A 57,671-nucleotide genomic window follows, 5' to 3' on the forward strand; every position below is an offset into this window, starting at 1 on the left:
AACTCGCAAACTCGCAAACTCGCAAACTCGCACTTTTTATCAGACATAAGCAAACTCGCACTTTTTATCAGACATAAGCAAACTCGCAAACTCGCAAACTCGCAAACATTGACAATGCTGTGCACTCTTGCCACTGTTATACAAAGCAATAATTAAGGAGTGTTAATTGTGTCTAATTGGGTTGAGGCAAGTGTTAAAGATATTGTTTGGTGGACTGATACGTTATTTAGTTTAATTGTGAATGCCGATGTGGCGCCGTTTAAAGCAGGACAGTTTACTAAGCTTTCTATGATGATGGATGAAAAACGTATTGCACGGGCGTACTCTTACGTAAATGCACCAAGCTCTCCCGATTTAGAGTTTTATCTTATTAACGTGGCAGATGGCTTATTATCACAACAATTAGCCAAGCTTAAACCCGGCGATACGGTGATGATTGAAAGCCGCGCCAGTGGATTTTTTACTATTGATGAAATCCCCGCCAGTGAACAGTTATTTATGCTTAGCACCGGAACCGCAATTGGGCCGTTTTTATCCATTTTAGAGCAGCCTGATGTGTGGCAGCAATTTAAGCACGTTACCTTAGTGCATGGTGTGCGTTTGAATGCAGATTTAAGTTATCAAGCAAAAATTGCGCAGTTACAGCAGCAGTATCCGCAATTGAGTTATCTGCCCGTAGTGAGTCGCGAGCAGGCAATTGTCGGCTTAGATGGGCGTATTACTGATCGAATCGCCGATGGCACCTTATTTAAGCATTGTGATAGCGCAGTTAGCCCGCAAAATAGTCAATTTATGATCTGTGGTAATCCACAAATGGTTAAAGACACCAGCGCATTATTAACCGAGCAAGGCTACACTCGCAATCGTCGTAGGGAGCCTGGGCAAATCACCGTTGAGCAGTATTGGTAAAAAGCTATCGCGATCCGGTAAATTTTGTTATTTTAGAGTTTCTTAAATTACTCAGGAACAGTATGAAACCGTTATTTTTTTTAGTAAGTTTGCTATTTCCGTGGCAGTTATTAGCAACTGCAGCTGATGTAGTTGAACCACAGACTAAAACTGAAACAACAGCAGCTAAATTGCCTGCTGCAGTAAAAACGACTGACACTAGCACTGGCGAAGAAAAATCAGTGCAGAGTAAAGCCCCAACAAAATCAACTGAGGCTGAACTACAAGATAGCCCAGCGGTGATCACCTTAACGCCAGAAAATAAGCAATCAGCTGAGCCTGTAAACGTTGAACCAACACAGCCAATTAAAACAGACACCAGCAAACCAAGCGAGCCTGAAGTTGATACCAGTAAGGTACTTGGTACTGAAGCGGCAAAACCTGCTGAACTTCCTAAAACACAACAAGAAAAACAGCTTGCTGTCGCACAAGCAGAGCAAGCGGTGATCCAAGCTAAAGAAGCGCTAACACTCAAACAACAAGTTAAAGCTAAACAGTCACGCGAATCGTTAGCCGTTATTGAGCAATTAATTAAGGCGTATAATGCCAGAAACATCGATGCATTTATTAGTATGTATGATGAAAATGTAGAGTTTTATGCCTTTCCAAATGAGTTACTTTTTAAGGGCAAAGAAAAACTGATTGCCCGTTACGGGATAATGTTTAAAAAATTAAAGTGTATAAAATCATCCCCAATTAAACGTATTGTGCACGGTAATATCGTTATCGATCATGAACTGTCAGAAACCTGTTCAACAGATCCAAATGTAGTTGATAAGCGTGGAGAGTTAATCTCTAGCTATCAAGTTGAAAATGGCAAAATAACCAAAGTACTCTTTTTTAGATAGAGTATTAATAAGCAGATTGTTTATAGGCAGATAAAGGGGCCGCGACTAGCATGCAAATTAGTGATGATAAAAAAATTCAGTTACTTTATCGTGTAGAGCCAGGCTGTTTAGGGCCAACGGGAGCACAAACCATTGAGCGTTTCTGTGATTATGCTAATCAGCAATTGGTCGCCCCTTATTTTGCCCTTTATCACTTTACCCCGCGGTTTGATAAAACTAAAGCCGAGCGCGAATACAGTATTAATGCTCGGCTGTTGTCTGATCAGCATGCGCAGGCTTATCTTGCGCATTTTAAAACCAACAAAGATGAGTTTGAAGAGCAACTCGACGAACTGCTCACTCAAGCAATCGAAAGCTTTTTAGAACGTTAAGTCGCCAGATACAATCGCATTAAAGCTGCTATTGTCGTGCAAACTGGCAAATGCACTTTCATGTAATAGCTCATTACGTAAGTTTGGTGAATACTCCAACGACATTTTTATATCGGCCAACGCATCAGCGTGTTTATGAGTCAACGCATAAGCACATGCACGTTGCCAATAAGCGTAGCCATAGTCACTGTCTATATCCAAGGCTTGGTTACACAACTCTATCGCCTGAGCTGTTTCATTAAGCTCTAGTAATGCATCGGCTTTATAAGCGATAGCTTCAACATCTTCGGGTTTACGTTTTAAAATCTCATCAAATATTTCGATCTTATTAGCTATATCGCTTTCTAAATTAGCGCGCATCCATAAAGAGTGGACTTCATTAGTAACAGATATTTTTTGTTGGTTACTTAAGATTTCTTCAGAGCGCTCGCGTAGCTTTTCTTCAAATGTATTCAAACGTGCTTCGTATTCATTGGTGATCACGCTGACACGGGTATTTACAATATCTTCGACTTTGTTTTTTACATCACGTAACGAGTTCCAACCAACCAGTACCAAAATAGAGGCTGTGGCAGTGATGATAAAAAATACATTATTAATTGTATCAGTGGTGTAAGTCAGTGCGCGGTCAGCGGTATCAAGCTGAGCATGAGTGACTTGTTTGGTAACGTCTTCACGTAGTTTTTGCTGATCTTGGCGTACCGCTTTGAGTTCATCAAGAATATAGCGTTCCATCAAGGGTCTATACATCGGCTCTTGAAGTTTTTTGAGTGCCTGTTGTTGCTGTTGTGGGCTGGGTGCAGCGCGAGACTCTTCAGCCTGTGCCTGAGCTGCCACAAAAGTGGCAAAAAGAAGTAAAATTGATACAAAATAATGACGCATACTACTGCCTAGTCGATAAATTAAAGTGCTAAGTAAATTACTGAAACTGTAACATGACTACCTATGAGTAACTAGGCCGCGTTGATTTTTCGAGGTTATTTTAACAGCAATATGCTGGGTAATTGCTGCTTTGCTGTAGTGGAAGAAAATGAAGCCAGTAAAAACAGGCAAAAAAAAACCAGCTCTAAGAAGAGCTGGCCAAACTGCTTAAACAACTTAAAGTCGTTAGGGACATCAACAGGAGTGAGCGTTTATAATAACCAAATATATCTGAACAACATCTTAATATTTAAAGCATTACAAATATTGGAAAATACTTTTTGGCCCCATTAATTCCACGCAGATCATTTACCTTAGCCACCGTTGGGTGATATTGCATGGTAACTAAACAATTTGCTCGTAAAGAATACGGTCATTGTTGAGTAAATATTCTGGTGACAGGGTTATCAAAATGATTTAAAAATTGTAGCCGCGAGTTTACCTCGCGACCTATAAACCGGCTTCGGGTTTGGTGCTACGGAATACACCCTAGCACCTAGCTCGTTTTACTGTGGTAGGAACTGGCTTTAGCCGTGATTATCTTAAAACCACTTTTACCACCGAGGGGCACTGAGGCGCTTCGCTGCACGGAGAAGAAAAAAAGTGTTTCGAGCGACAGTCTGCAGGCTAACCCTAGTACCTAGCCCCTTTTACCACCGTAGGCGTTAAGCTTGCTGACGCGGTCTTTATTATTTATCTTCAGCGCAGCGCCTCTTAACCTCTGTGGTGAATCAGTCAGTTAATAACTTTTTGCACAATGAGAAGTGAACGAGGGTAAATGAGGGGGCAAAAGCTGCTGGCTTCGAGCGACGAGCTAACCCTAGCACCTAGCTCCTTTTATTGTCGTAGGAACTGGCTTTAGCCGTGATTATCTTAAAACCACTTTTACCACCGAGGGCCACTGAGGCGCTTCGCTGCACGGAGAAGATAAAAAGTGCTTCGAGCGACGGTCTGCGGGCTAATCCTAGTACCTAGTTCTTTTTACTACCGTAGGCGTTAAGCTTGCTGACGCGGTCTTTATTATTTCTCACCAGCGCAGCGTCTCTTAACCTCTGTGGTGAATCAGTCAGTTAATAACTTTTTGCACAAGGAGCAGTGAGTGAGGGTAAATGAGGAGGCAAAAGCTGTTGGCTTCGAGCAATGGTCTGCGGGCCCATCCTATCACCTAGTCACTTTCCTAGAACTTTTACTAAATGAATATGACCAAGACTAAATTCTTAATTTTTGCTAATTAGCAGCTATGTACTTGGTACTCATCGAATATTTCTATATTTTTAATACATTTTCATGTTAGGTTAGGGTTAAACTTAATGAAAACTTAACGCACTAGTAGTTAAGTATTGTTAATTAGCCATGGAGCGGTTGTTTTAAAGCCGCAAATAACGGAATTAGTTTATGCGCTTAAAAGAAGCCCTCAGCGTTTTATCAAAATCATCACCCTATGCTGTTTCTACAGAACGCAGTAATAATAATCAAAATATTTTAGATGATATTAAGTCATACTTGTACATTCAAATGCCAATTGAAGAAGCCGTAAACAAAGCTATTTCATCGTTTGGCGCAAACGATAAAAAAATATTGTTTTTATGCGGAAGTAGTGGTGATGGTAAATCAGAACTTTTAACAAAAGCTAAAGTTAATTTTGGTTCACGGATTAAATTCCATTTAGATGCTACTCACAGCTTTGACCCGCATGGCACAGCAATTCAAACATTAGATAAGGTATTTGATGAGTTTGAAGCTTCAAGCAGCCCGTTAGTTGTTGGGATTAACGCCGGCATGTTAGGTAACTATGCTGAAGAAGGTCAAAACCAATTTATTCGTAGCAAAATTAGTTCATACCTTAAAAATAAAAAAGAGCAAAGCGATACAGCTATTTTCATAAACTTTGAAGACTATCCAAAGTTTGCAATAGGTGAAGATGGTTATAAATGTGATTTTGCCAAAAAACTGTTAGAAAGAATTACACAGCAAGAAAATAACATCATTCGCCAGCTTATTGAAAAAGAAAAGCTACAACAGAACGATGTTTCAACGTTACGTTTAATCGCTAACTTTGAATTACTTAGCCTACCTTCTGTTCAAAAAGTGATTATAGATCTGCTATTTAAAGCGCGTTTAATGCGAGATCAATTTTTAACAGCCCGTGCACTACTTGATTTTATCCATGAGCTTTTATTAGGTGAGGGGTATTTATTCGATAATTTATTTGCCGGTGGAGATAATGAACTAGCGAGTAAAATTGAAAATTTTGATCCCGCTCATCTACGTACTAAAGAATTAGACCGTTTTATTCTTGCTTACGACCTAGGTTTGCCTGATGGAGAGTTTGATGTCTTTAAAAACGCATTGAACCAGTTAGGCATTTTAAATATTAACAGTGGCGCTCAATACCTTCGTTTATTTTATTTACTTAAATATGACGATGACTTTGCTAATAACTATCATAAAAAATTCTCCGATGACTTCAACGAGGCATTAATCGAAAGCTATATTTCTGTTTATCAGCTACATAAGTCTTACAGTGGTGATAGTAAGCAAAAAAACAGTTTAAAAGAGTTTTATAGAGATACGCTAATTTCAGCTATTCGCACTTACATCAATCGTAATGCGCCAAAGTTAGGTAAAAAATTTTTTTTACTTTCTGATTTTGGTGATTACCAAATTGCAGCACCGGCAGATTTAACAATGGATTCTAAATCTATTTCTGCATCAACAACCACTAGCAGTGCATTTTTTAATGCACACTTAAAGCTGCAAGATAAAAAGTTTAAGCTGCCAATTAATATTAATCTTTTGTCGCTACTGATTAATATAAACAATGGTTATCGGCCAAATAAACATGACAAAAACTCGGTAATACTGCTAGATGAATTAGCTACAGAAATCGTCCAGCAAGCAAAGGCTGCCACAGAAATAGTCATTACAGGGGTTGATGGTAAATATCATCTAGAACTTGATGATGAAGATATTATGGTTAGTGAGGGTTAATAAATGCCATTATTAGAAGAGTTAAAGCCAAAAAATAATAGTGCAGCTAGTTATTTCCCCGTATCAGCTAATAGCGCTAACAATAAGTATGACTGGGAAACTGTAGTTGGTTTTTTCATCAAGTCTCTACACAGCCTTAAACTTGAAAAAAACATTGAGTCACTCGACGATTTTAAAAAACTATGTAAAACGCATTTTACCAATAAGTTAGACGGCGAACCGTTTTGGCATATTATCGAAAAAATGTATTTTGATAATGAGCAGGTATTAAACATAGCTCCTGAAATGCAAGCGTTAAAAGTATTAAACCCTGATAAAAGTAACTCGGGTGATGAACGTCTTACGTCATTATTTAATAGTTTAATGGGCAACGTCGAAGTTACTAATGCACCAAAAGCGCAGCTTAATTTTTTAGAGCAAGAAGTAAAAAAGATTTTTGACTCGCCACTTGTTACTAATAAAAACCAAAAAGTACGCAAACAACATATTGCTTATCTGCCTTTTTTGTCAGAACAATTTCAGCAAGATTTAACATTTTTAGTTAGCTATCCAGAGCACTTTTTACAAAACATTAAGGCTTTTTTAAAGCTATATGGCTTTTTGTATACGGCACAATTATCGTTAAATATAAAAGGCTGGGCGCAAAAGCCTGAAGTAAAGCCTTGCTACTTTATTCTAGACAGTGAAAAAGCCAGTAAAGAGCGCACTAAATTGCAGCTCCACGGGCACAAACAAGTTATTGAGTCTAGTTATTCGTTATTTCCCTACTTAGCATTAAATGAAAGTCTACAAGATACAAAAACAGCTATTAGCCCTCTTTGGCAGTTAATTGATGAGATTAAGGATGTCGACATTGAGGCGTTAAATTCTTATGCGAACAATTTTTATATTGATAGAAACTTAACTAGCCAACAATCCCTAGTCGCGACTCCAAGTGAAGCAATTAGTAATTTAGCCAAACTTTTTACTGAACAGTTTAAAAAAGGTGCTACGCGAGAGACAGCATTTAACAACTTTGTAAAAGCCACTCGAGAAACCTTAATTAAACCTTTTGAACAAAACCGCCGCCGAGCAGGCTCATTTTTAGTATTAAATCAAGACTACCTCTTGTTACTTACTAATTTGTGTATTGGTGAAAACGAAAAATTAAGACTCCATGAATTATTAATTGAATTTCAAAAGCGCGGTGTGTTTTTTGATAAAAGCAGTGAAGAGTGCTTAATCGATTTGTTTGAAAGAATGGGTAACGTAGAAAGAATGAGTGATAGCGGAGATGCAGTTTATGTCAAAAAAACTATATGAAGATTTTTTAGTTGAACACTTTTGCCAGTGGGCAACTAAAGGTTTTGAGGGTGAAAGCCGATTCCAATTTCGCTCGCCAGATAGTGATAATAGCTTAAAACTTTATGAGGCAATGCTTAGTAAAGCAGATACAAGCGTTGAATTGAAAACTAATGACATAAACCAGACACTGCCAGCTATTACTTTTGGTAAAACTACGTTAATACCTGTTGTACATAGTGAAAGTGAAAAAGGGCTAAGCGAGAACTTTATTTCACACTTACGTGATTTAGTATCAGCGCAAGACGGCCCTTTAAAAGACTGCGCATTACTCGTTATCCACAACTCTTATTTAGATACATTAATTAATTCAGCACGTGACTTAGGTAAGTCTGGAGAAGTCTGGCATCCGTCAACAATCAAAAAATCACTCAGTGAGCTTATTTCATCAATTAGTGGTACTGACAAAGTATCGCAGTGCCTGCTCGATCATCGTTTTAAACTCATTATTGAAGACGGTGCAACCATGTTTGGTTTTACCGAGCTTTATGATGCGTTAGAAGATGGCATTATTCAATTTAGTGAATTAGGGTTATTTAACGACAACACCATTGTAAGCTGGGATGATACAGACCAAATAGATAAACGTTTATCGCAAAACCACCAGTTATACGGCAATATTAGCGAGATAGTTGAAAAGTACCCACAAGAGCTTATCGAAAAGCTGGGAGATTTAGATCTTAGCGAAAAGTTTGTGAATACTCATTTTGCAGATGGTCAAAATTGGGAAGAACTCGATTTTGGCGCAATTATAAAAGAGCGCCGTGATAATAAAGAAAACCTTTTGTCGTTTGAAAGTGAAACAATTGCTGATGTAGACTTTATAGCGCGCGAAAACAAAAAAGAACGCCATTTAATCATTCAAATGCCAGACGGCAAAACTGACTTTAAAATTGAAGCTAGTTTTGTGGGCGGTAAAATTCAAAAAAATGAATTAAAACTACAGCACACTAAAGAAGAAATTACCCTTGATGTAAATAATCGCTCTCAAAAACGCAGTATTGCTGAAATTTCGGGAACGTTTAATAATAAGCCGCTTTATTTTAGTGTTGATTTTAAACGCGAAAAACCACAAGAGCGTTTTAAATATAGAGTTTTAGTAATACCACAGGGCGCTTTTTATCTTGATGATTTAGCTGATAGTTTTTTGCTTGCAACACACCCTAAAAAACAACTTATTACGCTACAAACTAATGCAGGTAGTTTAAAAATTGCAGAGCAAGGGCAGCTCGCAACAGTTACTCAGTCAAACCAAATATTTTCTGTTCAAAATGTGCAAACTGTAGATTTTGCTCAGTTTGCCAATGAAACAGACACATTAACCTTTGCAGTTCAAAGTGGTGCGCATGTACTTAATTTTGAAGTGGACGGTGCTGTTTCGTCAGACACATTAAGCTTGCCATTAGTGTTAGATACCAATCTGTTTAATCGTTTATATAACGACAATTTTAATGGCTTATATAACCGCGTCAAAGAAAAGGTGGTTATTGACGGGAAAGACTTAAACCCAACCGGTATGCGCAAAAACCTATTAAATTGGGAAGTAAAACTTCAAGACGGGCGAATCTTAGCTACACAAGTTGCTGGTAGGCCAGAAGTTACATTAGGTAATATTGAAAATGTTTTCCCAGACCTATTTGCAGCTTACGAATCACTATTTGACTACCTAGACGAGCGAAAGGCACTTATTAGTACTTGCTCTTGGGGCTCTGACTTTTTGGGCTTAGCGAATAGGGTTGTTGAGTGCTATTTAGCAGAAATCGACAAGTTAGAAACCAAATCGCTGCTATCACCGCAAGGTAATATGCTGGTAAATATAGGAATTGCTGAGTTTGAAGAGCAAGAATACATTACGCCACTTCACCCACTAACACTCGCTTACTTCGCACAGCTAGTTGTACGTGCGAGTGATGAAAATGACAGCAGCTTTAATACTTTACCTAAAGCCACTATTAAACGTTTAAATTCAGAAGGCCTTTTACCATTTGTATGGCATGCAACAGACGGTTTTGCATACAACCAAGCTGTGCCCGATAACCGTATGTGGTGCAAACTCGTTTCTAACAAAAAAGCAGCACTTGAATACGTGCGCCCATTAGTTAGGCAAAAAACAAGTGAGTTTACAAAAGCGTTTGATGTTCTTTTTGATAAGGGCAGTAAAGAAACTGTTTATATTAACTCTATCAATAATGGTAACAACACCGCGCTATTTTTAGGCTTAGTTGATTACCTAAAGAAGAAATCTCCTGACGAAGCAAACCGTATACATGTAAATATTTACGACAAAGCACTTCAGCGCACTTATTTTGATGATTTTGCAGATGCGCCAAGTTACGACGAACTAAAAGAGTTAGCAGATCTAGGTAGTGAAAAAGACAAAGCCGATGCCATTGCTGACATGCTCAAAAATCGCATTACGTACAGTAAGTTTAAGCTAAATAAACAAGAGCCCACATTCAACTATGCACACATTAGCTTTGTACGTAACGATACAACAGTAGAGCCAGTGCCAGTTGATGTACTTACCGAAAAAACAGGCGTTGCATGTCATGGTTTATTAGCTGGCGAAACCGCATATCAAGAGCAAAATACGTACTTTACAACCTTTGGCCTAAATAAACTCGATGTTGACAGTACAGCTACATTAAAACTAAGTAGTCAATTTAACAGCTTGGCAAAAGCTGCATGGTGCGGGCAAAAGTACGAAACTAGTAATGGCTTAGGTTTAAAAGTGGCGGGGCAGCTGTCAGAGCTGCTTGATGGGGTATACGAAAACTCCGTATGGACGGTGATTATTGATCCTAAAGTCACACTTGAGTTTTTTAAAGGCCAAAAAGATGCGGTACTCATCCACTACTCAGACAACTTTACTAATTCAGCAAATTACGATGCGATAACCGTTACCAAGCGCCGAGACTTATACGACCAAGTACTTTCTCAAGGTATTAAAGGCCTAATAGACGAGTTTAATGCGTTTAATGGTGAGTGGTTACTTAAAATGATCACCAGTAACGACAACGACCGCAAAGAGAAAAAAAGCATAATAGGTGCGTATAAATACGTAAACTGTTTGCTGCATCAAAGCGATATTACATGGGTGCCAATGAGCGTGGCCGAAATGCTGCGTGTAGCAGGTAATATTGGCTTAAAAATGAGTGATAGCGACTTCTCGCGCTACTCACAAAATATAAAAAGCGGCGCTATATCTGACGACGTTTTATTTGTTGGCTTTAAAGGTAGCAACATGTACTTGCTACCGCTTGAAGTTAAAATTGGTAAAAAACGCACACATGGTAAAGGCATTCAACAAGCTAAAGAGCTTAAGCGTTACTTAGTCGAAAATTTATTTGGTCGTGACGACTTAGCCGGGCATTTATACAGAGGCTTGTTTATTCGCCAAGTATTAATGCAAGTTGATAAATTTGAATTATATAAAGTTTACCAGAGTGATTACTTTAACGAGCTACAAAATAATCGTGAATGGTGGTTACAAGGTGATTACCAAGTCGCTGATTTAGCTGACTACCCGCAAGGCTTTATAATGGCATTTTTTGAAAATGCCGATTTTGCCAAAGAAGAATACACCGTTGAAGACGATATTTTACAAATCATACTACCAAGCGCTAATTTAAATCGTTTTATAAGTACGCCATTGCAAACATTACTTTCTAACATTCAAAGTAGTGAACTTTGTTATATACCTGAGCAATATATTCTTGAAGGCGAAGCGGTAATTAAAGAGTGCGTAACGCCAATAAAGCCTGTTGAAAAAATAGACCCTGACAAACCAAAGCCTGTTGATGAGCTTTTACCTAAAGTTGCTGAAGAAGCAGCACCAAACATTGTGGCAAAGCCAACTTCAACAGATTCATTAAAAGTGCTTGTTGGGCACGTCATAAAAGATAACGAGCCTGTTTACTGGGAGCCTACCAATACAGCTAAATTTATGAATACCAACTCGGGTATTATCGGCACTATGGGGACAGGTAAAACCCAGTGTACTAAGTCGGTAGTGACGCAGCTTTATCGAAATCAGCACAATAATGTAGATGGCAAACCAATCGGTATACTTATTTTTGATTACAAATCGGATTATGTAGACGATAAGTTTATTGATGCCACCAACGGTAAAAAGTTTAATTTACATAAACTACCTTACAACCCGCTTAGTTTATTTGGCGATACGCCCATGTTACCTGTGCACACAGCACGTGGCTTTTCAGAGACTATGGGCAAAGCGTTTAATTTAGGCACTAAGCAACAACTTAAGTTGCGTAAATTAATTGGTGATGCTTACGACTTGGCAGGTATTCATAAAGCGAATAAGTCTACATGGAGTAAAGCTGCACCTACTATGGCTGATTTGTGGTCATTGTTTTTAGACAGTGAACCTGCGGAAGATTCACTATACGCAGCGCTTGAGAGCATCTGTGAGCTTGAAATATTTGAAGATGATACTAGCAAGTGTATGTCGCTTTACGAGCTTGTAGATGGCATTACCGTAGTTGAGCTGGCGGGCTACCCAGGTGAAATACAAAACCTAGTTGTGGCCCTGACACTTGATTTGTTTTATTCGCAAATGCAAAAACAAGGTAAACCAGAAGTACAAGGCGACTTTAGACAAGTTACTAAATTGGTACTGGTTGATGAAGCCGACAACTTCATGTCGCAAAACTTCCCAAGCCTACGCAAAATATTAAAAGAAGGTCGTGAATATGGCGTGGGGGTTATTTTATCAACCCAAGATATCACCCATTTCAAGACCAGCGAAAATGATTATTCTGCCTACATATTAAGTTGGATTGTGCATCGCGTTGCGCAAATAAAAACCCAAGATATTAAAGGTATATTCAACAAAGATGATAAGTCAGAGCAAGAGCTACTGATGAAAAACATCCGCGAGCTTGAAAAGCACACCAGCCTTTACATTGATGGCGAAAAACAGATTAAACGCATCAAAGATAAAGCATTTTGGGAATTGGTCAGTACTTCTTGATATTGAACTTTTTGAAGAAATAGATACATTAAGTGACTTATTGTTAATCGGTTATATTTCATTAGGAGAATAAATTGTCAAATCAAAGAGCTAGAGTGAAAACAAAAGTTAAATGGAACTATGAACAGTATGGTTGTTTTGGTATGTATGCATGTGCTGATAGTTTACCTATTGAGTTTATTAGTACCACAATGCAAGTTAGTGAATTGTCAAATCTGACCTACGCAAAAGATATAAGAACTGAGCTTGATTTTGAGCTTTTGATTCAGCGAGATATAGATGAAAAAAGAGCTATAGAACAAATAAGCAAATATATTAGCCCTGAAAATGGGAGTGGCTACGGGACTATAAAAAATAATGGTGTGTTTTTACCACCATTAGTAGTTGCAGTTGTTGGTACAAATGACGGTAAAACGTTAGCAAATAGCTATCCAGATTCAACAACTTTGATAGAAAAAGATAATTATGGGCGTAAGTTTATTACAGAATGGGAAGATCTATTTAAAGTAACAATGTTTGAGCAGTCTAAAGGTATGAATTATTGCTTAGGAAAAGACGAAGTAGAAGTAGAAGTAGATTCAAAAAATGTACATATAGAGTTTTTTCTAGGTCAAAAAAATGAAGGCGGTGGCCGACTAGTTGTAATTGATGGTCAACATAGGCTATTTGCTTTAAATTATCTACGTAATCATTCTGAGCATAAAGATAAAATTAAAAACTTAGTTATACCTGTTTGTATTCTTTATTCCCCAACATCAACATTGAGTGAAGTGCAAAAGAGTGCTCCAAGAATACCTGATGTGTTAAGGAAATTATTTGTTGATGTTAATAACAATGCTAAGACGGTAAGTGGTCACTTTAAAATATTATTATCTGATGATGATATAGGTAAATTAGCTTGTAGTAGCTTTTGTACATCTTTGTTGGATTCGAACTTTTTTGAAGGCAAGACTTTAGGTTTGATAGAGTGGAATACAAAAACAGATAAAGAGTCGAAAACAATTAGTAAACCATACTCTCTTTCAAGTATAGGGGTTATCTATGACACTTTAGCAGACTTATTTAGAACTAAAAATGGCAAAGAAGTATTGCGACATATACTAAACATTAATGAGATTGAACATAAGTTAGATTTCGGACTAGATGAGGACGGCGCACCTAAACCACAGTCTGTAGATTTTCCATGGCGAGATATCCCTTACAAGAATAAGAATGACCTAAAAGCACAGGTTGATAAATATTTAACACCTTGCCTACAAAAAATATTCTTTGAGACTAGCTTTTATAAAGATTTTGTTGACTTATTTTTTGAAGCAAGAAGATTAAAATTAGAAGCATTAACAAAAGAACGCAATACAAAATCAAAAATAGCAGAGGCGGTCTTAGAATATCTAGATGAGTTTACTGAAGTTGATGATAAACCTGTAGATAGATTGTTAGGGGAGTTTGTTGATAGCTTTTTAGGTGATGCAAAGATTAAAATCCCTGAGATAACAAGAACAAATGTATTCCAAAAAGCTATTTTAACAGCTTGGTTTACGTTCATGAGCAAGCTACTTGAGTTTAAATTATCCCCAATAGATATAACTTCTATATTTGTAATTGTTTTAGAGAAAAGTGTTGCAAGCAATTTATTTGTTAACAGTTTAAGTAATCTATACCTTCAAGATAGTATTTATGACGGCATTAAAATTAAACCTTCGTTAGAGTCTAGGAAGCAGATAGCAAGGTTAATAATTGCAACTCTCGGTGATAATACTTTTGCTAATAGTTTGGCTGTTAGAATAAAAGATTTTGATAATTCACTAGAAATAAATAAACTGGTAGAAACGTTGCAAAAATTAGGTGGTGACAATGCTACTTTTTATGCAAATAGTTTACATGCGACAAGAATAAAAGAATTTACAAAGAGCTACAGAAGCAATACTGAACTTAGTGCACTCGATATTCAAAACCTTATGGAGTATGAAGAGAATAAAAATGCCAGTATCAAGTCGAAGCGAAAAGACTCAAATGTAAAAGTGGACAATCTATTTGATGAAAAAGTTAAAGAGTATATTAATCTAGACTTTAAACTTTCAATTGATCAATTAAGTGATTTACTCGGGGTTGTTTCAGTCTTTGATGAATTTCTCATGGAAGAATCAAGTGAGGAATAGGTGAAAGTATTTATAAATATATTACATAAAAAAGATGCAATTCAAGATTTTATTGAAGAGTTAGAAATGGTTATTGAAGAATATTATGAAGGTTATCAAGTTTATTTGATACACAGTAATATTCAGGATATTTTCATTGAAGGTTGTATAAATATAGAATCAAATAGAGTTGAGAATAATAAAGTAAAAGCCGTGTGTCGGCTTCTAGTAGTACTTGATGATGAAACAGAATACAAGTTTCATCATTGGTGTGGGAAAGATTATTTGAATAAAGCTGAAACTATAAATTTAGATGTAGGCTTAGCAATTAAGGAAATAATCTACAAACTTAACAACAGAAAGTGGGGAGGGTTAGATATTGCAGATATAACTAATCTAAAAAATAACTTATTAGAGGATGATAGTTTTAGCTTACTGGCAGTGTACTTAAATAAGATCGAGCGAGATTCAAAAATAATATTTAGTTTATTAGACGAGATCTTTATTGATTCCTCAAAGCATAGTGATGGTTTACTTAGAGCGTTACCTGTATTAGATGTAGGATTATTTAAGGATCTGAAAAGTGAGTATTTTACTAAAAAGAATACGACTCTAAATAACCCTTACTTGAATGAATTTTACAATTTAGTCTACAAGGTAGCAAATAACGTTGTTAGTCAATGTACTGATAGCCATAACCAAAATAGCCGGCAGCTATTTAAGTCATTCAAATCGTTAGCCAACGTTGGCTTTCATTTGGCTCTTTATAAGAAAAATAAACGGTATTCTAATCAAAGTTATATTACACTAGTGCGAGTATTAGAGTTTTACTTTACAGGTTACTTATTCATGACTGGGGAACTCGTGTTTAGAAATGCTCAAGGTAATCCACAGGCCATATACAAACTTGATGGAAGTAAAGTGAATGGATTTGGAGCCGTATGGGAAATTATAAAGAAAAAAAATTTAATATGTAGCAGAGATGTGAGTCAATTAGATAAATATAAAGATTTGAGGAATAGCCACCTCTATGGTCATGGGTTTAATCTAAGTGGCCCCAACTTAACTCAAAGTTTTATTACATTAGTTGTTAATATCCTTAATAAATTAGAAAGTAGCGTACAGTATAGGGATAATTCATGGTGCAGCTTTTCTCAACTAAACTCCTCATTATTCAATTTCAACTTTAAAAGCCATTTTAAAACGACTTTGCTAGGTTTAGATGGTTTGCAACTCAAAAATCATAACTTATAGGGATAATTACCTACCAAACCAAAGCGTAGTAAGACTCTGAATTATATACTGAGAGCTACCGGTGCAATTTACGGCCAGTAGCTAACTAAGTAATTGACTGTTTTTAGATAGTACCTATGAGATTATTAAGGCTTTTATGATTTCTAATCGCAGAAACTCCATCCTCAACATGCGCTGCCCATGCTGTTTGTAATTCTTTATCAGAATACTCAGGGTAGCGCTGTTTAAGTAATAACTCAGTGACCATTTGGGTTTTACCCAACCACGTAAATTTATCGAGTTTAAGGCTACCAGATAGCTTGTAGTCTTTTTCTTTATTGAATACAAACCCGCTTTCTATAGAACGAAAAAACGCGATACGGGCTGCTACGTTTGGTGTAACACCTGTTTTACCTTTTAGGGTTTGGAGCTGTTCTTCAACGGCTTTGTTAAGCCACATAGTTTGTGGGAGCATGTTATATGGCCTCCTGTGCAAGCTCTGCCCAAAAGTAACCTTCTCGCAGGGTTGAACAATTAGTATGTTGATTAAACTCAATCTCGAACGCGTGAGATACTTTATGCTCAATGGCTTGGTAAAAATCTTCATCTACTTCGGTATCGGTTGAAAGCAGTATTACTTGCTCGCTGGCTTCGGGGAAGTAGTGCCTAATAAGTTTATCGCGGTGCTTTGAATCTAAACGGCCAAGTGGTGTGTCTACCACTACAGGCAGTACTTTACCTGAAAGCTTACCGAGTGCCTCTAATATTGCAAAGGCGAATATTTGTTTTTCGCCTGCTGACATAGATTTACGGTTAATAATAACGCCTTCTGCATCGACTAGATTCACGTCAAAGCTGGTTGGATCTATTTTAGCCGAGAGCTTTAAATCTTCTTTACGGGCAAGCTTGCGGTATGCTTTTACAAATAACTCTTCTAATTGGGTTACACGCAGCTCTGTAAGGGCGTGTTTAAAGTCTTGCAATACATATTGGCTAAGCTCTACACGCTCAACGGCTTTATCGGCTGAGTGATTGTTTTTAAGTTTGGCGTAGTCTTTCTCTAAGCGTTTAGCTAGCTCTAACTCTTTAGCTTTAAACTCTTTAGCTTTTAATAGTTCGCTTATGTACTCTTTGCTTGTAGCATCGCGTTGTTTTTCAAGTTCGCGCAGCGATGTATATAACTCATGTAAGTCGGCAGCATCCGGGGCACGCTCAATATTAATTGAAAGTGAGCTTAATTTATTTTGTGTTTGAGTAAGCGCTGCCGATAGCTCTTTTATTAACGCTTGCGATTGCGAAGCCTCTGTTACTAGTGCGTTTATAAGTGCAAATTCAGAGTCTGAAATATCTAGCTTTGGCTCAGCAAGCGCAGTTTGGTTTACTAATTGGCCAAAGTAACTATTTACAGTTGCCATTATATCGCTGCTTTGAGCATCAAACTTTTGATTAAGCGCATTTTCAAGATTAGGTAGCGCTTGTACCAGCTCGTTACCAAAGGCTTTAGCTTGTTTAATTTGTTGGTCGCTGGTTAGCTGCTCAATTAAGTTTTGCATAGCTGTTGGCGCAAGTGCCATTGGTAAGCTGCCGCTTAGCTCTTGGCGTATTTTAGCGGTTAGCTCTTTTTCAAGTTCAATAAGCTCAGAGGCTTGTGCTTGCTCTTGATCTTTGGTTTTAGCCCATGCGCCACCTTGGGCTTGTATTTCGTGCTCTTTGGCGGCTATTTTGTTTTTAAGCTCGGTTAATTGTGCACCAATGCTGTCGGCTTTATCCATTGTTGCATTTACTTGTTGTGTAATTTTCTTTTTTTGATCTTCTGCGGCTTTAATCTTTTTAAGCGTGTCTTTATCGGCAGTTTCTGCGCCTAGGCCTTTTAGGTAAATATCAAGGTCGTTGCTTAGGCGGTTTATAATATCGATACCTAGCAGTTTTTGTACGGCTTCTTTTAAGTAAGAGCCGGTATCGTCTTCTGCAAGCTCTGCTATTTTTTCACCATCAAAAAAGAATAAATCGCCAATTCCAGGCGGTACTATTTCGTGTAAAAATGCTTGTACTTGCTCTGAGTTTAACGAGGTATCTTGCTCGCCATTAATAGTAAGCGTTAGTTTTTCGTCGCCTTCAAGTTGCCATTTACGGGTTACTTCGTAAAGATTATGTTTGCCTTGGTGAGTATGGGTAAAGCTAAGCGTGATGCTGCCCTCGGCATCTTGTTGGGCTTTGGTAGCCGTTTTATTAGTTTGTTCGTTTAAGTAGCTGAGGTAATCTTTTTTAGTGATTACAGCACCTAACGCACGCTTACCTAATAAGGCTAAACGAATAGCAGTAAGAATAGAGGTTTTACCTGCACCGTTTAAGCCCCCAAATAAAATAATAGGGCGCTCAAACATGCCTTCTTTACGCGGGTTTAAATCTATAGTGGTTTGGCCATTAAAAACTCGAAAGTTATTTAGGGTGAGTGTTTTAAAAATCATTCTATGCCCTCAGCTTTGAGCAATGCAGTAATTTGTTTTAGGTCGTCTTCTAGCGCTTTTACTTCGTTACTTTGGCGCATTTGGCTCTGACGAATATCTAAATTAGAGGCAATAATAACTTCGGCGCTTTCCCAATCTTGCTGAATTAAACGGCCAATACGATTAAAAATACCCGTTCGGCGGGAAAGGCCACTCATTTGAGTTTCAAGGTCTATTAGCTTTTTAACCATTTGCGGCGATACGCCATGCTTAGGTGCAATGTCGTTAAGCAATTGGCCTTCGGTTAAGCTAAATTGGTTTGAGTCATCTGTTGTCCAGTCGAGCTTTATGCCTAGCGAATCAAATACAATACCGGGTAGGGTATCGTCCCAGTCAGGCTCGTTGGGGTCGTTTAACCATTCGTGCCTTACTGCGTGTAATTCATCAACGGTAATTAGCTCTACATCACGGCCTTGGTCGTTAAATTGCTTTTGTATGTTAAGCAATAAACGCATGGCATGTTGGCGATATTTTAGTAAATACGGGCCTGTTGTGTAGTCGTCTGTTAGTACGCGCTCTTTGTCTTCTTTTAGGGTTTTAAACGCTAAGCGGCCATCGCGACGAATATGGTTACGGTATTTCTTTTTAAGTTTGGGTGATGTACTACGTGATAAAATATTGCGGTATTTAAGTAGAGGGGTCATCCACTGTTCGCCGTTTTGAATAAGGCTTTCCATAGCGCGGTCGCGAGTTACTACTGTACATGTCCAACAACCAAAACGAGAGTTACCACACGATGGCGTGGTCTCGTCAATAACCATTGGGCATTCGCCTTGGCCTGATGAATCTTTGTATAGGTTCCATAATACAAGGTTTTTACCGCCCCATGGGTTTTCCCATTCTAGGTCGTACTTATCAAACCATTTGTTTTTAGTGCCGTATGGCGTTTCTTCGGTTTTTAAGTGACAAAGGCGTAAGATTTTCCACACATCATCAACACTCCATGTATCAATTGGCGTGTAAATAAAGGCGTTGCTTAAAGTGGTATGTACAGCGAGGTCTGAACCATCAATTTTGTGTTTTTTAATTACTTGCGCACGCGATGCGCTTTCTTGCGAGCGAGAGCCAAGTACAACAATTACTTCATCGTATTCACTTACACGCTCTTTAATAAAAGTACTTACTGGGTCGATTTTCATTCGCTCTGTACACCAGCGAAAGTTACGCGTTGGTGCAGGGTAGCCTTTACCCAGTAAATTAGCCCAAAACGTATTGTTTGATTTTGGCACTACTTTATGTGAGGTAATTGGTAAGCCTTCACGCTTTGCACCTTCTTCAATAAGCTTTAGTGATTTATCGACGTGATCAACCACCATAGGGGTTTCTACCAAGGTGTCTGATGCGACTACAAAAACGGGCTTATGGCGATCTTCTGGTTTTAAACCAAGTAATGCAAAGTAAATTAGAGTCATTACGGCAGATGAATCTTTACCGCCACTGTAACCTAATACCCATGGGCGTTTATCGGCCATGTAAACTCGTTGGGTGTCGGCTACAAAGTTGTGTAGTTGGCTACCTGCAAACGACTCGTTTTCGATAAATTCGATGTAGTCTTCTAGATCGTACTGATTTAATAATTTCATGCGTTTAAGTATTCATTCTCTTTTTGTACATCTTCTTTCGAAAGAGGGAGGCCAATTTCACGTTTAATTTGCATGCTTGTAAGGAATATATTGCTCATAGCTTTTGATAATCTGCCGTGTTGCATTGCTCTATGAGCCCAAGCAGGATTACTTTTAAGCCAGTTTATATTGGCAATTAACTTAAGCTTTTCTTGTTTTTCTGAATCGCTAAGTGTAAGTAAGCTTTTACCAACTAGTGCAAGTGCCTGTAATCCAATACCATGCGCCGAAATATACTCTTGGCGAAATTCAGCAGCAGAGAGCTGTTTGTTTTGTACTTGTATCCATTCTGGCATATAAATATTTAGTGATTCCCAAAACTTTGCAGCAACTTGCCTTTCATCTTCGTTAAAGCCTTCCTTAGTCCCTTTACCAAGTAAAACGCGGTTTGCTTGTTTAATGCCACTAAGGGTAAATAGTTTACTACTTTTAACGGCAATTGTAGAGCGTTCAAACTCAGTAAATCCTGCAAAAGGTTTTGTATTTAAAGCTAAATAACGTGCAAGTTCAGATGCTTGATCGCGATGATCGTACATGGTGCCAAGCGATGGGCTAGGGCGTACTGCGTATTTGTTTAAATCGGCAAACATCTGTTGGCTACGTTGCAGGCCTTCGTCTACAAAAAATAGTACAGCTATGTTGTCTTGGCTTAGCTCTGGGCGCTCTTTTAAAGCCTCTTCAATAGCTGCGCGACGATGTTGACCATCGTTTATTAATATTTGTGCATCCATTGGTACTTTTAAGCTACCGATATTGCTATTTTTATCAACTTCAATAAAGTCGATTTCGGCACCTATTGAGGCGGTTATAGCCGAAAATACATAATCGTGAGGTGACTCAACTAGGTAACGAGCCATTTCTGGTATGCGACCTTTATTGAGAGTACGTTGTGCTCTGAGCTCTACGGGGACTTCTTCTTCATCGTACATGAATATTTTAGGTATGAGCCTTAAAGGACAAGTTGCTATATAAAATGGTTTGCCTGCCTGTTGGCCACGAACTGCGGGGAAGCTGTAGCAATAATTGCTTTCAAGGTTGCTCATAATTCAATCTCATCACGTAAGGTACGTAATATTATTACGTACCTTACGTGATAAATACAGCTTTTATTGCTATATCTGGAATGATTGAATCTAGTTCTTTGTTATGGTTGGTAATTTTATTTCTTGAGAAATTTATCTCCCTTCAACTCAACAGCCCAATAGTCAAACACCTTTTGTAATATGAGCCAGTTGGGCCACTCTGCTTTGGTTACGCCTTTGAGCATATCGGCTAATTTTTTATCAAACCGTTGTTGGCTTTTGTATTCGCTACTGCATTTTTGTAAATAATCTATTTTGTTATAAAACGGCTGATTGGGATAAGTATCGCCGTAGTAAAAATAGTCTATATCTTGCTCTAGCATTTTTACTTTTATTCGCTCGGTTAGTAGCGGCAGCTTTTTATTAAAGTCATCGTATTTTAAAAATGTAACTTTGCCCGATCGCATGTGTATTTTTACTAGATCTACGTCGTCAATATCGCCATACAACTGCACTGCACAACCTATGTAAACACGCAATATTGCGGGGAGTTGATTTAAGTAACGAGTGGGTAATATATACGAGTGGTTGTCGTGTAACTCACCGAGCTGAATTTGCTCATAGGCTTGATAACAGGCATTACCAATATTAGCGGGCTCTGCAATCGAGAAAAGCAGTTGTTTTGCTTGCTCTAATGCTTGGTTGTAATCACTAAAATGTACTTTTAAGTCTCGCGTTAGCCTTGCAGGCATGTGACTTTTAGCTTGGCGTTTACCAAATAGACTAAGTGCAAAATAAACCAGTAAATCGTGTTTTCGCTTTTGTTGTGCTTGCTCAAATTCATTTTGCTCATAGTAATTTTGCAGCAGGGTAAATGCTTTGTTATGGCTGGCAAAATATTTGCGCAGTGTTGTACTTTGCTCAAACTCGTCGTTTGCTGGTAAGCGGCCAAAGTGCAGGCAATGTTGCCAAAGATCATCAAGCAGTGTTTGGTGTTTTTCAAACAGGGTTTTTTGCTGAGCTTTGGGTAATGCTTTTGGTTGTGGCCTTTGCGTTATGTGTTGCCAGTTATAGTTTTGAAATTGCAGCTCTAGGTGGTGTGCTTCTTCTAATTGTGGGCATTTAAAAATAGCAATTATGCCTTGCCCAAACGCCATTGTGTTAACGTTTAGGGTTTGCTCTATGTAAGCTCTTATTTGGGCTTGGCTATAGTATTTTTGAAACGTATTCCATTTAGTTATTACGCCATCTTTGTATTGTTTAAAGTGTTCTTGTTTGGCTTCATTGGCGAGCATTACTGATACTAAAAGCAATTTTTTTGTATGCTGGTAAGCCGCTTTTAGTGTGTTTATTCGTTCTTGTTGATCTTCAATAACATTGAGTACAAAGCCCAAATTAACAATATCACTCGTTTGTTTGTTCCCGTTTTTCCTATGCACTGGATCCCACGCATTTATATTAAGCCCGTGGGCTTCAAGCTCAGTTGCGTCATCTGCTAGGCCGCAACCGTAATCTAGTATTGAATAATCACCATTTAAATAACCATACTTTGCCAATTTTTGAAAAGGTGCAGAAAGCCTATCGCGATTTATTGCGGTTAAATGACGCTGTATTTTTTGTGGCTCATGTTCAATTACTGGTTTTGGTAATTCTGCTACTTTATGCAGCCGTCCTTGTTCATCAAGCTTATAGCCTTTGCGTTTAATTAAGTTATACCATTGCTGCTTAAAGCCAATGCTTTTGGTATTTTGGTACAGGCCTATTTGCTCTCCTTCTTCAGTAATATCTTTAAATAATGGATAGTGAGGGTAATTGGGGAGAACAAAGGTTTCTTTACGGTGCAATATGGGTGGATTATTTGAGCCACTGTAGTTAGTTGTTTTTAATGTTAGCTCTTGGGCATCTATAGTATGGCTGGTATGGAGTGCTGGGTAAGCGTATTCATCAAAATTAGGGTAGTTAAGTAGTGTAAATTTTAAGTCGCGTTTATAAAGCTTAATTAGGTTCCACGGTTGTTGAACATCAAGTTTGTTTATTGTGTTTGTTATAAAGCTTAATAATTCTGCTGGTATGGCTTCATTCAACGCAGTTTTATGTAAATAAATAGCTGTTGGTAGTGATTTTCCATGTTCGAGCTTTTTTACTAAATCACGGTATTCTAGAAAATTAAGTGGTGATGGTGAGTTAGCATTCATTAAAATTACTCAAACGGTTAAGATAACTTAATATACATAACGCTTTTAATAACAACAAATTTGCAGGCGAGTGCTGAGTTAAATCCCCCGTCATTTTGCCCGAAAAGACGTAATTGATGAGTAATTGATTGCATGGAAGCAATCGAAGCCGTGACTGGCACAAGGATGTGCCTTACACGGCGTTTACGTTCATATCAATTTGGGCTTTGAGGAAAGTGCAAAATGCTCGGGGCGCCGTGGGGTTTCAAGGGGCGTACGGCGCTATGCGCCCCTTGGTTGCCGTCGCCAACGCGACATAACTAGAAATTTGAATATTGTTGTCGGTATGCTCAAAGCTTACAAAATTTATTTTCAAATAAACTGTATACCTATAGGTTGTTTTTTCGCCAAGCTAGTACTTTGTCTTTTACTGCTGTTGTAAAACCCATACGAGTTTTATTGATTATTATGTTTTCTGAGCCATGAGATGACTTTAATCCCCAAAGATGGGCTGAACGACACATAATAAGCAAAATCTCACCCTCCTTAGCTTTAGGTATTAGATACTCTCTGAGAAACTGTTGTGCTATCCACGAGCTTGGTAAACAATTTGCGATACTTGCTAAATTATCCATATTTTCTGAAGCATAGGGGATTAGGTTTATTACAGCCATTTGATGGCTGGCCTGCTCTAACCTTTGCTCCTTATTAATGTCAGGAAATAAGCTTTTAGCTTTTTGCTCAAACCATTTTCCCCAACCATCTAACTCATAAGGGTATTTTTCAGTTCCTTTTAATTGGTTGATGAGTGTAACTATATTATGTTTAGATTTTAATGTATCGAGAGATGGAGAGTTAATACTTGGGTTTGCGTAGCAGAGTACTATTTTTGCGTTTTTAATTGGTCCCCAGTACGGGCCCGGAGGGAAGTCAAAGTTAATATCCCCTTTGATGTCATCTTCAAGTTCTTTCAAAACAATAAGATCGTCAGGATGTTTATAATCTGACGCTTGCTTCATGTTTTCCCAATATTGAAATATGTCCATATCTGAGTTTCCTTAAATTAAAGAGTTTTCGGTTTTTAGTATGATCTAATATTTCTCTGCAAATCTATTAGGACATAGTTCAATTCAATATATATAACTCTTAGTGTATCGACAAATTTATTCAAGTAACGTTAATTTTTTATTGATTTATTTAAGTAATATCAATAAGGTGTGAGCATAAGGATTTGAAAGGTATAGCAATGGAAGCTAGCAGAAACTCACCAAATATGACCTCTAATGAAAAACAGCTCAACCTAGTTTGCCCCTGCTGTTCTGAAGAAAGCTCTTTAGAATACGGAAAGCATATTACTTGTAATAAATGTGCAAAAACGTTTGCAGGTCACACTTATAAAAAATTTAAGAAACCGCTTTTAACAGCTAAAGTTGCACTATTAATAGGAGCTGTGGGTGCGTATAAATTAGATAGAGAGTTACTTGAGCCTAGCCGCTATTCGACCGGTGCTATAGTTGAAATAGTTAGTTTTTGTTCTAACCCTCAAGCAAAAATTAGTAAAAATAATTTACGTGTTAATGCCAGAATGTGTATTTGCGCATTAGATGAAACAATGAAAGTTGTACCTGAAGCAGAGCTTTCATCAAACAAACAGAAATTTATTAACACTTTTGTTAGTAAGTTAAGCCAATGTAGATAGCGATACTTGCGTATCGCTAAAGGTACTATTTATTTTGATTTTGGCGGATTATTACCTCTGCCTGAGCCCGAAGGGTTTCCTGTTTTACTCGGGCCATTAGGTGGGGCTGGGCGTGAAGTTTGTTGGTTATTTGCAGCTGCTCTTTGAGCTCGTTCTGCAAAGCCGCCTTTTTCAACTAAACCGTTGTTAGCTTTTGCTTCTGCTGCCTGAATTCGTGCAGCGGCACTTTGATTCATATTTTTCATGATATTTTCCTTATTTAACTTAAATGTAAGCTCTCCGCTTTGAGAGCAAAATCATCTTAAATAAGGTGCTGGGACAAACTGGGACAGAAAATGGATAAATGCAAAGAATTACAAAAAAAAATTAAATTTATTATAAATGAGCTTGGTTTAACTCAAATTGAAATGGCAAGGCGAGTTTATTGTGAGCGTTTTGAAGATGACGACCCTGAAGAAATACGTAAATTTACAGAAACATTTCGTCAAAACTTAAAGCGAAAAGCAAAGCCAGAATTACTTGAGAGCTATTTAGCTAATATCGCAAATCTACGTGAATTTAAGAATTCAGATTTAGCTTTTTCTAATCCTTTAGATCTTGGTTTTATACCTTTAGATGTTAAAAGAGCACTGCAAGAAGTATCTAAGGAACTAGTAAATAATATAGATTCAGAGGGTAGTAAGCTTTAGCCTGACAAATTACGCGCCGTACACGGCATTTACGTTCATATCAATTGAAGTTTTGAGGAAAGTGAAAAATGCTCGGGGCGCCGAGCGATTCCAAAGAGAAGACGGCGCTTTCATTTGGTAGAAAATGCTCTTTGGTTGCAGTCGCCAACGCGACATAACTAAAAATTTGCAATTAAAACCCAAAGCGCGAGATAAACTCGCCTACAATTTAAAAGCTGCGCTTTTCGCTTCAACAAGCTAAGCGTATTAAGATTATGGAGTAATTGCATATATTGTATGGGTATTGCTGCACATAAAAAAAACAGATACCATCAAAATAGGAACATATTTAATTTAAAGGATATAAATGAAAATAATCTACCTCTCTTTTTTAGCTCTATGCTCGCTTCATGTAAATGCAGCTATTTTAGATTGCGACTTACAGGGTAAAGATCGCACTATTTATCAATTAGTAAAGCCAATAGCACCCTTTGATAGCTGTAAAAAAGCCGTTGATAATGAAGGCAATATCGTGGGCTATAAATTAAAGAAAGAGGGTTCTTATATTGATATTTCATTTGAAGATGAAAACTTCACACATGAAGATCACTTCTTTGTTTCAGGTAATAAATTGACAGTGAAAGAACTCCTTTTATCTATATATATACCTCAAGGTGAATCTGAAAACGAATATATAAAAGCCCAAAGAAAGAACCTTTTAAAATCAACTACTAGTGGTATTAAATATGATAAAGGAGGGGTTTACTTCTTTGATTTAGAAATAAAAAACTCGGCTTACAAAAACTATGTTGCTTATATTAAAGAAGGTAAACCTAACGAGTTTATCGGTATAGGAACTGACGGAAGCAAAGAATTGCTGATAAAAATAATGTTTAACAAAGGAATGGATGATGTCTAAAAAATATGAAGATATTGATGACAAGGACGTAAAAAAGATCTTAGAGGTGTTTTTTAGTAAAGGCACAGCTAGCCAAATAGAGATTAACGATAAAGTGATTGAGTTAGTTTGGGAAATGTTAGCCTCATAAAAAGAATGTACTAAGGCCATGAACTTTGTTCCAAGACCACAAGGATTAGCGGCATCTCCTATGTATGTCGCTAAAGAACTAGCCAAAATAGCGTATAGAGTATCTGCTGATAAAGATGATTCTGTTTACCACGTATGTAAGGTGTTTTCTGCAAGAGGTTATGCTACAAAAATTAAATTAGCAGGCATGGGTTTGTAAAATTTAATTAAAAACCAAAGCGCGAGATACACTCCCGCTACAATTCAAAAACTTCGCTTTTCGCGTCAGCAAGCTTAACGCCTACGGTAGTAAAAGGAGCTAGGCTTTAGGGAAGTGACTAGGATATAGGGTTAATTCGTAGCCTGTTACCCATAGCCCGTAGCATTTTATCTTCTCTGTGTAGCGCCGCGCCTCAGTGAGCTCGGTGGTAAAATTGGTTTTAAAACAATCACAGCTAAAGCGGGTTCCTACAGGGAAGTGACTAGGCGCTAGGGTTTGCACCAGCTCGCTGCACGCAGCTCAAAGCCCGTTGCGTTGTATTCTTATTTACCCTCATTGTCTTCTCTTTGTGCAAATTGATTGTAAGTGATGTATTCACCACAGAGATTAAGAGGCGCTGCGCTTTAGAGAAAGAATATAAAGACCGCGTCAGCAAGCTTAACGTCTACGGTAGTAAAAGGAGCTAGGTGCTAGGATTTGCTCGTAGCTCGTTGCCCGCATTATTTTTACCTTCTCTGTGTAGCGCCGCGCCTCAGTGGCCCTCGGTGGTAAAATTGGTTTTAAAACAATCACAGATTAAGGTAAAGGAGCTAGGTTTTAGGGAAGTGACTAGCCTCTAGGATTAATCCGTAGCCCGTTTTTTCAACTTGCCAGTTTTACGCTATAAACTAGTCAATTAAAATTTACTTATGGGTTTTAATTTAATTACAAGCCATCATAAGTTAAATATATTTTACTTATGGTCTTGTTGATTAATTATTTAGTCTAAAAGTAAAGTGTCGTTGACTTTTTCTTAAGGTATTCTAGAATTGGTTGTATAAGTAAACTATAGTTGACCATAAATGAGCGATTCCTCCGTCAAAAAAACACTCGGAAGAGTTGTTAAGCGTACTGAAATGCCTGAGCTTTCTAAGCCATTTTCGCCCATGCAGCTGGCTAAAGCCATTACTGCAAAGCGAACTGGTATGAAGCTGACATTAGTGGATGTATCACAAGCGCTTGCTATTTCTAAGCCTACGCTAATAAAAATAGAAAAAGGTGATGTAACTGTGCAACTGCATAATGTACTAAAAGTTATGGAGTATTTAGGGTTGTCGTTCAGCCTTGTCAGTGATGATATAGCTCATAGCAATGATGAGGTGAGCGATGAACAGTGGTACTAACACCAATCGTTTAGATGTGTTTATCGGTCAATCGCAAAAGGTGGCTGAGATAACGCTGGCAATAGGCTCTGAAAATGAGATTTCATTTACTTATGAGGCTAAATGGATCAACGAGGGTTTTGCAGTTTCACCACATTTGCCACTCAATGGCGATTTTGACTCTCGTGCAGTACGTAATTATTTGCAAAACTTATTGCCTGAGGGGAAAGGCCTTGAGGAAATAATTAGCAGTACGACTATTTCAAAAAATAACACCTTCGGCTTAATTAAAGTGATTGGCGAGGAGACATCAGGTGCTTTATCGTTTAGAGCAAGTAATTGTGCAGTAAAGCAAACCTCCTTTCGTGAAGTAACTAAAGATGAGTTAAGTCAAAAGTTGAACCGTTTTAAGCAAGCTGGCGAGCCGATTACACTTTGGGATGGGCGAACCAGGCTCTCGGTTGCTGGGGTTCAAGATAAGCTTAACCTACTCGAAATAGATGGCAAACTAGGGTTTGGTGAAGGCCAGTTATGCTCTAATAAAATCTTTAAGTTTGAAACGGGGGCTGCGCCTTTTATTGCCGTAAATGAGTTATTTACTATGCTGCTGGCAAGAGGCGCAGGGCTTGATGTGCCTGACGTTGAATTGCGTAGCTATGGTGAAATGCGGGCCTTTGTTATCGATCGTTTTGATAGGCGTGTTGTTAAAGAGCAAAACCGAGTGTTACGTCGTCATGTTATTGATGGGTGCCAAGCGACTAATTTACCCCCTTCTTATAAATATGAGCGTCAGCACGGTGATGAAGGCGACGGTATTTATATTCGAGATGGGGTTTCTTTTCCTAAGCTCTTTAATATTGAAACAGTGAATGTGCAAGCGTATCAGGCGCAACTTATTCGCTGGATGACATTTAATATTCTAGTGCGTAATTATGATGCTCACGGCAAAAACATTAGTTTTTTTGTTGGTAAAAATGGTTTAGAGCTCACACCGTTTTACGATTTGGTAAACATAGAAGCGATTATTGAACAGGCGGGGATTGATTGTGCAAAAGGTGGTTCAAAGCTAGCTATTTCAAGGCATTATGCAATGTCGCTAGGTGACTATAATTCACAAGGCGCGGGTAATTTTAGTAATGAAATAACGGCTTATATGTTAGCTGATTTTGCTGATGAGTTTGATATTTCTCTTGCGCGTATGCAGCTACTGATGAGTCAAACAATTCAGTCAGTATTAGCTGCAATAACAATGGCTAAAGCGACTGCTATTGCAAATAATTTGTCTAATAGTGAACTAGAACACATCGGCTTATGTATTAACATTATCAATAAAGCAGCTGGCGAACTGAGTGAGCAGGTTGGGCTGTTACCAAATATGAAAGCGTTTATTTAAGTTTCTTCGGTGTAGTGAAGTGAGGTAGTAAAAGGAGCTAGGTTCTAGGATTTGCTCGTAGCTCGTTGCCCGCATTATTTTTACCTTCTCTGTGTAGCGCAGCGTCTCGGTGGTAAAATTGGTTTTAAAACAATCACAGGCAAGATAAAGGCTCTAGGTTCTAGGGAAGTGACGAGGTTCTAGGGGATTGTATTCGTGCGTTGTATTCTTATTTACCCTCATTGTCTTCTCTTTGTGCAAATTGATTGTAAGTGATGTATTCACCACAGAGATTAAGAGGCGCTACGCTTTAGAGAAAGAATATAAAGACCGCGTCAGCAAGCTTAACGCCTACGGTAGTAAAAGGAGCTGGCTTGGATTAGCCCGCAGACCGTCGCTCGAAGCACTTTTTATCTTCTCTGTGTAGCGCCGCGCCTCGGTGAGCTCGGTGGTAAAATTGTTTTTAAAACAATCACAGGCAAGATAAAGGCTCTAGGTTCTAGGGAATTGTATTCGTGCGTTGTATTCTTATTTACCCTCATTGTCTTCTCTTTGTGCAAATTGATTGTAAGTGATGTATTCACCACAGAGATTAAGAGGCGCTGCGCTTTAGAGAAAGAATATAAAGACCGCGTCAGCAAGCTTAACGCCTACGGTAGTAAAAGGAGCTAGGTGCTAGGATTAATACTTAACCCGTGGCTTTTTATCTTCTCTGTGAAGTGCCGCGCCTCGGTGAGCTCGGTGGTAAAATTGTTTTTAAAACAATCACAGCTAAAGCGGGTTCCTACAGGGAAGTGACTAGGCGCTAGGGTTTGCACCAGCTCGCAGCTCAAAGCCCGTTGCGTTGTATTCTTATTTACCCTCATTGTCTTCTCTTTGTGCAAATTGATTGTAAGTGATGTATTCACCACAGAGATTAAGAGGCGCTGCGCTTTAGAGGAATGCTATATCAAACCGCGCCAGCATCGTACTTTACTTTATACCCAAAGCACGTTCGCTAAGATGGTTGGTGTATCTCGCTACACGGTACAAAAGCTTGAACAAGGTGAGGTAATAAAAAGCGATATATTGTTTGAAGCTCTCGTTATTCTTCAATTGCAAGGCTCGTTGCTGGATGAAATTAACGAGCTAGCCGCGGATGTGGGGGGGGGTTATAATGCAAGACAGCGTAAAAGCAATAAAACTCAGGTGATTAACGATGACTTCTGAAGCTTAAGTGTTTATTGACGGTTTAGAAGACAACCCCATTATTTGTAATTTTTTTAAGTTAAATATACAAACAGGCCGAGGTGATGATGGCCGATATGCTGGTATCGATAATTTACTGTCGCAAGCCAAATGCCTTAGTCTGAACAAGGCTCAAGCAACAAGAATAACTGCGGAGGTTGAGATCTATACTCTATGAGTTTAGACGCGATATAAAATCACTGTTACGGGGCCGTTGCAACTTGAAAACTCATCTAATGAGGCGAATAAAGCGAGAGGCTGATATTTTAAACTGAAAAGCTTGCTGCTAGGATGAAAACTGCTACGCTATCCCTAATTTAACGACAGTGATGTATATATGATTAAAAGGATTTTATTGGCTATCTGCGTGATTTCAAGCAATAGCACATTGGCCGCAGAGCAGTATTCGCAATCACGGTGTGATGCTATTAAAGCCGAGCGAGAAAAAGTTCAGGATAGAATGAGGGCAGGGTATAAGGCAGCTGAAGGTGAGCGTTTACGCAGGCGCTCAACTGAGTTGTTTGAAATATTGGGTCGTCACTGCATAAGCCCAACTAATGGGAGGAGCCACAGTTCAGGTTCACGAACTTATACTCGCTCATCTGCTAATGATTTATTAAATAAAAAAGTTCATGATTCAACGGTCTATAGTAAAACATACGACAGTGATAGCAAACGACTCGCGTGGAGTAGCTTTTACCAATACCCTGAGCGCTGCCGTGCTAAAGAAATGCAACAAACTGACTTTGTTTGGTGCAGTGAAAATCGAGCTGAGCAGCGTGCAAAATTTGAAGCCCAGTGGCAAGCACCAAGCAAAGCAAGCGCGAATGTTAAACAGCCAACGGTTGTTTTATCTCAACAAAACACTACTGCAATACCCACAATTACACATTCGATGACGCTAACCCCAGTGTCAAAAGCTGATACCCGTTTGAATACAGTTGCTTTGGAAAAAGAAGGCTATAACTACAAAATTTGGCAATTAGTGGCTGTTGGTTGTCTTGCCTTTATGGGCGTTTTTGGCGCTTACCGCTGGTTTAAAGATTAAGTGCAAAACAAGTCGCGATATAAAATCGCTGCTACGAAGGTCGATTATTTAAATATCAGCGGTAGTGCATTTTACAGCTTCTCTCTGTTAGCCCGCCAACTTAACTCTTTCTAACTCATCTAATGAGGCGAATAATAATTTCAACGCCAGCATCTGATTAAAGTGCAAAAGGTCGCTCTAAGTAAACGCCGGGTTTGGTTAGGCTTATTGTCACGTAAAGCATGATCTACGGGTTAACTCGTTGCTGTAGCTTGGCTTGGGGCTGATAATCACCTTGCTCTAAACCTTTAAAGTAAGCTTGGTAACGGCCGTTTTGCTTAAACTGTAATAAGTACTGATTAAAGGTGTTGAGCAGTTTTTCACTTTCGCTGCTATTTTTTGGAAATAGTAAGAAGCTTTTATTAATTAACAGGGGTTTGGGGTGGTGGCTAATAACATTAACAAGATCGGGTAGTTGGTGTTTTAGGGTAAAGTAGCCAACACTTTGCTCTTCAGCAAAGGCGTCGATACGCCCTAGTGCTAAACGGCGGAAGTTTTGCTCGGTATTACCTACCCGCGACATTTCAAAAGAGCCTTCGGCAAGGGCTTTATCAAACTCTGGGCCATAACTATAGCCAAGCCCACCACCGAGCAATAGGCCTTTTAAATCTGCAATATTTTGCCAATCAAAATGGCGCTGCTTTTGATAAAAAAACACAAATCGTTCACTGAGTACCGGTTCGCTATATAAGTAAGCCGTTGCTCTTTCGTCACTGAACATCCATACCGCAGTAGCGGCATATTTGTTATTTTCGGTATCGTGATATGCACGTGACCAAGGTAAAAATGTAAAGTTAACGGTAATGCCTGCTTCAGCAAATATATCGCGAATTAAATGCGCTACTACACCTTGGTAGGGCAGCGATTCACTGAGAAAAGGTGGCCATTCACCTGCGCTAAGTTGAATTGTCGTTGAGTCAATACTTTGCGCTGTCGGTACTGCTTTAGTGGCGTTACTTACACACAACAGTAGTAACAGACTGGCGTTGCATATATTACGTAATCGTTTAGCTGTTCGCATTGTGTAATTTAGCATTTATGAACATGGTAAAAAATCTGTATTGGTTATAAATTCTTCATTTATGATACTACAGTAGCGATCACGCAAAAGCGAATTAGTTAATAAACTTGTGTGCGGTTTATATGAGTTGTCTGATGAGTGAAACCTGGTTGTGGTGTGAAGCAAAGCAAACAACCTGACAGTGGCGATTTAATAGCAGAGTTTGGCTGCGCAAATTAATTACCGAGCGGTACAATTTCACCTTGTAAGCAGGGCTGCTCTGCGATTGCTTGCTGAATATTGGTGATCAGCTTATTGGCGGTGGCTGATGGCGTGCGAGTATGCGCCCACATGGCGTAAATAGGGCGAGCGGGTAGCGGTATGTTTTGCGCTACATAAGCAAACTGTTGCTTGGCGTTTAAGCTGGCAATTTCGCTCATCGGCAATAAGCCAGCTCCCACACCCGATTGCACTAGCTGGCGTGCAATGGTTATGTCGTAGCAATAGGTGATATGCTCAAAACAGCTCTTTAATTCGCTGAGCAGCGCTGCTGAAAGTTGTTTATCGGTGTAGGGCAAAATTAGGCGATTTTGCGGTGCCGTTTGTTTTTTAGTAATTACCGCTGTGGCAATTGAGCCGAGCCGCTTTTGATAAAAGCTTGAATCTTGTTGTTCGCCAATTCGTATCGCTAAATTAAAGCGCTGTTGGCTAAGCTGACTGTTTAAGTTATTTGGATAAATATGCAAATTGAGCTGAGCGTGCGATGTTTGAAACGCACTAATTGCGCTCATTAGTGGCCCGGCAATCAGGTTTTGTGGGCACAGAAGATAAAATTCTTCGTTGATATTTTGTTTACTTATTACCTGCTCAACCTGACTCGAAAGTGTTAAAACAGTGTTCGCGAGCGAGTCATAAATATGCTGCCCCGCGCTGGTGAGTAAAATTCCTCTTGCACTGCGCTGTAATAGTGGCGTGCCTAACTTTTGTTCAAATGCTTGGATGCGTCGCGATAAGGTCGATAAATTTAAATTAAGCTCTGTTGCTGTTTGGCTCATGCTTTTGCGCCGCGCAACTTCGGTAAATAAATACAGATCGTCTAGCATGTTATTTTCTCAATCTTAGTTTGCATTTTGGTCACTATTTTAACGGCTGCTATCAAAATATAGTAGTAGGGCATAGACGCAACTATGAAAATTCATTTTACATTTATCAAGTTGATATGGCTTTTTATGTTGTTTTTGTTCGGAGTATGGGCAACTTATTTAAATTTAGCTTTAACTTTAACCCTAACGTTTTATGATTGCCGGTTCAATGCATTGAATGCATTTCTTTGAAAGTAGTGAGATTTTATGATTAATATAGTAGCTAAAATTACCCCAAAGACAGCGTTGTTCGCTGAGTGTAAACGTAAATTACAAGCGATTGTGGCACCCACTTTAGCTGAAGCGGGCTGTATTCGCTTTGAGTTATACACGGGTGATAATCAAACATGCTTATTTTTGGTTGAGCGGTTTGTATCGCAACAAGCACTTGATGAGCATTATCAACAAGCTTATACAAAACAAGTTTTTACATTTTATGAGAGTGCATTAGCGAAAGCCGTGGAAATAAATAACTTAGCTGAAATCTGAAAAATAGGAGCTTTATGTTGCTGGGAATAACGGCATAAAGCTCCCATAGCTTATAACATATTTAGTATCTGCTTGGCTTTTATACGAGTTAAGCATGCCGCCATTGGTTGCTTTTTAAATTGCTTAGCTGAAACGGTTTGCTCTTTCCCCATATATTGATTATGCAGGGTTTGCACACTGACTTTACAGGTCACTTGATGATCATTTTCAACATAACGTAATTCGACTCTTTGCGCTTTGTTGATTAAGTTTTTGTATGGGTAGCCTTCATCGGTATCAAGTTTTATTGTGGTGTTAGCTTGAGCTTGGTTGCTAAAGCTAATTAATGTAATAACTAATATAATTAAATATTTCATTGTGTTAACTCTTCATTTTGCTTGGTTGGTAATATAAGTATTGCCTGATGTAGAAAAGCTGACAAACGATTAAAAATTGCTTATGCTTTAGTTTTTCTTAACTGTGAATGGCTATGACTCTACCCCCATTAAAAAGTCTCTGGTATTTCAAGCATGCGGCTGAATTGGGTAGCTTTAAGTTGGCTGCGGAACAATTATTTGTTAGCCAAGCCGCGGTGAGCCAACAGATCAGGTTGTTAGAAGCTCATTTAGGATGTCGGTTATTTAAGCGGCAAACTCGATTTGTAGAACTAACACGCCAAGGCGAACAATTGCTCCCGGCTATCTTGCAAGGGTTTAGTCATTTTCAATCTGGGATTAATTCGTTAAGCCAAGATACAAATCCACATAGTTTAAATTTATCGGTTTTACCTTCGTTTGCCAGTGGTTGGTTATTGCAACATATTAATGATTTTCAACGTCACCATCCTGGCATTCATTTACGTATTGATCCTAGCGATCAACATGCAAATTTTGCCTCTGGTCAGGTTGATTTAGGCATTCGTTTTGGGTTAGGGCAATATCCAGAGTTACACAGTGAGTTGGTCGCTGATGACAGTTTGTTACTGGCTTATAAACCAGGGTTGCTTACCCCACAATTACCTTTAAGGGCGCAATTATTACAACATCAGTTAATTATGGATGTTTGCCCTGATGCAGAGCGTGGTTGGCAAACATTAGCGGCTGAATTAAACATTAGTACTACAGCAATGCCGGTATTTTTAGAAATCGATAACGCAGCCTTGGTGATCCAAGCGACGTTGGCGGGTCAAGGAATTGCGTTAGTGAGGCGACGTTTAATTGAGTCCCATATCAAATTTGGGCAGTTAGAAGTTTACCCAAATTTTGAATATAACTGCCACTATAAATATTATTTAGTGGGCCCTAAGGAGCATTTTAATTGGCCAAAGGTAATCGCTTTTCAAGCTTGGTTATTATCTAGATTTCAGCAAGATGATGACGCACTTAAACAATGTTTAAAGTAACATAGCGTTGAGATTGACTAACTTTCTAACTTCATAACTTTCTTTAACTGGCTATCTAACACATTTAAATTAAAAGGTTTTACAATAAAGCCTGACACTTTCGCGGCGATAATTTCTTTGATTGCTGTGGAGCTGTCTTCGCAGGTGATCATTAACACCGGGATTTCGGCTAACTCTTGGTCATCACGAATACGATTGAGTAAAGTTTTGCCATCCATTTTTGGCATATGCAAGTCGGTGATAACTAAATCATAGCCTTGGTTTTGTAATAAACTTAATGCTTGTATTCCATCAGTCGCTTCAACAATATCGTGATAATTTAGTTTTCTTAACATATTTATTAATACATGGCGCATCAAAGGCATATCGTCAACGACGAGGATTTTCATAAAGTTAAATTGTCCATAATATTCAAATTACCTTAAGGTTAGTTAACAAAGTCTTACTCTGCCACAAAACACTGGGCAACTAGCTGACTAAGTCGCGCTATTTTTATATTGCTAAGTTGGCGGTAATCAAAGTATGGACACACAATCAACTTGTTTACTTTATCGATAGCAAATTCTTCATCTAACCACTGTAATTGGCACTGTAGGTGTCCTTGCTGCAGCAGCGCTTTAGCATAGGTGCGTCCGGCAATAATATGCAAGGTATTATTGTTATTTAAAACCGGAGGGCTAAAAAGTAAGGCAGTTTGACTATTAAGCTGCAGCAGTTGTTCATCACGATAGTGTTGCCAAGTCGGGGCGAGTTTGGCGAATTGGTAATACTCGCTAGGCAGTGCAAATAATACTTTAGCATATACATTAAATACTTTACGCCAGCCATTACCACAGGCTTGGTTGATGCTGGCAATTTGTCCATCCACACATGAAGTCACTGTACTTAGGTTGGTGTACTGTGGCATCGGTGGTACATTCGCTATATACACAGCGACTGTAAAAGCTGGGTCACCAAAGCCTATATTACTTGCAGCCTTACTCATTTATTTTTAGCTAGAATGCGGTCTAGATTATTAGCAAAGTTTTGACGATCACTTTGGCTAAGCGGTGGCGGTCCGCCGTTCATTTCAACGCCACTTGAACGCATAGTATCCATAAAATCGCGCACATTTAGTAACGAGCGAATATTTTCACTGGTATACAGTTCGCCGCGAGGATTTAGCGCTTGGCCGCCATTATCGATTACTTCTGATGCTAGCGGAATATCACCGGTGATCACTAAATCATTGGCTGCAATACGTTTGACTATTTCGTCATCAGCCACATCAAATCCTGATGAGACCTGCAACCGGCTAATGTATTTTGAAGGCGGAATACGCATTGCATGATTAGCGACTAAAATTGTTTCAGTTTGCGTACGCTCTGCGGCACGAAATAAAATTTCTTTGATCACCACTGGACAGGCGTCAGCATCAACCCATATCTTCATTGTTAACTTCTAATAGTTAGTAAAAAAATGATCCTAACCTAAGGCTTTTAGAACAACTAGTATTAAGTGAACTTTTTATGCTTTACTGCGTTGGTGGCCTAATTAACTATCAAGGAATCAACGATGAAAAATCAATTATTTATCACTCTTACTCTGTTCGTCAGTAGTTTACTGCTTGGCTGTACTGGCATGCCCGATAAGGTTGCACCAGTGAGTCCTTTTTCCATCGAACAGTACCAAGGTAAGTGGTATGAAATAGCCCGATTAGATCACTCTTTTGAGCGGGGTTTAGATAATATAACAGCGGATTATACAATTAACGATGATGGCTCTGTAACTGTGCTAAACCGTGGTTTTAATAGCGAGGAAAACAAATGGAGTGAGGCTCAAGGTACTGCGAAATTTGTTGATAGCAATGATGTTGGTCATTTAAAAGTATCGTTTTTTGGTCCTTTTTACAGCTCTTATATTGTATTTAAGTTAGACCAACAAAATTACCAATATGCGTACGTATCTGGCTACAATAACGATTATTTGTGGCTATTATCGCGTACCCCCACAGTGAGTGAGCAACGCTTAGCTGACTTTAAAGTGCTTGCGCAGCAAAAAGGCTTTGATACTGACAACCTGATTATGGTTAAACAGAACAGTACCCCATGACTGTAAATCCCCTTTACAGTGCATCGATGGCACTAAAGAGTGCCATTTTTTAGCTTTTAACAATTCATACGCCTTTTGAGTCAATACAACTAGGAATATGTAATTCATTAGTCAAAGTTACGTCCCTAAAACATCATTTATATGTAAGAGAACTGAAACAACTTCTGGTCACACTTATTCTTGAAATTTTTCTAACAATAATCAGGCTCGGTTGAAACTTTTAACAGGCCAATTTCAAGGAGTAAGTAATGAAGCGTGTAGCATTATCTTTAATTGCTGGAGCCGTCACTTTAGCATTAACAGCGTGTAACGGAGACGACGGAAAACAGGGCGAGACCGGTTCACAAGGTCCTGTCGGTGAAGCTGGTGTAGATGGCAGCAACGGTGTGAATGGTTCGGATGGAGCTAACGGCACGAATGGCAGCGATGGCACAAATGGTGTTGATGGTGCTAATGGTGTTGATGGAAAAAATGGTGGCAGTGGCTTAACACGGTTAGCGACTGTGCCAGCGGGGGCTGAAGTCACAGGCATTTTTTTAAGTGATGGCGGTGACTTGTTTTTCAACGTTCAGCATCCGTCAGACACGAATACGGCAAAAGATTCAGTTAATGGTAAAGTTATTGATCGAGGCACTGTTGGCGTATTACGTGGGGTAAACTTTAATAATTTACCGCGTAATATTATCAATTCGCCAGTACCAGAAAGTGAGTTTGAACGCCAAACTGTGATTGCAGCGCTTGGTGAATATCAAATTCTTGGTCAAACCGGTGATACTTATGCTGAGTTAGGTGACAGTGGTCTGGCTGGTGGTTTAGGTGTGCACTACGGTATTAATAATAATCAAAAAATCATCGAAAATAATAATCCAGATTTTAATGGTTTTATTGCTGCAGGCGAAAACGAAGGCTACCTCTTTACTAACTGGGAATCTTACCCTGGTGGCGTAAGCCGATTAAAAATGTCAAAAAGTGCAGAAGGTGCTTGGTCTGTGACCGATGCTATGATGATCAACTTTGACGCAGTGAAGGGGACGGCTGCTAACTGTTTTGGGTCAGTTTCTCCGTGGGGCACCCCGCTAACTTCAGAAGAGTGGATCGTTAATTCAACGGTTAACTCAACCACAGATGCATCATGGAATGATCCGAGTGATACAGGTACAGATGGTATCGAAGCACTTGTTGCTCCTGATTTCCCAAATCCTTACCGTTATGGTTATATCGCGGAAATTCAAAAACCAATGACCGATGCGCCAGAAGTGGTAAAGCATTACACCATTGGTCGTTATGAGCATGAAAACTCGGTAGTTATGCCAGATCGTCGTACCGTATATTCATCACAAGATGATACCGGTGGGGTATTATTTAAATTTATTGCCGACCAACCAGAAGATTTATCCGCAGGTACTTTATATGGTGCAAAACTAACCCAAGATGCCGGCTTAAACGAGCCAACTGTCACTGGTTTTGATGTGCAGTGGGTTGAGCTTGCCAGTGGCAGCAATGTTGATATTGAAACCTGGATTGCACAATACGATGGTATTAATACCAGCGATTATGTTGCCGGTAAAACAAGTTATATGTCACTGGCTGATGTACAAGCATGGGCAGATGGTAAAGCGACATACCCTAGCGAGGCCGAAGGTGGTAGCCCTGTTACAGCAGGCAAACCGATGGATAACCGTGCCGCATTTTTAGAGTCTCGCCAAGCGGCTAAAATGAAAGGTGCTACCGCCGAATGGCGTAAGCTTGAAGGTATTAGCATCAATCATGATCGTGTACTCGAAGCGATCACTGGGCAAGATGTTATTGCAAATGAAGTTGTTACAAAAGCGTACATGTATATCGGTATTTCAGATCTCGATAACACCATGGTTGATGACGAAGGCGATATTCAACTATCAAGACGAGTAAAAGACTGCGGTGGTGTATACCGTGCGCACATTGATACAAGTTACAGCTTAACTCGCATTGAACCGGTGATTATGGGCGGTACATATCGTTCAAGCCTGACTGGCGCTGAGCGTTGTGATGTTGAACAACTTTCACAACCAGACAATGTGATTGTTATGCGTGATGGTCGTATCATTATTGGTGAAGATGGCTTCCAAGAAAACAATACGTTGTGGATGTACGATCCACAGTCTAAGTAATTTAAGCGTTAGATAAAGCGTTTTTAGGTGGGTAAACCCTGTGTTTACCCATTTTTTAGAAAAAAATAGAGTCATAAAAATGAAGTATTTAACCCCCTTTATATTACTGAACGTTGTTTTACTCACTGGGTGTTTTGATAATGAGATGCCAATGAGCGACGTTACGTATGTTCAACAAACCTCATCATCTACCTCACTATATTCAGCGCCTTATAAAGAGGGCGATGATATTCCCGCGCTTGCGTATATGCAATATGATGAAGAATATAATCCGGAATCGGTTATTCCACCGCAGTGTTATACCAAAACCCAGGGCAAAAATAATCCTTGTTATGCCTGCCATCAAACAGACAAGCAAGATAAAAATCGCCCAAATACAATGAATGATGGGCATTTACAAGGTGTGTACGAGTTTTCAGATCTTGGACTTAAAAACCACTGGAAGAATCTTTTCATTGATAGAACCGATTTAATTGCGGGTATTTCAGACGATCAAATCAATAGTTGGGTAAACCAAGATAATTACGGCAGCTTTATTAAAAAACTCAAAGCTAATCCTGATTGGCAAGGAGAAATAGCTGAAGTTAAAAATTTAGCTTATCCAGCTCAGGCATTTGATGAAAAAGGTTTTGCTAAAGATGGCAGCCATTGGGTTGCCTTTAACTATAAACCTTTTCCAAGTACTTTTTGGCCAACCAACGGTTCAACCGGTGATGTAATGATCCGCCTTGGAAAAGAATTTCGTGAGCGTGACGGCATCTACAATCAGGATGTTTATATCGCTAACTTAAGTCTGGTTGAAATGGCGATAAAAGATTTAGCGCAGATAAGTACACCAGATATTTCAGAGCGGCGTATTGGTCAGGATCTAAATAACGATGGCAGGTTATCGGCATTGGTAAGTAATATAACTAAGCAGCCCAATTATGTAGGGGATGCAAAAGACATAGAGTTAAGTTATCAGTTATACCCACAAGATACTGAGTTTTTACATACGGTACGTTACATTGGTGTCGATGAGGATGGTCAAGTCTACAATGCACCACGCATGAAAGAAGTCCGCTACATGAAAAAGCATCGCTTTAAATCTAAGCAATTGCTGGCCTCCTCGTATTATAAAGAAGCGAAAGAAAAGCACTTTGAAAATCTGCCACAAACTCGTTATCTAGGCGATAAAGGCATAAACAATATGTTTGGTTGGACTATAAACGGTTATATCGAAGATGCTCAAGGTGATCTGAGGCCTCAACATAAACAAGAGCTGGCATTTTGTAATGGCTGTCATAAAACGGTGGGATCAACTTATGATCAAAGCTTTTCATTTCCGCGTAAAGTACAAGGGCGTGATGGCTGGGGTTATATTGATTTAAAAGCCATGACCGATGTACCAAATAAAGATGAGCAGCAAGGGGAGTTTTTAACTTATTTTGAACGTGTTGGTGGCGGGGATGAATTTCGTCAAAATCAAGAAATGCTCATGCGTTGGTTTAATCAAGATGGCACTGTGAATAAGCAAAGAGTGAAGCAGGCAAAAAATTTATATGAGTTAATTACGCCCTCTAAAGAACGCGCAACTAAGCTTAATAAAGCCTACTTTACGATCATGAAAGAGCAGAGCTACTTATTTGGCCGCGATGCAACACTATTAAAAGCTAAAAATGTACTGCAAACAGTTGACGACTCACAAGCACCACTTGAAGAACAAAACCGTTATGTGTGGGACATGCAATTAGATTGGTCTACTGCTACACAGTAATAGGTTTGATATGTTTTATATTAAAAAGTAATTACTAGGTAATAAATATGACACATTAGAGGGATATCATATTCCACATAGATTGATTGGCAATAGCTTCAATCAAGCTATTTGTGACATGAGTATCCCCCTACTATTTATAACCAAATCATTTGGATATAGGCAAACTAAGTTAGTTTGCCTTTTTTTTTGCTCAGATCATATTTTTACTAACTAAGCTTAAAAAACAGTTAAAAACAGCCCACTGAGCATTACAACGGTGATATTTAAAGCAGTCATTATTTTTACCCAAGATGCTTTGAAGCTATAAAAAATCATTAATATTAAGACACTTAGCGCCATGTAACCACAAAATAGTAAAGCGCCGTAGCCGTTATGTTGTACAACACTCAGTACTAAGCTTAGTAAAATACTGATCCAAGCAGCGATCAAAAACTGTTTACTGAGTTTGTCGCTAGGGCGGGTTTTAAATACATCACGGTAATGATTAAATTTAGCCAAAGCAAAACAATTAAATGCCAGTAAACATAGGCTCAATTGCAGTAATTCATGCATTATGGTTGCTCCTGTAACTTAGTTTTTGCTGAACTGCGCGCCCGTTGTTGCGGTGTTTTAGCCGGAGTGTGAGTTGGTATTTTTTTGGCCTGAATTACAAATAAGGCTGCAAATATTAAGCACATTAAATCAAAACTAAACAACGCCCATTGGCCGTTCAGCAAGTAGCTTATTAGATTGCCATTGGTGGTAAGAGCATTAATAACAGGCACGCTGAGACAGGCGATACCGTTTATCCACGCGAGTAAAATCCACTGTAGCCTTGCGCGTTTAAATAGCGCAAACAAAGCAACGGCTAGCCAAGTCACAAAGAATGCAAGTATTTCTTTATCAGCGCGCTCAGGGGTTGTCATAGGCAGTAACCGGTTGGCAATAAAAAATGCGCAGGTTGCAAGTGGTAAGCCCATTAATGTGGCAAGGTTTAACCCTTCTACCAACTTTAAGCCAACTGTAGCGGGTTGGTCTTTTTTCATGCGTTCGCGAATACGCTTAGCCCACATAATACAGCCAGTTGCTATCATTACACAGCCAGCTACGCCGCATAAAAAGTATAACCAGCGTAATAATGGGTTAGCTAAACGGCCTGTGTGTAGGGCTGTTAGCGAGTCATAGAACACTTCAGTATTGGTTAATTGGGTAGCAGTTTTAGCTATTAAGCTGCCATCTACACCGTTAAATAATAAGGTGGGTGTTTGGTCGCGAACTAGGCTACCGGTATCTGCACGGACTGTAATTGTGGCTGAGGCTTTATTTGGATCACGAATTGAAATTTGTGTTAAGTCAGCATCAGGCCAGTTAGTATAAACTTGATCTAAAATAGTATCGATGGCTATTAATGGGGCGCTATCTGGGCTAGTTTTGGTGCGCACATTAGTGGGTGACACATCGTTAAATAAACCACGAATACCATCTTCGTATGCGGTCATTGCTGGATAGGGGAATAACATAAATATTAGCGTGATTAGGCCTGTATAGGTGATCATAATATGAAAAGGTAACGCCAATACTGACGATACATTATGACCATCTAACCAACTGCGGCTGCCTTTATTGGCACGAAAGCTAAACATATCTTTAAAAATACGTTTGTGGATCACCACCCCAGATATCAGCGCTACCAACATAAATAAGCTCGCAAAGCAGACAATCCAACGGGCTGTGCGTACATCAATATAATGTAGGTCAAAATGCAGTCGATAAAAAAAGTTACCACCTCTGGTGTCTCTTGTTTGTGCTATTTCGTCGCCTGTTTGTGGGTTGATATTGTGCTCTTGCCATCCACCAAAACGCTTCCCTTCAGGACGAGGCTTTTCATAAGCATAGTTAAGCTGCGGTTTTCGCTCTGTGGGCAAGTAAATTCCCCAACGCGTAGACTCCGAGCCTGCATTTTGTAGGTAATTAATACCACTGATAATTTGGCTACGCTGTTGCGCTACACGCTGTTCAGGCGCTTGTACATTGTGCAGCGCTGGTTGATTCCATAGCGTTATTTCGTCCCGAAAAAAACTCACCGTACCGGCAAAAAATATTAAATAGAGTAGCCAGCATACTAATAATCCAACCCAAGTATGCATCCAGGTCATGGAGCGGAAAAAACTCTCTTTCATAGCCAACCCTTTAGTAATGATAAGATCAGAGCACACCCTGAAGTAGTTAGTAAAATAGTGATCCATATTTTAGGTAATGACTTAACTGCAAACACCCAAATAAACACGCAGCTGTACACTAAAATAGTCAGGCTGATACTAAGCAGTACAGCATCTGATTTTTTCAGCGGTAAAATAATACTCAGTAACGCGGTAAACACGGCAGTAAAGGTATAACCACCAACAATGGCGGCAAAAAAGCGTGAGATAACAGCAAAACGGTAAGCATGGGCTTGATAAGCTTGGCTTAATTTAGATCTTATAGAGAGTGTTTGGCTGTTTTTGATAGATTGAGCGTGCATGATGATCCCTCAAAGTCCCAAATGGGGGCGAATAAAGAGGGTATTATATATTCTAGATACAGAAAAGATAGTGATTCGTATTTTCTTTGTTGTTTGTCGCGACGGCAGCGCAATAATACTCAGTATATTTACTTAGTAAAATGATGATCTGCTTTTATCATTTGCTGTTTTAATTGAAAAGTTCGCAAATTTTTCAACTGCTTGTATGCTTAGTGATTGGAAGGCTATAAGCCGTTACATTAATTTTTTAGGGAGTATTATGTCAGCACACAAAAAACTTAATTATGTTGAATTTGCCGCAGCAGATTTAATCGCCACTAAGGCATTCTTTAGTGCGGTTTTTGATTGGCAGTTTATTGATTATGGCCCTGAATATACGTCATTTAGTGCTGATACAGCTGGGCTTGATGGCGGTTTTTATCAAGCACCACTTAGCTCATTAACGCAACATGGCGCAGCTTTGTTAGTATTTTATAGCGAGAATATTGCGCAAACACAGGCTAAAGTAGAGCAATATGGCGGGAGTATTATAAAACCAATTTTTGATTTTCCAGGGGGCTGCCGATTCCATTTTACCGAGCCCAGTGGCAATGAATTTGCAGTGTGGTCAGAACATAATTGAACGCAAAAATAGATCATAATTTTACTAACTCAAGGAAATGAATTGAATGACAGATTTGAGTTGCGAAGAAATTAAAGCATTTGTACCAGCAAAAGATTTTGCGCTTAGTTGTGCGTTTTATCAGCATATGGGCTTTCAAATCGCGTGGGAAACCCCAGATATGGCGTACTTTTACCACGGAGACTGTAGTTTTTTACTGCAAAATTTTTATAATCCAGAGCACGCTAAAAATTTTATGATGCACTTATTAGTTGCAGATGTGACAGCATGGCATGATAAATTAACAAGTGCGGGGTTGGCGCAAAAATATAACATAAAAATTACTGAGCCAAGCTTGCAAGCGTGGCAAATGATTGATTTTGTTATTTATGATCCAAGTGGTGTGCTGTGGCGAATAGGGCAAAGCAGTGATGATGGCTAGCACCTTGTTAAAGCAAGTTAGTCAATGCGTGATCTGTGAATCTGAGCTGGCGCTTGGGGCACGTCCGGTACTGCAATTTAATCCCAGTGCGCGTATTTTAATTGCAGGGCAAGCGCCGGGGCTTAAAGTACACCAAAGTGGCATTCCATTTGATGATGCCAGTGGTAAGCGGCTGCGCGATTGGTTAGGGCTTAAGCCATGCGATTTTTATGATGCAACTAAGGTTGCTATTTTGCCGATGGGCTTTTGTTATCCAGGTAAAGGTAAGTCAGGCGATTTAGCGCCGCGTAAAGAATGCGCACCTGCATGGCGTTCCCAGCTTTTAGCGGCACTGCCCAATATTAAGTTAACCATAGTGCTGGGTAAATATGCCCAAGCGTACCATTTACCACACACAAAACATTTACCCCTCACTGAGTTAGTAAAATCATGGCGTGAGTATTGGCCAGATGTTTTGCCATTGCCGCACCCGAGTCCGCGTAATAATATTTGGCTAACTAAAAACCCTTGGTTTGAGCGTGATGTGGTGCCACAGTTGGCGCAAACTATTCAAGCAATTTTGCAATGTGAGGATGATTAGTTTGATGATCAATACCCAATTTGAGCAGCATGGTTTTTTTCATGTAAAAGGTTTTTACACTGAACGTGAACTTGTGCATGAGCGCGAAGTGATCAATTGTTTTCATCAGCAATGGATCGCAGATAATCAACAGTTTTATCAAACCAAGGCGGTTAATAGTGCCTATTTAACTGCAAATACCTATTTAGATGAGGCCCAGCGCTTAGTATTATTTAAGTTTATTGCCAGCCATAAGTTAATGGCTCAAGTTGATTCGATACTTGAATCAGCGGCCTTTATGAATACCCAGTTGTTTTTTAATCCAGTTAATCCTGAGCAAGAAAATTATTGGCATCGTGATATGCAATACCATTTAAGCTTGGCGGAGCAGCAAGCTGCGCTATCGGGTCCTGAAGTGATACATTGTCGGGTTGCGCTTGAGGATGAGCCAGGTATTGAGTTAGTACCAGGTACCCATCGACGTTGGGATACCCCTGATGAGCTGGCAACTCGGTTGGCTATTGATCACAACAACACCAGCGATGATTTAGCCACCGGCCATGTGATAGAAATGCAAGCAGGGGATTTATTAATTTTCTCGGCAAATATGATCCACCGTGGTTTATACGGTAAAGACCGCTTAGCGCTGGATATTCTTTTTGGTGAGCCACAGCCCCATGTACTGCATTTTGTTCAGGATATCTGTCTGCCTACTCCAGCGATGATTTCGACATTAGAAGATGCCAGTGCCTTTGCGGTTACTTTGGCACACCAAGAATAACCGCGCTACATAGACCTGCCTAAAAACCACATGGGCCTCTGTAATAATCTCGAAAGATAAACAGGTCTGAGCTACATTTCGCTGTTACTTAACAGCGCCAGTAGTTGATCTTTAGACATTTGCCCAGCATCACCACTGCCGGCGAGTACTTTATCTGCGAGTGCTTGTTTATGTTCGTGCAATTGCAGGATTTTTTCTTCAATGGTATTTTGTGCTATCAGTCGGTACACAGTAACGGGGCGTGTTTGCCCTAGGCGATGCGCGCGATCTGATGCTTGTTGTTCAACCGCGGGATTCCACCACGGATCGAGATGCAGTACATAATCAGCCGCCGTTAAATTAAGCCCCGTGCCGCCTGCTTTTAAGCTGATCAAAAACAGTGGTGCATGACCTGCTTGAAATTTATCAACTTGTTGTTTGCGTTTGTTAGTACTCATGCTGCCGTCAAGATAACAATAATCGATGCCGCGTTTTTGTAAGCGCTTTTCAACCAGTTTTAACACATCGACAAATTGGCTGAAGATCAGCGCTTGGTGGTTGTTTTCTAGTAATTCTTCAATAATCGCTTCTGCAGTGTCGAGTTTACTCGATGGCAACTTACTATTTTCCAGTAACAACTGCGGGGCAATACAAGCGCGGCGTAATTTAGTTAATGACGCCAAGATAGTAATGTATTGGCTGTCTTCCTGATTTGCTTGTTCAAGTGCGTTTAAACGAGTTGCTTCGTACAGTGCTTGCTCTTTTTCACTTAATGCGAAGGTTAAGTTTATTTCGGTTTTTTCTGGTAACTCGGTCAATACCGTTTGTTTGGTTCGACGCAGGATAAATGGAGCAATGAGGGTTTTCAGGGTATCGGCTTGTTGTTGGTTTTTATCGGCGTTACCAAAGCGCTTTTTAAATACTGGCAGGGTATGTAAAAAGCCTGGCATTAAAAAGTTAAACAGGCTCCACAGTTCACCTAAATGGTTTTCGATAGGCGTGCCTGACAGGGCAATTTTAAATTGACCATTGAGTGCAAATGCGGCTTTAGCTCTTAAACTCAAGGGGTTTTTAATTGCTTGTGCTTCGTCAAAGACAATATTAGCAAAAGAAAATTGCGCCAGTTGTTCACCAATTAGTGGCAGTAAACCATAACTGACGATCACTAAATCGTGTTTACCAGCCGTTGCCAGAATATCAGCGCATGCAGTGGCGTTTTCAATGATTTTTACATGCAAAGCCGGCGCGAATCGCTCGGTTTCAACTTGCCAGTTATGACACACAGATTTTGGCGCAACCACTACACTGGCACCTAGACTACTGCGCATTTGTAACACGGTTAAGGTTTGTAAGGTTTTACCCAGCCCCATGTCATCGGCTAAACAAGCATTGAGTCCCCAGTTGGCCAGTTGCATTAGCCATTTAACCCCGACTACTTGATAGTCTCGTAAAATATGGACTAAATGTGCAGGTAAGGTAGGGTCGATAGTTTGCTCAAATTTAGCTAAACGCGTTTTCCAGCTGTCACCAAATGTGACATCACCTAAGTCGGCAATGCTTTGGTGTAAAGGCAATGCACGCGCGTTGGCAATCCGTAGTTCATCACTTGGGTTGTGCTTATCAATATTTTGCATCCCTTCTAAGCGATTTAATAAGTTAGTTAAACGCTGATCCAATAATAATGAATTGCCTTCCGAAAACTCTAAAATGCTGCCACGGCGCGGGGCTTTAAGCAGGGTTTGTAATTCGTATATTTGGCCGCTAGGGAGTGAGATTTTACCACTGACGCTTAACCAATCGTTATCATCATTTAAGTTAAGAGAAAGGTGCTGGCTTTTCGCAACTTTCATGCCTTGGCTCGTTTCGTCCCAACTTAATACCAGAGACTGTGCTTTTTGCGCAGCTTCAAGTAACTCAATTGCTTGGCTAATATCTTCAGGTAAATAAAACTGCTGTTGAATTTGATTATGTTGCGGTGATTGCCGATCAGCAAATAATCCGGCCATATTTTTCAGTAAATTTCTAAACGCTTTTTGCTCTGCTTTTAAATCACGTTTAATAACAATGCTGTCGGTTTGATCATCATCAGTATGTGCGAGTGTCAAAGCACCAATGCCGGGCTCAACCCAAGGGCCATCTACGCCATTTGGCATGGCATAAAAGTTAATGTTGATACCTAATTGGGTAAGAGCGATCACTGCGGCAAATTCACACAAGCCTTGGCGTACGTTGTTGATATGAGCAAACTCGGTACGCTGGCTGCTAATATGATGCTCGTTAGCCAGTACTTGTAATGCGGCATTTAGTTGTGGCAGTTTTTCTTCGGTTAAATTATTGGGTTGTTGCTCAAATAATTGCAGTAATTTGAGCTGTTTGTCATCAATGGCGAATACTTGGTAACAATTTGCGTGACTGTGGATAAGTAAAAAGTCACAGTCCGGATCGCTGATACTCGGTTGCATTACCAGGCGATAGCAATCATTGCTGTCTTGTGCAATTTCAATGACAAACTCGCCTTTGATCAGCGTAAGTGGCTGTCCATTGTGATCTTCAAGCCCTTTAAACCCTATTAATGCTTGTAATACCGCGGCCGTTGCGTGTATCTCGTGATAACCAAAACCGGCATGGTTGTTGAGCACTTGTACTAAGTTATGATCGGCGCTGGTTAATGTATCTTGATACTGGTTATAAGCAAGTTCTTGGGCGTTTACTTTACGACCTTTGGTCCATTCGCCTTTGGCATTGAGTTGCTGTACTTTGGCTTGTATGAGCGGTAAATCTAAATGGGTTAAATCCAGTTGCCATATAATTCGTTGCTGCGCAGTGGGCGTATCAATTTGGCTAATATCATTAAGCCAACGCTGCCATTGTGGGACGCGGGTAAAGTGCTGTAATAAACCAGTATTGGGTAATGGTGTGTCATCGCTAAGCCAATTAACTAAGTGCTGGCATTGCTCAGCTAACCAGTGTTGATGCGCATTAATTGCGCTATTGAGCTGTTCTAACAGTTCAGTATCACCCCTTAGATGATTTACCTGTTCGTCTGTGGCGTTTTTAATAATTGCCAGTAATAAGCAAAATAATGGCGCTAATGCATTCGGGTTACCAAGCAGATGACTTAAGCTGTTGCTTAAACGATGGTTTTGATAGTTAGCTAAATCCTCTTCCAGCAAATAATCAATCGCTTGGCTTGGGTGGCTTAATTCCCCAAGATTTTTTTGATACCATTTTCGACAGGTATTTAGTTGTTTAATATCTGCTGCGGTTGCACTGATGAATAGGCATATAGTGTAAAGTAATCCGGTGATCTCGGTCGGATAGATGCCTTTGCCAAAGTTTTTTCTAAACGCTGTTAAAGCGCTTTTATACTGTATCAAAGCAATATCAATAAACTCACCCTTGATGGCATTGGTATTTGCTTCATAAAAAGTGGCTAAAACACGGTCTCTTTTATCATCTAGCAATTCAGCAAAATTATCTTCTTGTAATAATATGGCTAAATTCTCATTCAGATAAATACGTTTTCTCAGCTCTGTTGTTGGGAGCGCTTTGGCAATCAGAGTCGGCCATGCACGCTCACTGGTGAGATTGAAAAATTGACCGCGGATAAAGTTATCTAAGCAAAGCTGTTGCCATTGCTCAGGTAGGCATTGCCACAGTTGCTCGCTGTATGGTGATTGCGCGAGCAAATTAACAAAGCCGCTATCAAGCTCAAGTGATAAATCACCAGGGAGCGGTTTTTTTCCGCTTTTTGCGCGGTCAAGATCATTAAATAGCAGGTGCAGAAAGTGTACTGCTTTATCGTGGTAATAATAGCTTTTTGTAGCTTCGGTTAAGAAAGCATGCAATAGAACTGGCTGATGTTTTATCGCATTAATAGCTACATAAGCAACTGCGCTAACTGATATACGAAAGTTTGGTCCGTAGGGGAGCTTCCAAATTAAATCTTTAGATTCGAGTTGTTTAGTGTATTTAGCGACTTCAGCTTGAGAAAATGAATAGCCATTTTTAATGTGACTATAAAGACGTTTAGTGAGCTGTTGAACAGAGTTCTCATAGCCATGCGATGAGCCACTTATTATCAGTGCAAGTAATACACACAGTTGTTTTTGGTCGTTATCAGTTGTGGCGGGCGGCAAAGTACTTAATGGCATAAAATCAATAATTAAAGTCGCTAATGATTGCAGCCAGTATAAGTTTCAGCTGGGGGAGTTACAACCAATAAAAAAGCGACCCAAAGGTCGCTTTTTTATAAAAACCTATTGCACTTTGGCAAACAGTTTTTGTAGTTGCGGCATATATTCTTTAATTAGTTTTAAATTACTTTCGCTAACAACCGGCGCATCTGTATTAGCAGCATTAGCTGAGTTACCAAGTGTGCCCATCATTGAACTAGCGCTATTATTTTTCGAGCCGCCCATACTTTGCAAACCGCCCATTAACTGATTTACTTTATCTTTGTTTTCTGGCGATAAATTACCTTTGATGTTTTCAAGGTAAGCCATTGAGACTTCAGAACCCACAGTAATTAGTTGTTCAGGGGTGAAACCATATTTATTGGTAAGGGCTGCAAACTCTTTGTATAAATCATTATCTTTGATTGTACCAAGGGCGCCTAATGCCATTGCAGTCGAGCCCCCTTCAGAGCCACCTAACATACTACCCAAATCCATGCTTTTTAATGAATCTTGACTTTGTGACCAATCAACAACCGCGGGTAATGCTTTCATATAGCCTTGTAAATCTTTTTCTGTGATATCTGCCGCAAGGCTTGAAAAACTCATTGCTAACAAACTAAGAGATAAAATTATTTTTTTCATGTTGAGCACCTTTATTCAATTGTTAGTTGCATTAAAGACTATTAATTAGATAACCGCTATAAATTAAAGAGGGTTTTAGTCTGTTAACATCAGATGATATACTACATTTTTGCCTGATGTAGCTGAACCTCATGTTAATTATTTCAAATACCGTAACAATCGATGAATGGGAAGTCGAGCTGTCAGCTATTCGTTCACAAGGAGCGGGTGGTCAAAATGTTAATAAAGTGGCCAGTGCGATCCACCTTCGCTTTGATATTAATCGCTCAAAGTTACCAGAGTTTTATAAAGAGCGGTTGTTGGCGTTCAATGATAGTCGAATCACTAAAGAAGGTGTGATTGTTCTCAAAGCACAAAGTCATCGAACTCAAGAGCTAAACAGGGAAGATGCGTTAAAGCGACTAAAACAGCTTATTTTATCAGCCACTAAGGTTGAACGTGCTCGTCGTGCTACTAAGCCAACACGTAATTCACAGCGCAGACGCATGGATAAGAAAACCAAACATGGTAATACCAAAGCGCTGCGCGGCAGTGTTAAAGTTTAATTTATAAGTTTGGTTTAAGCACCTCAAATAACGCGTTAATATGATCGTCTCTATCATTAAGCGCAGCTATATAACGGTATTTTTCACCGCCAGCTTGTTCAAAAATCTCTCGGTTTTCACCTTCTAATTCTTCAAGTGTCTCAAGGCAATCAGCGCTAAATGCAGGGCTGATAATAGCCACGTCTTTAATCCCTTCGCTTGGTAAGCTCTCAAGGGTTGCATCTGTGTAAGGTTTTAACCACTCAGCTTTACCAAAACGGCTTTGGAAAGTGGTGATCACTTTGTCTTTGTCTAGGCCTAGCTTTTCTACCACTAAACGGGTGGTTTGTTGGCACAGGCAGTGATAGGGATCGCCATTATCTAAAAACTGTTTAGGCATACCGTGGTACGAAAACACCATTTTTTGTGGCATACCGTGTTTTTCTAAATCTTCGCTAATGCTGTTAGCGAGTGACTCTAGGTAGGTTGGGTTTTTGTGATACCCATTTATAAAGTGAAGCTCTGGCACCCAGCGCCATTTTTTTAATACATTCGCCACGGCATCAAATGTTGAGCCTGTCGTTGGGCTTGAATATTGTGGGTAAAGTGGCAACACAATAATGCGGGTTAAGCCTTTATCTCTGAGCTCTTCAAGGCCCGCTTCGATTGATGGATTACCGTAGCGCATCGCCATAACCACTTCGGTATTGGTATAGCCATGCTGTTTTAATAAGGCATTTAATTTAAGGCTTTGCTGGCGTGTAATATGGGTCAGTGGCGAGCCATTTTCAGTCCAGATACTTTTATATAGTTTAGCTGAGCGTTTTGGGCGAATACGCAAAATGATGCCATGCAGGATGATCATCCACACAATACGCGGTATTTCTACGATACGAGGGTCTGACAAAAACTCACGTAAGTAAATACGCAATGCACTTGCTGTTGGGGCATCGGGGCTGCCTAAGTTGGTCAGTAAAATCCCTGTTTTTTGATTAAAACGCTGATCATGAGGGTTATCGGTAACGGCTGAAAATCGCGACACGCAATGCTCCTAAAGCAAAATAGACGGTTATGGAATATATGCTATTAATATTAATAGCTTATTGTAACGAATGAAAGGGTAAATAGGATCACTGATTTACAATGATTTGATCATGATCCTAAATGGAGTCGGTTTTTTAGCTTCTAGTTGCTGTAACTTTTCAATGGATTTAGCACTAAATATATGCCCCTTTGGTAGCAACATAATACCCGTGTGACTATGTAGTGCATGGCTAAGTACCATATTGATAGCTAGCTCTTTGGCCGTTATTATTTTCATTGAGCCTACTTTTGCTTGCTGCTTAATGCATTTAACTCGGCAAGCCTCCAAAGCTTGCACTAATTTAGGATGGTAAAAGTTACCGCTGTACATTTTTACTGTTTCGAGTGCATGTTGGTGCTTTTCTTCATCTTTTAAATTACTTTGTTCAAATGCATCCCAATAGTCACGTGCAAGCGCGAGTATCATTGCACTAAGAGGAATATCATTACCTTTTAATCCTTTAGGTAGGCCATTACCGTTATAGCGTTCGTACTGGTGATAAATGGCGTCAGACACTTCATGCAGATGAGTCGCAGGCATTAACATCAATTGTGCTGTACTTGGATGCGTATAATAACTTTTGCGTTGCTGTTCATTAAGCGCATGCACGGGTTTTTCATAAAGTGCGGGATCCATTGCTAACAGCCCTATTTGAGCTAAGTAACCAGCCATTGCCGCCATTTCTATATTTTTTGGCGGTAGCTGCAACTGTTTTGCTATTTGCGTACAGGTATTGGCAATGTTCTGCGCTTTGGTGCCATCTAAATATGGATTGGCATTAATGAAATTATAGAGCAGCTCGAAGGTTGCGCGGTGTTCATTTTTTTCATTTGTATTGGCAACTTTTAGCTGTTGTAAGACCTGTTTAATCTGTTTAGTTCGTTTCTCAACTAACTCTTCAAGTGAGTCATTTAAATCTTTTAATTGCGAGTTTTGTTTTTCTACATGGGCTTGAAGAATTATATTTTGTTTCTTTAAACGGTATTTCTCTACTGCTGACTTTATTATGCTTATTAGTTGATCATTCTGCCATGGTTTGTTGATATATGCATGAATACCGCCTTCATTTACTGCTTTCACAGTAGATTCCAAGTCAGAAAAACCAGTAAGTAGTATGCGTTGCGTGTCTGGGGCTGTCTCTCTTGCTTTAGCTAAAAACTGAGCACCATTCATTTTTGGCATGCGCATGTCGCTTATGATGACATCAAACTCTGTCTCTGCCATTTTCTTTAATGCTTCTTCACCCTCGCTACAAACTGTTGAGGTGAAATTATATTGCCTTAACAGTCTAGTAAGTGATTTTAGTACTCCTGGTTCGTCGTCTAAGCATAAGATATTTGCAGGCTTATTTGTCAACTCCGCGATTTCTTGTATTTCATGCATATTTATTGTCTATTCAAATACTTTGTCATTTTTAATCTAGTATATGTTTAAAGTATAAACAATTTTTAATTATTAAATGTTTTCAGCGTTGTGAGTGATTTTATAGAAAGTAAACATATCTTTTCAAATTTTAGTAACGTAAAACTTTCGCGAGCGCAGACAAAAGTGAGTTGTTTTTTTGCAGAAAGTATAAAACCCATCTAGTATGAGACAGATAAGACATTAATGTTAATACAAGAGAGATTGTAATGGCGATACCGATAACAATTGCAGATGATTCAGCGCTGTCACGCAAAACTATTCGAAGGGTCTTGCCAGAAGATTGGGATGTAGAGATACATGAAGCTAAAAATGGAATCGAGGCTTTAGAGGCTGTGAATAATGGTCTGGCTGAGGTGTTATTTCTAGATTTACAAATGCCGCAAATGAATGGGTATGAGGTTTTAAAGGAACTGCATGATGAGCATAAAAAAACAATTGTAATTGTAATTAGTGCTGATATTCAACCAGAGGCGCAGGCATTAGTTAATTCTTTGGGAGCGTTTAGGTTTTTGAAAAAGCCAATATCTGCCGAGGAGCTTAGTAATACATTACAAGAGGTTGGGTTGTTATGATTACTATTAGCGAAGAGGAGCGAGATGCCTTACAAGAAATAATGAATATATCTATGGGGCAAGCTGCAGATGCACTTGCTCGGCTGATCCAAACAAAGGTTGCGTTGTCGGTGCCAGCCATTGAGGCGTTGTCGCCTGCGGCATTTCAAGAAGTTCTCGATAATTTTAAAAGTAGCTGGTTTGCAAGGCAATCTTTTGTCGGAACAATTCGAGGTGAAGTGATTACTGGCATACAAAAAGATGGATGTTCAGCACTGGCTGATATAATGGATTTTGACTTACCATTAGATCAAGCGGCTACTGAGGAACTTGTATTGGAGGTTACAAATATAATCTCGGCTGCCTGTTTGCAGGGTTTTACTAGTCAACTTGAGTTATCTACTCAGTTAAATATGCCTGCCTTTTATTATCCAGATAAAGCAACACAAAATATTGAATGGTCCTCTGTGTTAATTATTGAAGTTGATTTTAAGATTGAGCATATGAAATTTGATGCTCGCGTGTTAATTGGACTCAGTGAAGGGTCTATAGAACAAGCACTCATTCCTATCCGTGCTCTCTTGGAGGAGTAATGGAAAAAGCGGAGTTTGAGCGAGTAATAAGGCAAATCCCCATAGGAGCTTGCATTATTGATGTAAACTGTGTGATTACCTTTGCTAATCCTGCATTTTCTGGCGGTTTAACTGCAAGAAATGACCACCTTATAGGTGAGAACCTGCTCACTGTGTTCTCTGAGCAAGCGCGTTTTTTAAGGCGAAAAATAGACAGTGTATTTGTACTCAAAAACTCTAGCTTCAGTTACTGGCAACAACGGCCACATGTATTTCCGATGAGAAGCACTCGACCTATTACCGGTGATGAGTCTCAAATGTATCAAAATGTTCAATTTATGCCGATTATTGCTTGTGATGGAGAAGTGAGCCATGTGTGTATTGTTGTAACAGATGTAACAGCAGAGGCTAGTTATTTTATGCAGCAAACTGATTTGAAAAATGAGTTGGAGTCTGAGCATCAGCAGCTAAAAAAACTACATCAAGAGCTTAAAATTGCACAAAGGCAAATGTTGCAATCCGAAAAAATGGCTTCTATTGGTCAGCTTGCTGCGGGGGTTGCACATGAAATTAATAATCCTATTGGTTTTGTGCGCTCAAATTTAGAAACGCTAAAAGATTACTCGCAAAAATTAATGAAGACCAATGAAACGCAAAAGAAAATCATTTTAAAGCAAGCTGAGCCTAGGTTTATTGCGTTACTTGAAGATGTTTATGAAAAAAACGGTATTGCGTTCATTAATGAAGATCTCCCAGAACTGCTTAACGAGTCTTTAGATGGCACAGAGCGAGTTCGAAAAATAGTAAGTGGATTACGTGACTTTGCAATACAAGATGATGAAAATTGGGCTGAGGTTAATTTATGTGCAGAGATTGATTCTGCCTTGGTGGTACTTGAAAACGAAATAAAATATAAAGCCAAAACATCCGTCTCACTACCTGACGAAGCTATAACTTTTTGGGCAAAACCCAGTGCAATTAGACAGTTGTTGTTTAATATTATTGTAAATGCGTTGTATGCAATGCAGCCAATGGGTTTATTGAGTATTAGTTGTGCCTATAATGAAAGTAAAGATGTGCTACTTACAATAACCGATACAGGATCTGGTATTAGCCCTGAAGATTTAGTGCGTATTTTTGATCCCTTTTTTACTACGAAAGATATAGGCCAAGGTACTGGGCTTGGACTCTCTGAAGTATACGCAACGGTTCAGGAACATCACGGTCAGGTTAATGTGAGTAGTGAATTAGGCAAAGGCAGTTGCTTTGAATTTACGTTTAAAAAGCAAAAATAAACTTTAGAGTGAAACACAAGTACTTCCTTTCAAAGGTAATACTGAGCTGGCTAAAGCTAATGTTTTTAAATGATGGAGGCGGGTAATGAAAGGCATAATTTTTAATGTGTTAGAAGACATGGTTGTAGAGCAACTAGGTATGGAGGTATGGAATGAGCTATTACAATCACATACACCTGAGGGGCGCGTTTACGTGTCGGCAAAAAATTATGACGCTGGTGAGTTATTTGCAATGGCTAATGGTGTTGCGCTGAGACTCAATATGCCATTGCAAGATGTAGTGAAGGCATTTGGTCAATTTTTATTTAAAGGACTCGCTGATAGACACCTTGATGTAGTCGAGCGCTTTACTGATTTTACGTCATTGGTTATGGGGATCCATGATGTTATTCATCTTGAAGTAAATAAGTTATATCAAGACCCATCACTGCCGACTATATCATGTCGTATTAGCCGCCCTGGTCACATCGAAATGAATTACAACTCGCCGCGTAAACTTTGCTTATGTGCAGAAGGTTTATTATTCGGTGCTGCTGAATACTTCGATCAAGCTATTAATATTACGCACGCTGTGTGTATGCACAAAGGCGCCCAGCAGTGTATTTTGCATATTGAGGTTGCTGATGAGTGAATCTAGCGATGCTTATTATGTTGCTTATCTACGCGAAAAAAAAGCAAGAAGGGAGGTCGAGCAGTTGCTTGAAGATAGCTCGCGGCAGCTATACGAAAAGAATAAGTTACTTGAGCAGCAAATAACGCAAATAAAATCACAACAGCAGTCAATGTTACAACAAGAAAAGTTGGCCACATTAGGATCGTTAGCGGCAGGCGTCGCTCATGAAGTTAATAATCCACTGGCATTTGTAATGAGTAATGTTGATACACTTTATTTGTATAGTAGAAATATGATTGATGCATTAAATCGCTCCAGTATTTCGTTATCCGAAGATAAGGAGCAACTACTTGTCATTC

General features: G+C 39.3%; 53 protein-coding genes (1 of these 53 running past the window's edge). 32 read left to right on the forward strand and 21 right to left on the reverse strand.

The genetic code is table 11. The features are described 5' to 3' along the window. Positions 1 to 168 precede the first annotated feature (168 nt). From H5162_RS00005 to H5162_RS00015, 3 genes are all read left to right on the forward strand, one after another. Complete coding sequence (locus H5162_RS00005) at positions 169 to 909, forward strand: ferredoxin--NADP reductase (protein WP_182777244.1); 741 nt, start codon at positions 169 to 171, stop codon at positions 907 to 909. A 62-nt stretch (positions 910 to 971) separates the two neighbouring features. After that, entirely contained in the window at positions 972 to 1,796 is an 825-nt protein-coding gene (locus H5162_RS00010) for a nuclear transport factor 2 family protein (RefSeq protein WP_145238789.1), read from the forward strand. 50 nt (positions 1,797 to 1,846) lie between these two features. Next, on the forward strand, positions 1,847 to 2,167 hold the full coding sequence (locus H5162_RS00015) for a hypothetical protein (protein WP_145238785.1): 321 nt from the start codon (positions 1,847 to 1,849) through the stop codon (positions 2,165 to 2,167). Here H5162_RS00015 and H5162_RS00020 read toward each other — a convergent pair. After that, a complete protein-coding gene (locus tag H5162_RS00020; RefSeq protein ID WP_145238782.1) occupies positions 2,156 to 3,049 on the reverse strand; it encodes a TPR end-of-group domain-containing protein in 894 nt (297 codons plus the stop codon). The two genes, H5162_RS00015 and H5162_RS00020, sit on opposite strands and share 12 nt — an antisense overlap. Positions 3,050 to 4,483: 1,434 nt before the next feature. Here H5162_RS00020 and dptF point away from each other — a divergent pair. The 5 genes from dptF to H5162_RS00045 all read left to right on the forward strand — a co-directional run bounded on the left by dptF (position 4,484) and on the right by H5162_RS00045 (position 15,808). Then, positions 4,484 to 6,079, forward strand: a complete 1,596-nt coding sequence (dptF, locus tag H5162_RS00025; protein WP_182777246.1) for a DNA phosphorothioation-dependent restriction protein DptF — start codon at positions 4,484 to 4,486, stop codon at positions 6,077 to 6,079. 3 nt (positions 6,080 to 6,082) lie between these two features. Further along, a complete protein-coding gene (gene dptG / locus H5162_RS00030) occupies positions 6,083 to 7,381 on the forward strand; it encodes a DNA phosphorothioation-dependent restriction protein DptG (protein ID WP_182777248.1) in 1,299 nt (432 codons plus the stop codon). After that, a complete protein-coding gene (gene dptH / locus H5162_RS00035) occupies positions 7,362 to 12,416 on the forward strand; it encodes a DNA phosphorothioation-dependent restriction protein DptH (RefSeq protein ID WP_182777250.1) in 5,055 nt (1,684 codons plus the stop codon). The genes dptG and dptH overlap by 20 nt, the downstream gene beginning before the upstream one ends. 74 nt (positions 12,417 to 12,490) lie before the next feature. Continuing rightward, complete coding sequence (locus H5162_RS00040; protein ID WP_182777252.1) at positions 12,491 to 14,575, forward strand: DNA sulfur modification protein DndB; 2,085 nt, start codon at positions 12,491 to 12,493, stop codon at positions 14,573 to 14,575. After that, a complete protein-coding gene (locus H5162_RS00045) occupies positions 14,576 to 15,808 on the forward strand; it encodes a hypothetical protein (RefSeq protein WP_182777254.1) in 1,233 nt (410 codons plus the stop codon). A gap of 103 nt (positions 15,809 to 15,911) precedes the next feature. On the opposite strand, the gene dndE is transcribed toward H5162_RS00045, so the two are convergent. From dndE to H5162_RS00075, 6 genes are all read right to left on the reverse strand, one after another. Further along, entirely contained in the window at positions 15,912 to 16,262 is a 351-nt protein-coding gene (dndE, locus tag H5162_RS00050) for a DNA sulfur modification protein DndE (RefSeq protein ID WP_182777256.1), read from the reverse strand. 1 nt (position 16,263) lies between these two features. After that, entirely contained in the window at positions 16,264 to 18,255 is a 1,992-nt protein-coding gene (dndD, locus tag H5162_RS00055) for a DNA sulfur modification protein DndD (RefSeq protein WP_182777258.1), read from the reverse strand. Then, positions 18,252 to 19,877 carry a DNA phosphorothioation system sulfurtransferase DndC gene (locus tag H5162_RS00060; protein ID WP_182777260.1) on the reverse strand — a complete coding sequence of 542 codons (1,626 nt, stop codon included), beginning with the start codon at positions 19,875 to 19,877 and terminating at the stop codon, positions 18,252 to 18,254. Before H5162_RS00060 ends, dndD begins: the two co-directional genes overlap by 4 nt. After that, positions 19,874 to 20,959: a DNA sulfur modification protein DndB gene (gene dndB / locus H5162_RS00065; RefSeq protein ID WP_182777262.1), complete on the reverse strand. Its 1,086-nt coding sequence runs from the start codon at positions 20,957 to 20,959 to the stop codon at positions 19,874 to 19,876. Before dndB ends, H5162_RS00060 begins: the two co-directional genes overlap by 4 nt. 116 nt (positions 20,960 to 21,075) lie before the next feature. Continuing rightward, positions 21,076 to 23,133, reverse strand: a complete 2,058-nt coding sequence (locus H5162_RS00070; protein ID WP_182777263.1) for a DNA phosphorothioation-associated putative methyltransferase — start codon at positions 23,131 to 23,133, stop codon at positions 21,076 to 21,078. A gap of 368 nt (positions 23,134 to 23,501) precedes the next feature. Next, the gene (locus tag H5162_RS00075) at positions 23,502 to 24,158 is read right to left on the reverse strand and encodes a hypothetical protein (RefSeq protein WP_182777265.1); all 657 of its coding nucleotides are present in this window, start codon (positions 24,156 to 24,158) and stop codon (positions 23,502 to 23,504) included. 200 nt (positions 24,159 to 24,358) lie between these two features. Between H5162_RS00075 and H5162_RS00080 the strand changes: the two genes are divergently transcribed. Further along, positions 24,359 to 24,811: a hypothetical protein gene (locus tag H5162_RS00080; RefSeq protein WP_182777267.1), complete on the forward strand. Its 453-nt coding sequence runs from the start codon at positions 24,359 to 24,361 to the stop codon at positions 24,809 to 24,811. Between the two features lie 29 nt (positions 24,812 to 24,840). Here the strand turns inward: H5162_RS00080 and H5162_RS00085 are convergent, their stop codons facing one another. Continuing rightward, positions 24,841 to 25,056, reverse strand: a complete 216-nt coding sequence (locus H5162_RS00085; protein ID WP_182777269.1) for a hypothetical protein — start codon at positions 25,054 to 25,056, stop codon at positions 24,841 to 24,843. Positions 25,057 to 25,146: 90 nt separating this feature from the next. Between H5162_RS00085 and H5162_RS00090 the strand changes: the two genes are divergently transcribed. From H5162_RS00090 to H5162_RS00125, 8 genes are all read left to right on the forward strand, one after another. Continuing rightward, on the forward strand, positions 25,147 to 25,500 hold the full coding sequence (locus H5162_RS00090) for a hypothetical protein (RefSeq protein WP_182777271.1): 354 nt from the start codon (positions 25,147 to 25,149) through the stop codon (positions 25,498 to 25,500). A 346-nt stretch (positions 25,501 to 25,846) separates the two neighbouring features. Continuing rightward, on the forward strand, positions 25,847 to 26,398 hold the full coding sequence (locus tag H5162_RS00095; protein ID WP_182777273.1) for a hypothetical protein: 552 nt from the start codon (positions 25,847 to 25,849) through the stop codon (positions 26,396 to 26,398). After that, a complete protein-coding gene (locus H5162_RS00100) occupies positions 26,391 to 26,528 on the forward strand; it encodes a hypothetical protein (protein WP_182777275.1) in 138 nt (45 codons plus the stop codon). Before H5162_RS00095 ends, H5162_RS00100 begins: the two co-directional genes overlap by 8 nt. Before the next feature lie 18 nt (positions 26,529 to 26,546). Then, positions 26,547 to 26,726, forward strand: a complete 180-nt coding sequence (locus tag H5162_RS00105) for a hypothetical protein (protein ID WP_182777277.1) — start codon at positions 26,547 to 26,549, stop codon at positions 26,724 to 26,726. Between the two features lie 842 nt (positions 26,727 to 27,568). Next, positions 27,569 to 27,889, forward strand: a complete 321-nt coding sequence (locus H5162_RS00110; RefSeq protein WP_145242858.1) for a helix-turn-helix domain-containing protein — start codon at positions 27,569 to 27,571, stop codon at positions 27,887 to 27,889. Continuing rightward, complete coding sequence (locus H5162_RS00115; RefSeq protein WP_182777279.1) at positions 27,873 to 29,261, forward strand: HipA domain-containing protein; 1,389 nt, start codon at positions 27,873 to 27,875, stop codon at positions 29,259 to 29,261. The genes H5162_RS00110 and H5162_RS00115 overlap by 17 nt, the downstream gene beginning before the upstream one ends. A 981-nt stretch (positions 29,262 to 30,242) precedes the next feature. Further along, on the forward strand, positions 30,243 to 30,449 hold the full coding sequence (locus H5162_RS00120; RefSeq protein ID WP_259398153.1) for a hypothetical protein: 207 nt from the start codon (positions 30,243 to 30,245) through the stop codon (positions 30,447 to 30,449). A 355-nt stretch (positions 30,450 to 30,804) separates the two neighbouring features. Then, the gene (locus H5162_RS00125; protein ID WP_182777281.1) at positions 30,805 to 31,515 is read left to right on the forward strand and encodes a hypothetical protein; all 711 of its coding nucleotides are present in this window, start codon (positions 30,805 to 30,807) and stop codon (positions 31,513 to 31,515) included. A 226-nt stretch (positions 31,516 to 31,741) separates the two neighbouring features. Here H5162_RS00125 and H5162_RS00130 read toward each other — a convergent pair whose 3' ends face one another. Continuing rightward, entirely contained in the window at positions 31,742 to 32,590 is an 849-nt protein-coding gene (locus H5162_RS00130) for an ABC transporter substrate-binding protein (RefSeq protein ID WP_259398154.1), read from the reverse strand. A 200-nt stretch (positions 32,591 to 32,790) separates the two neighbouring features. Beyond that, positions 32,791 to 33,657 carry a LysR family transcriptional regulator gene (locus tag H5162_RS00135; protein WP_182760087.1) on the reverse strand — a complete coding sequence of 289 codons (867 nt, stop codon included), beginning with the start codon at positions 33,655 to 33,657 and terminating at the stop codon, positions 32,791 to 32,793. Positions 33,658 to 33,903: 246 nt separating this feature from the next. Here H5162_RS00135 and H5162_RS00140 point away from each other — a divergent pair, with 246 nt between their 5' ends. Further along, positions 33,904 to 34,185, forward strand: coding sequence for a putative quinol monooxygenase (locus tag H5162_RS00140; protein WP_145239884.1), 282 nt, complete (start codon positions 33,904 to 33,906; stop codon positions 34,183 to 34,185). Positions 34,186 to 34,235: 50 nt separating this feature from the next. On the opposite strand, the gene H5162_RS00145 is transcribed toward H5162_RS00140, so the two are convergent. After that, on the reverse strand, positions 34,236 to 34,541 hold the full coding sequence (locus tag H5162_RS00145; protein WP_145239882.1) for a hypothetical protein: 306 nt from the start codon (positions 34,539 to 34,541) through the stop codon (positions 34,236 to 34,238). Between the two features lie 113 nt (positions 34,542 to 34,654). Between H5162_RS00145 and H5162_RS00150 the strand changes: the two genes are divergently transcribed. Beyond that, positions 34,655 to 35,566 (forward strand): LysR substrate-binding domain-containing protein, encoded by a 912-nt coding sequence (locus H5162_RS00150; RefSeq protein ID WP_182777283.1) that lies wholly within the window; start codon positions 34,655 to 34,657, stop codon positions 35,564 to 35,566. Between the two features lie 17 nt (positions 35,567 to 35,583). On the opposite strand, the gene H5162_RS00155 is transcribed toward H5162_RS00150, so the two are convergent. Genes H5162_RS00155 through H5162_RS00165 form a run of 3 tightly spaced genes read right to left on the reverse strand, consistent with a single transcriptional unit; the run spans position 35,584 to position 36,997 of the window. Beyond that, positions 35,584 to 35,955 (reverse strand): response regulator, encoded by a 372-nt coding sequence (locus H5162_RS00155; protein ID WP_145239878.1) that lies wholly within the window; start codon positions 35,953 to 35,955, stop codon positions 35,584 to 35,586. A 53-nt stretch (positions 35,956 to 36,008) separates the two neighbouring features. Continuing rightward, a complete protein-coding gene (locus tag H5162_RS00160) occupies positions 36,009 to 36,551 on the reverse strand; it encodes a DUF6942 family protein (RefSeq protein ID WP_182739997.1) in 543 nt (180 codons plus the stop codon). Next, a complete protein-coding gene (locus H5162_RS00165) occupies positions 36,548 to 36,997 on the reverse strand; it encodes a YaiI/YqxD family protein (protein WP_145239874.1) in 450 nt (149 codons plus the stop codon). The genes H5162_RS00160 and H5162_RS00165 overlap by 4 nt, the downstream gene beginning before the upstream one ends. A 123-nt stretch (positions 36,998 to 37,120) precedes the next feature. On the opposite strand from H5162_RS00165, the gene H5162_RS00170 reads away from it, so the two are divergent. The 3 genes from H5162_RS00170 to H5162_RS00180 all read left to right on the forward strand — a co-directional run bounded on the left by H5162_RS00170 (position 37,121) and on the right by H5162_RS00180 (position 41,563). After that, the gene (locus H5162_RS00170) at positions 37,121 to 37,657 is read left to right on the forward strand and encodes a lipocalin family protein (protein WP_149981969.1); all 537 of its coding nucleotides are present in this window, start codon (positions 37,121 to 37,123) and stop codon (positions 37,655 to 37,657) included. A 248-nt stretch (positions 37,658 to 37,905) separates the two neighbouring features. Beyond that, complete coding sequence (locus tag H5162_RS00175; RefSeq protein WP_145239870.1) at positions 37,906 to 39,807, forward strand: alkaline phosphatase PhoX; 1,902 nt, start codon at positions 37,906 to 37,908, stop codon at positions 39,805 to 39,807. Between the two features lie 79 nt (positions 39,808 to 39,886). Continuing rightward, positions 39,887 to 41,563: a hypothetical protein gene (locus tag H5162_RS00180; RefSeq protein ID WP_182777285.1), complete on the forward strand. Its 1,677-nt coding sequence runs from the start codon at positions 39,887 to 39,889 to the stop codon at positions 41,561 to 41,563. 219 nt (positions 41,564 to 41,782) lie between these two features. Here H5162_RS00180 and H5162_RS00185 read toward each other — a convergent pair whose 3' ends face one another. Genes H5162_RS00185 through H5162_RS00195 form a run of 3 tightly spaced genes read right to left on the reverse strand, consistent with a single transcriptional unit; the run spans position 41,783 to position 44,066 of the window. Beyond that, positions 41,783 to 42,118 (reverse strand): DUF3325 domain-containing protein, encoded by a 336-nt coding sequence (locus H5162_RS00185; RefSeq protein WP_145239865.1) that lies wholly within the window; start codon positions 42,116 to 42,118, stop codon positions 41,783 to 41,785. After that, the gene (locus H5162_RS00190; RefSeq protein ID WP_182777286.1) at positions 42,118 to 43,725 is read right to left on the reverse strand and encodes a PepSY domain-containing protein; all 1,608 of its coding nucleotides are present in this window, start codon (positions 43,723 to 43,725) and stop codon (positions 42,118 to 42,120) included. The genes H5162_RS00185 and H5162_RS00190 overlap by 1 nt, the downstream gene beginning before the upstream one ends. Beyond that, positions 43,722 to 44,066: a hypothetical protein gene (locus tag H5162_RS00195; protein ID WP_145239861.1), complete on the reverse strand. Its 345-nt coding sequence runs from the start codon at positions 44,064 to 44,066 to the stop codon at positions 43,722 to 43,724. Before H5162_RS00195 ends, H5162_RS00190 begins: the two co-directional genes overlap by 4 nt. Before the next feature lie 259 nt (positions 44,067 to 44,325). Here H5162_RS00195 and H5162_RS00200 point away from each other — a divergent pair, with 259 nt between their 5' ends. Genes H5162_RS00200 through H5162_RS00215 form a run of 4 tightly spaced genes read left to right on the forward strand, consistent with a single transcriptional unit; the run spans position 44,326 to position 46,449 of the window. Further along, positions 44,326 to 44,688, forward strand: a complete 363-nt coding sequence (locus H5162_RS00200) for a VOC family protein (protein ID WP_145239859.1) — start codon at positions 44,326 to 44,328, stop codon at positions 44,686 to 44,688. 46 nt (positions 44,689 to 44,734) lie between these two features. Then, positions 44,735 to 45,109 carry a VOC family protein gene (locus H5162_RS00205; RefSeq protein ID WP_182718231.1) on the forward strand — a complete coding sequence of 125 codons (375 nt, stop codon included), beginning with the start codon at positions 44,735 to 44,737 and terminating at the stop codon, positions 45,107 to 45,109. Next, entirely contained in the window at positions 45,099 to 45,689 is a 591-nt protein-coding gene (locus tag H5162_RS00210) for a uracil-DNA glycosylase family protein (RefSeq protein WP_182732131.1), read from the forward strand. The genes H5162_RS00205 and H5162_RS00210 overlap by 11 nt, the downstream gene beginning before the upstream one ends. A gap of 4 nt (positions 45,690 to 45,693) precedes the next feature. Beyond that, on the forward strand, positions 45,694 to 46,449 hold the full coding sequence (locus H5162_RS00215; protein ID WP_182777287.1) for a phytanoyl-CoA dioxygenase family protein: 756 nt from the start codon (positions 45,694 to 45,696) through the stop codon (positions 46,447 to 46,449). A 71-nt stretch (positions 46,450 to 46,520) separates the two neighbouring features. Here H5162_RS00215 and H5162_RS00220 read toward each other — a convergent pair whose 3' ends face one another. After that, a complete protein-coding gene (locus H5162_RS00220; protein ID WP_182777288.1) occupies positions 46,521 to 50,582 on the reverse strand; it encodes a DEAD/DEAH box helicase in 4,062 nt (1,353 codons plus the stop codon). 105 nt (positions 50,583 to 50,687) lie between these two features. Next, positions 50,688 to 51,248: a short-chain dehydrogenase gene (locus tag H5162_RS00225; RefSeq protein ID WP_182760093.1), complete on the reverse strand. Its 561-nt coding sequence runs from the start codon at positions 51,246 to 51,248 to the stop codon at positions 50,688 to 50,690. 131 nt (positions 51,249 to 51,379) lie between these two features. On the opposite strand from H5162_RS00225, the gene arfB reads away from it, so the two are divergent. Beyond that, positions 51,380 to 51,793: an alternative ribosome rescue aminoacyl-tRNA hydrolase ArfB gene (gene arfB / locus H5162_RS00230; RefSeq protein ID WP_145239847.1), complete on the forward strand. Its 414-nt coding sequence runs from the start codon at positions 51,380 to 51,382 to the stop codon at positions 51,791 to 51,793. 1 nt (position 51,794) lies between these two features. On the opposite strand, the gene hemH is transcribed toward arfB, so the two are convergent. Together hemH and H5162_RS00240 are read right to left on the reverse strand one after the other, a co-directional pair. Beyond that, positions 51,795 to 52,814 (reverse strand): ferrochelatase, encoded by a 1,020-nt coding sequence (hemH, locus tag H5162_RS00235; RefSeq protein WP_145239845.1) that lies wholly within the window; start codon positions 52,812 to 52,814, stop codon positions 51,795 to 51,797. Between the two features lie 96 nt (positions 52,815 to 52,910). After that, on the reverse strand, positions 52,911 to 54,239 hold the full coding sequence (locus H5162_RS00240; protein WP_145239843.1) for an HD domain-containing phosphohydrolase: 1,329 nt from the start codon (positions 54,237 to 54,239) through the stop codon (positions 52,911 to 52,913). A 248-nt stretch (positions 54,240 to 54,487) separates the two neighbouring features. Between H5162_RS00240 and H5162_RS00245 the strand changes: the two genes are divergently transcribed. From H5162_RS00245 to H5162_RS00265, 5 genes are all read left to right on the forward strand, one after another. Next, positions 54,488 to 54,853, forward strand: coding sequence for a response regulator (locus tag H5162_RS00245; RefSeq protein ID WP_145239841.1), 366 nt, complete (start codon positions 54,488 to 54,490; stop codon positions 54,851 to 54,853). Further along, a complete protein-coding gene (locus H5162_RS00250; protein ID WP_145239839.1) occupies positions 54,850 to 55,425 on the forward strand; it encodes a chemotaxis protein CheC in 576 nt (191 codons plus the stop codon). The genes H5162_RS00245 and H5162_RS00250 overlap by 4 nt, the downstream gene beginning before the upstream one ends. After that, positions 55,425 to 56,699, forward strand: coding sequence for a sensor histidine kinase (locus tag H5162_RS00255; protein ID WP_182758593.1), 1,275 nt, complete (start codon positions 55,425 to 55,427; stop codon positions 56,697 to 56,699). The genes H5162_RS00250 and H5162_RS00255 overlap by 1 nt, the downstream gene beginning before the upstream one ends. 85 nt (positions 56,700 to 56,784) lie before the next feature. Continuing rightward, entirely contained in the window at positions 56,785 to 57,330 is a 546-nt protein-coding gene (locus H5162_RS00260; RefSeq protein WP_145239835.1) for a heme NO-binding domain-containing protein, read from the forward strand. Continuing rightward, positions 57,323 to 57,671: the 5' portion of a sensor histidine kinase gene (locus H5162_RS00265; protein WP_182732127.1), read on the forward strand. Its footprint extends 557 nt past the window's final position; only the first 349 of its 906 coding nucleotides appear in the window; the start codon lies at positions 57,323 to 57,325; the stop codon falls past the right edge of the window. Before H5162_RS00260 ends, H5162_RS00265 begins: the two co-directional genes overlap by 8 nt.

This window comes from Pseudoalteromonas sp. SR41-8 (assembly GCF_014163915.1).
Lineage (GTDB): Bacteria > Pseudomonadota > Gammaproteobacteria > Enterobacterales > Alteromonadaceae > Pseudoalteromonas > Pseudoalteromonas rhizosphaerae.

What these genes read in the sequence shown, in the direction of transcription:
- H5162_RS00010 (WP_145238789.1), top strand. Translation starts at nt 972, where the DNA reads ATGAAACCGTTATTTTTTTTAGTAAGTTTGCTATTTCCGTGGCAGTTA.
- H5162_RS00015 (WP_145238785.1), top strand. Translation starts at nt 1,847, where the DNA reads ATGCAAATTAGTGATGATAAAAAAATTCAGTTACTTTATCGTGTAGAG.
- H5162_RS00020 (WP_145238782.1), bottom strand. Translation starts at nt 3,049, where the DNA reads ATGCGTCATTATTTTGTATCAATTTTACTTCTTTTTGCCACTTTTGTG.
- dptF (WP_182777246.1), top strand. Translation starts at nt 4,484, where the DNA reads ATGCGCTTAAAAGAAGCCCTCAGCGTTTTATCAAAATCATCACCCTAT.
- dptG (WP_182777248.1), top strand. Translation starts at nt 6,083, where the DNA reads ATGCCATTATTAGAAGAGTTAAAGCCAAAAAATAATAGTGCAGCTAGT.
- dptH (WP_182777250.1), top strand. Translation starts at nt 7,362, where the DNA reads ATGTCAAAAAAACTATATGAAGATTTTTTAGTTGAACACTTTTGCCAG.
- dndE (WP_182777256.1), bottom strand. Translation starts at nt 16,262, where the DNA reads ATGCTCCCACAAACTATGTGGCTTAACAAAGCCGTTGAAGAACAGCTC.
- dndD (WP_182777258.1), bottom strand. Translation starts at nt 18,255, where the DNA reads ATGATTTTTAAAACACTCACCCTAAATAACTTTCGAGTTTTTAATGGC.
- H5162_RS00060 (WP_182777260.1), bottom strand. Translation starts at nt 19,877, where the DNA reads ATGAAATTATTAAATCAGTACGATCTAGAAGACTACATCGAATTTATC.
- dndB (WP_182777262.1), bottom strand. Translation starts at nt 20,959, where the DNA reads ATGAGCAACCTTGAAAGCAATTATTGCTACAGCTTCCCCGCAGTTCGT.
- H5162_RS00070 (WP_182777263.1), bottom strand. Translation starts at nt 23,133, where the DNA reads ATGAATGCTAACTCACCATCACCACTTAATTTTCTAGAATACCGTGAT.
- H5162_RS00075 (WP_182777265.1), bottom strand. Translation starts at nt 24,158, where the DNA reads ATGGACATATTTCAATATTGGGAAAACATGAAGCAAGCGTCAGATTAT.
- H5162_RS00080 (WP_182777267.1), top strand. Translation starts at nt 24,359, where the DNA reads ATGGAAGCTAGCAGAAACTCACCAAATATGACCTCTAATGAAAAACAG.
- H5162_RS00085 (WP_182777269.1), bottom strand. Translation starts at nt 25,056, where the DNA reads ATGAAAAATATGAATCAAAGTGCCGCTGCACGAATTCAGGCAGCAGAA.
- H5162_RS00090 (WP_182777271.1), top strand. Translation starts at nt 25,147, where the DNA reads ATGGATAAATGCAAAGAATTACAAAAAAAAATTAAATTTATTATAAAT.
- H5162_RS00095 (WP_182777273.1), top strand. Translation starts at nt 25,847, where the DNA reads ATGAAAATAATCTACCTCTCTTTTTTAGCTCTATGCTCGCTTCATGTA.
- H5162_RS00100 (WP_182777275.1), top strand. Translation starts at nt 26,391, where the DNA reads ATGTCTAAAAAATATGAAGATATTGATGACAAGGACGTAAAAAAGATC.
- H5162_RS00105 (WP_182777277.1), top strand. Translation starts at nt 26,547, where the DNA reads ATGAACTTTGTTCCAAGACCACAAGGATTAGCGGCATCTCCTATGTAT.
- H5162_RS00110 (WP_145242858.1), top strand. Translation starts at nt 27,569, where the DNA reads ATGAGCGATTCCTCCGTCAAAAAAACACTCGGAAGAGTTGTTAAGCGT.
- H5162_RS00115 (WP_182777279.1), top strand. Translation starts at nt 27,873, where the DNA reads ATGAACAGTGGTACTAACACCAATCGTTTAGATGTGTTTATCGGTCAA.
- H5162_RS00120 (WP_259398153.1), top strand. Translation starts at nt 30,243, where the DNA reads ATGGTTGGTGTATCTCGCTACACGGTACAAAAGCTTGAACAAGGTGAG.
- H5162_RS00125 (WP_182777281.1), top strand. Translation starts at nt 30,805, where the DNA reads ATGATTAAAAGGATTTTATTGGCTATCTGCGTGATTTCAAGCAATAGC.
- H5162_RS00130 (WP_259398154.1), bottom strand. Translation starts at nt 32,590, where the DNA reads ATGCTAAATTACACAATGCGAACAGCTAAACGATTACGTAATATATGC.
- H5162_RS00135 (WP_182760087.1), bottom strand. Translation starts at nt 33,657, where the DNA reads ATGCTAGACGATCTGTATTTATTTACCGAAGTTGCGCGGCGCAAAAGC.
- H5162_RS00140 (WP_145239884.1), top strand. Translation starts at nt 33,904, where the DNA reads ATGATTAATATAGTAGCTAAAATTACCCCAAAGACAGCGTTGTTCGCT.
- H5162_RS00145 (WP_145239882.1), bottom strand. Translation starts at nt 34,541, where the DNA reads ATGAAATATTTAATTATATTAGTTATTACATTAATTAGCTTTAGCAAC.
- H5162_RS00150 (WP_182777283.1), top strand. Translation starts at nt 34,655, where the DNA reads ATGACTCTACCCCCATTAAAAAGTCTCTGGTATTTCAAGCATGCGGCT.
- H5162_RS00155 (WP_145239878.1), bottom strand. Translation starts at nt 35,955, where the DNA reads ATGAAAATCCTCGTCGTTGACGATATGCCTTTGATGCGCCATGTATTA.
- H5162_RS00160 (WP_182739997.1), bottom strand. Translation starts at nt 36,551, where the DNA reads ATGAGTAAGGCTGCAAGTAATATAGGCTTTGGTGACCCAGCTTTTACA.
- H5162_RS00165 (WP_145239874.1), bottom strand. Translation starts at nt 36,997, where the DNA reads ATGAAGATATGGGTTGATGCTGACGCCTGTCCAGTGGTGATCAAAGAA.
- H5162_RS00170 (WP_149981969.1), top strand. Translation starts at nt 37,121, where the DNA reads ATGAAAAATCAATTATTTATCACTCTTACTCTGTTCGTCAGTAGTTTA.
- H5162_RS00175 (WP_145239870.1), top strand. Translation starts at nt 37,906, where the DNA reads ATGAAGCGTGTAGCATTATCTTTAATTGCTGGAGCCGTCACTTTAGCA.
- H5162_RS00180 (WP_182777285.1), top strand. Translation starts at nt 39,887, where the DNA reads ATGAAGTATTTAACCCCCTTTATATTACTGAACGTTGTTTTACTCACT.
- H5162_RS00185 (WP_145239865.1), bottom strand. Translation starts at nt 42,118, where the DNA reads ATGCATGAATTACTGCAATTGAGCCTATGTTTACTGGCATTTAATTGT.
- H5162_RS00190 (WP_182777286.1), bottom strand. Translation starts at nt 43,725, where the DNA reads ATGAAAGAGAGTTTTTTCCGCTCCATGACCTGGATGCATACTTGGGTT.
- H5162_RS00195 (WP_145239861.1), bottom strand. Translation starts at nt 44,066, where the DNA reads ATGCACGCTCAATCTATCAAAAACAGCCAAACACTCTCTATAAGATCT.
- H5162_RS00200 (WP_145239859.1), top strand. Translation starts at nt 44,326, where the DNA reads ATGTCAGCACACAAAAAACTTAATTATGTTGAATTTGCCGCAGCAGAT.
- H5162_RS00205 (WP_182718231.1), top strand. Translation starts at nt 44,735, where the DNA reads ATGACAGATTTGAGTTGCGAAGAAATTAAAGCATTTGTACCAGCAAAA.
- H5162_RS00210 (WP_182732131.1), top strand. Translation starts at nt 45,099, where the DNA reads ATGATGGCTAGCACCTTGTTAAAGCAAGTTAGTCAATGCGTGATCTGT.
- H5162_RS00215 (WP_182777287.1), top strand. Translation starts at nt 45,694, where the DNA reads ATGATCAATACCCAATTTGAGCAGCATGGTTTTTTTCATGTAAAAGGT.
- H5162_RS00220 (WP_182777288.1), bottom strand. Translation starts at nt 50,582, where the DNA reads ATGCCATTAAGTACTTTGCCGCCCGCCACAACTGATAACGACCAAAAA.
- H5162_RS00225 (WP_182760093.1), bottom strand. Translation starts at nt 51,248, where the DNA reads ATGAAAAAAATAATTTTATCTCTTAGTTTGTTAGCAATGAGTTTTTCA.
- arfB (WP_145239847.1), top strand. Translation starts at nt 51,380, where the DNA reads ATGTTAATTATTTCAAATACCGTAACAATCGATGAATGGGAAGTCGAG.
- H5162_RS00240 (WP_145239843.1), bottom strand. Translation starts at nt 54,239, where the DNA reads ATGCATGAAATACAAGAAATCGCGGAGTTGACAAATAAGCCTGCAAAT.
- H5162_RS00245 (WP_145239841.1), top strand. Translation starts at nt 54,488, where the DNA reads ATGGCGATACCGATAACAATTGCAGATGATTCAGCGCTGTCACGCAAA.
- H5162_RS00250 (WP_145239839.1), top strand. Translation starts at nt 54,850, where the DNA reads ATGATTACTATTAGCGAAGAGGAGCGAGATGCCTTACAAGAAATAATG.
- H5162_RS00255 (WP_182758593.1), top strand. Translation starts at nt 55,425, where the DNA reads ATGGAAAAAGCGGAGTTTGAGCGAGTAATAAGGCAAATCCCCATAGGA.
- H5162_RS00260 (WP_145239835.1), top strand. Translation starts at nt 56,785, where the DNA reads ATGAAAGGCATAATTTTTAATGTGTTAGAAGACATGGTTGTAGAGCAA.